The 57671-nt window shown below is 43.8% G+C and carries 51 protein-coding genes, 1 pseudogene and 1 riboswitch (1 of these 53 only partly in view); of the genes and pseudogenes, 23 read left to right on the top strand and 29 right to left on the bottom strand.

Going from position 1 to position 57671, the window contains the following annotated elements; genetic code table 11:
- Positions 1-203, bottom strand: the 5' portion of a protein-coding gene (metA, locus tag ACWYVB_RS01065; protein ID WP_006741610.1) for a homoserine O-acetyltransferase MetA. Its footprint begins 739 nt before the window's first position; the window shows 203 of its 942 coding nt (coding positions 1-203); it begins with the start codon at positions 201-203; the stop codon falls past the left edge of the window.
- A 340-nt stretch (positions 204-543) separates the two neighbouring features.
- Here metA and ACWYVB_RS01060 point away from each other — a divergent pair, with 340 nt between their 5' ends.
- Both ACWYVB_RS01060 and ACWYVB_RS01055 read left to right on the top strand, forming a co-directional pair.
- Positions 544-930 carry a DUF6559 family protein gene (locus tag ACWYVB_RS01060; RefSeq protein WP_258627507.1) on the top strand — a complete coding sequence of 129 codons (387 nt, stop codon included), beginning with the start codon at positions 544-546 and terminating at the stop codon, positions 928-930.
- Positions 931-1103: 173 nt separating this feature from the next.
- Positions 1104-1439, top strand: coding sequence for a DMT family transporter (locus tag ACWYVB_RS01055; RefSeq protein ID WP_065646842.1), 336 nt, complete (start codon positions 1104-1106; stop codon positions 1437-1439).
- A 74-nt stretch (positions 1440-1513) separates the two neighbouring features.
- Here the strand turns inward: ACWYVB_RS01055 and ACWYVB_RS01050 are convergent, their stop codons facing one another.
- Positions 1514-2941, bottom strand: a complete 1428-nt coding sequence (locus ACWYVB_RS01050) for an APC family permease (RefSeq protein ID WP_457527616.1) — start codon at positions 2939-2941, stop codon at positions 1514-1516.
- 696 nt (positions 2942-3637) lie between these two features.
- On the opposite strand from ACWYVB_RS01050, the gene ACWYVB_RS01045 reads away from it, so the two are divergent.
- Entirely contained in the window at positions 3638-4588 is a 951-nt protein-coding gene (locus ACWYVB_RS01045) for an LpxL/LpxP family Kdo(2)-lipid IV(A) lauroyl/palmitoleoyl acyltransferase (RefSeq protein WP_041853039.1), read from the top strand.
- A gap of 70 nt (positions 4589-4658) precedes the next feature.
- On the opposite strand, the gene ACWYVB_RS01040 is transcribed toward ACWYVB_RS01045, so the two are convergent.
- Entirely contained in the window at positions 4659-6131 is a 1473-nt protein-coding gene (locus tag ACWYVB_RS01040) for a carboxypeptidase M32 (RefSeq protein WP_457527613.1), read from the bottom strand.
- A gap of 223 nt (positions 6132-6354) precedes the next feature.
- On the opposite strand from ACWYVB_RS01040, the gene ACWYVB_RS01035 reads away from it, so the two are divergent.
- Together ACWYVB_RS01035 and ACWYVB_RS01030 are read left to right on the top strand one after the other, a co-directional pair.
- A complete protein-coding gene (locus ACWYVB_RS01035; protein ID WP_005393419.1) occupies positions 6355-6990 on the top strand; it encodes a LysE family translocator in 636 nt (211 codons plus the stop codon).
- On the top strand, positions 6990-7556 hold the full coding sequence (locus ACWYVB_RS01030) for a threonine transporter RhtB (RefSeq protein ID WP_457527611.1): 567 nt from the start codon (positions 6990-6992) through the stop codon (positions 7554-7556). Before ACWYVB_RS01035 ends, ACWYVB_RS01030 begins: the two co-directional genes overlap by 1 nt.
- Positions 7557-7676: 120 nt before the next feature.
- Here the strand turns inward: ACWYVB_RS01030 and ACWYVB_RS01025 are convergent, their stop codons facing one another.
- Positions 7677-9053: an alanine/glycine:cation symporter family protein gene (locus ACWYVB_RS01025; RefSeq protein WP_457527609.1), complete on the bottom strand. Its 1377-nt coding sequence runs from the start codon at positions 9051-9053 to the stop codon at positions 7677-7679.
- A gap of 122 nt (positions 9054-9175) precedes the next feature.
- A riboswitch (glycine riboswitch) is annotated at positions 9176-9275 on the bottom strand.
- A gap of 528 nt (positions 9276-9803) precedes the next feature.
- On the opposite strand from ACWYVB_RS01025, the gene ACWYVB_RS01020 reads away from it, so the two are divergent.
- A complete protein-coding gene (locus tag ACWYVB_RS01020) occupies positions 9804-9962 on the top strand; it encodes a hypothetical protein (RefSeq protein WP_005377784.1) in 159 nt (52 codons plus the stop codon).
- 31 nt (positions 9963-9993) lie between these two features.
- The gene (locus ACWYVB_RS01015; RefSeq protein ID WP_457527607.1) at positions 9994-10728 is read left to right on the top strand and encodes a chromosome partitioning protein ParA; all 735 of its coding nucleotides are present in this window, start codon (positions 9994-9996) and stop codon (positions 10726-10728) included.
- A 91-nt stretch (positions 10729-10819) separates the two neighbouring features.
- Here the strand turns inward: ACWYVB_RS01015 and ACWYVB_RS01010 are convergent, their stop codons facing one another.
- Positions 10820-11203, bottom strand: a complete 384-nt coding sequence (locus ACWYVB_RS01010) for a hypothetical protein (protein ID WP_005393414.1) — start codon at positions 11201-11203, stop codon at positions 10820-10822.
- Positions 11204-11303: 100 nt separating this feature from the next.
- A complete protein-coding gene (locus tag ACWYVB_RS01005; RefSeq protein ID WP_012841881.1) occupies positions 11304-11669 on the bottom strand; it encodes a VOC family protein in 366 nt (121 codons plus the stop codon).
- Between the two features lie 219 nt (positions 11670-11888).
- Here ACWYVB_RS01005 and ACWYVB_RS01000 point away from each other — a divergent pair, with 219 nt between their 5' ends.
- Positions 11889-13145, top strand: coding sequence for an MFS transporter permease (locus ACWYVB_RS01000; RefSeq protein ID WP_457527605.1), 1257 nt, complete (start codon positions 11889-11891; stop codon positions 13143-13145).
- A gap of 114 nt (positions 13146-13259) precedes the next feature.
- On the opposite strand, the gene ACWYVB_RS00995 is transcribed toward ACWYVB_RS01000, so the two are convergent.
- The 11 genes from ACWYVB_RS00995 to proV all read right to left on the bottom strand — a co-directional run bounded on the left by ACWYVB_RS00995 (position 13260) and on the right by proV (position 25371).
- Positions 13260-15209, bottom strand: coding sequence for an LTA synthase family protein (locus ACWYVB_RS00995; protein WP_457527604.1), 1950 nt, complete (start codon positions 15207-15209; stop codon positions 13260-13262).
- Between the two features lie 186 nt (positions 15210-15395).
- Positions 15396-16808, bottom strand: coding sequence for a sensor histidine kinase (locus ACWYVB_RS00990; protein WP_053807511.1), 1413 nt, complete (start codon positions 16806-16808; stop codon positions 15396-15398).
- Positions 16798-17454 carry a response regulator gene (locus tag ACWYVB_RS00985; protein ID WP_005393404.1) on the bottom strand — a complete coding sequence of 219 codons (657 nt, stop codon included), beginning with the start codon at positions 17452-17454 and terminating at the stop codon, positions 16798-16800. The genes ACWYVB_RS00990 and ACWYVB_RS00985 overlap by 11 nt, the downstream gene beginning before the upstream one ends.
- A gap of 3 nt (positions 17455-17457) precedes the next feature.
- Positions 17458-18093: a tetratricopeptide repeat protein gene (locus ACWYVB_RS00980; protein ID WP_457527601.1), complete on the bottom strand. Its 636-nt coding sequence runs from the start codon at positions 18091-18093 to the stop codon at positions 17458-17460.
- Positions 18094-18107: 14 nt separating this feature from the next.
- A complete protein-coding gene (locus ACWYVB_RS00975) occupies positions 18108-18902 on the bottom strand; it encodes an SDR family oxidoreductase (protein WP_164666127.1) in 795 nt (264 codons plus the stop codon).
- A gap of 8 nt (positions 18903-18910) precedes the next feature.
- Positions 18911-19594, bottom strand: coding sequence for a TenA family transcriptional regulator (locus ACWYVB_RS00970; RefSeq protein WP_457527599.1), 684 nt, complete (start codon positions 19592-19594; stop codon positions 18911-18913).
- A gap of 25 nt (positions 19595-19619) precedes the next feature.
- The gene (locus ACWYVB_RS00965; protein WP_457527597.1) at positions 19620-21179 is read right to left on the bottom strand and encodes an AMP-binding protein; all 1560 of its coding nucleotides are present in this window, start codon (positions 21177-21179) and stop codon (positions 19620-19622) included.
- Positions 21180-21259: 80 nt separating this feature from the next.
- Positions 21260-21871 carry a thermostable hemolysin gene (locus ACWYVB_RS00960; RefSeq protein ID WP_457527596.1) on the bottom strand — a complete coding sequence of 204 codons (612 nt, stop codon included), beginning with the start codon at positions 21869-21871 and terminating at the stop codon, positions 21260-21262.
- Between the two features lie 216 nt (positions 21872-22087).
- Entirely contained in the window at positions 22088-23095 is a 1008-nt protein-coding gene (gene proX / locus ACWYVB_RS00955) for a glycine betaine/L-proline ABC transporter substrate-binding protein ProX (RefSeq protein WP_005393392.1), read from the bottom strand.
- Positions 23088-24179 carry a glycine betaine/L-proline ABC transporter permease ProW gene (gene proW, locus ACWYVB_RS00950; protein WP_046874899.1) on the bottom strand — a complete coding sequence of 364 codons (1092 nt, stop codon included), beginning with the start codon at positions 24177-24179 and terminating at the stop codon, positions 23088-23090. Before proW ends, proX begins: the two co-directional genes overlap by 8 nt.
- A gap of 4 nt (positions 24180-24183) precedes the next feature.
- Complete coding sequence (gene proV / locus ACWYVB_RS00945; protein WP_005393388.1) at positions 24184-25371, bottom strand: glycine betaine/L-proline ABC transporter ATP-binding protein ProV; 1188 nt, start codon at positions 25369-25371, stop codon at positions 24184-24186.
- Between the two features lie 438 nt (positions 25372-25809).
- On the opposite strand from proV, the gene ACWYVB_RS00940 reads away from it, so the two are divergent.
- The 7 genes from ACWYVB_RS00940 (at position 25810) to ACWYVB_RS00910 (ending at position 34342) form a co-directional block, all read left to right on the top strand.
- Positions 25810-27690 (top strand): DUF294 nucleotidyltransferase-like domain-containing protein, encoded by a 1881-nt coding sequence (locus ACWYVB_RS00940; protein WP_257897394.1) that lies wholly within the window; start codon positions 25810-25812, stop codon positions 27688-27690.
- Positions 27690-28436, top strand: coding sequence for a 3'-5' exonuclease (locus ACWYVB_RS00935; RefSeq protein ID WP_253643995.1), 747 nt, complete (start codon positions 27690-27692; stop codon positions 28434-28436). Before ACWYVB_RS00940 ends, ACWYVB_RS00935 begins: the two co-directional genes overlap by 1 nt.
- Positions 28437-28627: 191 nt before the next feature.
- Positions 28628-30289, top strand: coding sequence for a BCCT family transporter (locus ACWYVB_RS00930; RefSeq protein WP_005393381.1), 1662 nt, complete (start codon positions 28628-28630; stop codon positions 30287-30289).
- Positions 30290-30600: 311 nt separating this feature from the next.
- Positions 30601-31134, top strand: a complete 534-nt coding sequence (gene ectA, locus ACWYVB_RS00925) for a diaminobutyrate acetyltransferase (protein WP_005393379.1) — start codon at positions 30601-30603, stop codon at positions 31132-31134.
- A 34-nt stretch (positions 31135-31168) separates the two neighbouring features.
- Positions 31169-32434 (top strand): diaminobutyrate--2-oxoglutarate transaminase, encoded by a 1266-nt coding sequence (gene ectB, locus ACWYVB_RS00920; RefSeq protein WP_005393371.1) that lies wholly within the window; start codon positions 31169-31171, stop codon positions 32432-32434.
- A 15-nt stretch (positions 32435-32449) separates the two neighbouring features.
- Positions 32450-32836, top strand: coding sequence for an ectoine synthase (locus ACWYVB_RS00915; RefSeq protein WP_005393369.1), 387 nt, complete (start codon positions 32450-32452; stop codon positions 32834-32836).
- Positions 32837-32920: 84 nt separating this feature from the next.
- Positions 32921-34342: an aspartate kinase gene (locus tag ACWYVB_RS00910; RefSeq protein WP_005393366.1), complete on the top strand. Its 1422-nt coding sequence runs from the start codon at positions 32921-32923 to the stop codon at positions 34340-34342.
- A gap of 254 nt (positions 34343-34596) precedes the next feature.
- Here ACWYVB_RS00910 and ACWYVB_RS00905 read toward each other — a convergent pair.
- The 6 genes and pseudogenes from ACWYVB_RS00905 to ACWYVB_RS00880 form a co-directional block, all read right to left on the bottom strand.
- Positions 34597-35498: pseudogene (locus tag ACWYVB_RS00905) on the bottom strand (cytochrome-c peroxidase).
- 380 nt (positions 35499-35878) lie between these two features.
- On the bottom strand, positions 35879-37030 hold the full coding sequence (locus tag ACWYVB_RS00900; protein WP_457527589.1) for an ABC transporter permease: 1152 nt from the start codon (positions 37028-37030) through the stop codon (positions 35879-35881).
- The gene (locus ACWYVB_RS00895) at positions 37027-38193 is read right to left on the bottom strand and encodes an ABC transporter permease (protein WP_457527587.1); all 1167 of its coding nucleotides are present in this window, start codon (positions 38191-38193) and stop codon (positions 37027-37029) included. The genes ACWYVB_RS00900 and ACWYVB_RS00895 overlap by 4 nt, the downstream gene beginning before the upstream one ends.
- Positions 38194-38215: 22 nt before the next feature.
- Complete coding sequence (locus tag ACWYVB_RS00890; protein ID WP_457527585.1) at positions 38216-39196, bottom strand: HlyD family secretion protein; 981 nt, start codon at positions 39194-39196, stop codon at positions 38216-38218.
- Positions 39197-39199: 3 nt separating this feature from the next.
- Positions 39200-40615 (bottom strand): TolC family protein, encoded by a 1416-nt coding sequence (locus tag ACWYVB_RS00885; RefSeq protein WP_457527584.1) that lies wholly within the window; start codon positions 40613-40615, stop codon positions 39200-39202.
- A 130-nt stretch (positions 40616-40745) separates the two neighbouring features.
- Positions 40746-40973: a hypothetical protein gene (locus tag ACWYVB_RS00880; RefSeq protein ID WP_005377125.1), complete on the bottom strand. Its 228-nt coding sequence runs from the start codon at positions 40971-40973 to the stop codon at positions 40746-40748.
- A gap of 476 nt (positions 40974-41449) precedes the next feature.
- Here ACWYVB_RS00880 and ACWYVB_RS00875 point away from each other — a divergent pair, with 476 nt between their 5' ends.
- Together ACWYVB_RS00875 and ACWYVB_RS00870 are read left to right on the top strand one after the other, a co-directional pair.
- Complete coding sequence (locus ACWYVB_RS00875; RefSeq protein ID WP_457527583.1) at positions 41450-43069, top strand: ATP-binding protein; 1620 nt, start codon at positions 41450-41452, stop codon at positions 43067-43069.
- Positions 43066-43752: a response regulator gene (locus tag ACWYVB_RS00870; protein WP_005397363.1), complete on the top strand. Its 687-nt coding sequence runs from the start codon at positions 43066-43068 to the stop codon at positions 43750-43752. The genes ACWYVB_RS00875 and ACWYVB_RS00870 overlap by 4 nt, the downstream gene beginning before the upstream one ends.
- A gap of 80 nt (positions 43753-43832) precedes the next feature.
- Here ACWYVB_RS00870 and ACWYVB_RS00865 read toward each other — a convergent pair whose 3' ends face one another.
- Entirely contained in the window at positions 43833-45968 is a 2136-nt protein-coding gene (locus ACWYVB_RS00865) for a TonB-dependent siderophore receptor (RefSeq protein WP_457527581.1), read from the bottom strand.
- A 113-nt stretch (positions 45969-46081) separates the two neighbouring features.
- Complete coding sequence (locus ACWYVB_RS00860; RefSeq protein ID WP_457527580.1) at positions 46082-47014, bottom strand: helix-turn-helix domain-containing protein; 933 nt, start codon at positions 47012-47014, stop codon at positions 46082-46084.
- Between the two features lie 539 nt (positions 47015-47553).
- On the opposite strand from ACWYVB_RS00860, the gene zwf reads away from it, so the two are divergent.
- The 3 genes from zwf to gnd are packed head-to-tail and all read left to right on the top strand — an operon-like array spanning position 47554 to position 51255.
- The gene (zwf, locus tag ACWYVB_RS00855) at positions 47554-49056 is read left to right on the top strand and encodes a glucose-6-phosphate dehydrogenase (protein ID WP_005397367.1); all 1503 of its coding nucleotides are present in this window, start codon (positions 47554-47556) and stop codon (positions 49054-49056) included.
- Complete coding sequence (gene pgl, locus ACWYVB_RS00850) at positions 49053-49769, top strand: 6-phosphogluconolactonase (RefSeq protein ID WP_005397368.1); 717 nt, start codon at positions 49053-49055, stop codon at positions 49767-49769. The genes zwf and pgl overlap by 4 nt, the downstream gene beginning before the upstream one ends.
- Before the next feature lie 37 nt (positions 49770-49806).
- Positions 49807-51255 carry a decarboxylating NADP(+)-dependent phosphogluconate dehydrogenase gene (gene gnd / locus ACWYVB_RS00845; RefSeq protein WP_005397369.1) on the top strand — a complete coding sequence of 483 codons (1449 nt, stop codon included), beginning with the start codon at positions 49807-49809 and terminating at the stop codon, positions 51253-51255.
- An 85-nt stretch (positions 51256-51340) separates the two neighbouring features.
- Here the strand turns inward: gnd and ACWYVB_RS00840 are convergent, their stop codons facing one another.
- On the bottom strand, positions 51341-51544 hold the full coding sequence (locus ACWYVB_RS00840) for a hypothetical protein (RefSeq protein ID WP_005464314.1): 204 nt from the start codon (positions 51542-51544) through the stop codon (positions 51341-51343).
- 575 nt (positions 51545-52119) lie between these two features.
- Here ACWYVB_RS00840 and ACWYVB_RS00835 point away from each other — a divergent pair.
- Positions 52120-52257: a hypothetical protein gene (locus ACWYVB_RS00835; protein ID WP_005464410.1), complete on the top strand. Its 138-nt coding sequence runs from the start codon at positions 52120-52122 to the stop codon at positions 52255-52257.
- Positions 52258-52317: 60 nt separating this feature from the next.
- Here the strand turns inward: ACWYVB_RS00835 and ACWYVB_RS00830 are convergent, their stop codons facing one another.
- Positions 52318-54078, bottom strand: a complete 1761-nt coding sequence (locus tag ACWYVB_RS00830) for a sigma-54-dependent Fis family transcriptional regulator (protein ID WP_457527576.1) — start codon at positions 54076-54078, stop codon at positions 52318-52320.
- A gap of 239 nt (positions 54079-54317) precedes the next feature.
- Between ACWYVB_RS00830 and exaC the strand changes: the two genes are divergently transcribed.
- Positions 54318-55838, top strand: a complete 1521-nt coding sequence (gene exaC / locus ACWYVB_RS00825) for an acetaldehyde dehydrogenase ExaC (RefSeq protein WP_005397377.1) — start codon at positions 54318-54320, stop codon at positions 55836-55838.
- Between the two features lie 133 nt (positions 55839-55971).
- Here the strand turns inward: exaC and exsE2 are convergent, their stop codons facing one another.
- Positions 55972-56277, bottom strand: a complete 306-nt coding sequence (exsE2, locus tag ACWYVB_RS00820) for a T3SS regulon translocated regulator ExsE2 (RefSeq protein ID WP_457527574.1) — start codon at positions 56275-56277, stop codon at positions 55972-55974.
- Between the two features lie 8 nt (positions 56278-56285).
- On the bottom strand, positions 56286-56732 hold the full coding sequence (gene exsC, locus ACWYVB_RS00815) for a type III secretion system regulatory chaperone ExsC (protein ID WP_457527572.1): 447 nt from the start codon (positions 56730-56732) through the stop codon (positions 56286-56288).
- Between the two features lie 387 nt (positions 56733-57119).
- Here exsC and ACWYVB_RS00810 point away from each other — a divergent pair, with 387 nt between their 5' ends.
- Entirely contained in the window at positions 57120-57527 is a 408-nt protein-coding gene (locus ACWYVB_RS00810; RefSeq protein WP_145531990.1) for a YscW family type III secretion system pilotin, read from the top strand.
- The last annotated feature ends 144 nt before the right edge of the window (positions 57528-57671 follow it).

The raw sequence follows: 57671 nt of genomic DNA, 5'->3' as shown, positions 1-57671 counted from the left end.
TCGACATTGACTTGTAATGGGCTGTTTGAGAGTAGACGCAAAAACTGAGTTTCAGTTTCTATTTTTTTGGGCATCAGATTCAGGATCAGCACTCGTAAAGGACGTATTTCCTGACTCGCAGCACGCGTTTCACTCATTACGAAGATGTTCTCTGTCCTTAGCACATCGGTGGCTGGTAATTGATCTGGAATTCTAATTGGCACGACTTTCTCTCCCTAAGCATAGTCAATCTAGACGTCTATACTTCTAAAGCTAACTTAATTAAGTTTAGATGTCGATACGAAATATGACTTTTCAATCTACTCTTTACATTATGGTAAACCGAGCTCGAAGCTGTCACACAATTGTGACTAGAGCGGAGTTTCTGATGAGATATGCTTGAAACGCTGGTCGTACTATTTGCTGGTAATTATGTGATCACGTTAATATGTGAAAGTGACTTCGTTGTAAGGAAGTCTCAGATTAATGAGCCATACTAAAAACAATCAGCTCACCAATATGCATTAAAGTGTGTATTTGGAAACATCGTCAGTGGAGGACATTATGTTCGGTATTTTTAAAAGAAAGACAAAAATTCAGAGCATCGCTCAAGAGGTTCCTAGCGTACTATTGCGCTTGTTTGGCGATAAAGACACTTATACGCCGAAAGAAATTGATCAAGCCCTTCAAGAACTTGGTTATGATAATAGCAAGGATCTAAGTCATTATCAGTATGCCTATGGAATGTTTGCCAATGAAGCTTCTTACGAGCAGTTAGGGTTGACGGATGAGTTAGGTAATTATGGTCACTTTCAACGAGAAGTGGGCAAGATGCTGCTCAATACACCAGAGCCAATTGATATGCACATCTACTTTGAAATTGCTCGGCAGCACCAAAAATCAGGCCTGTCGCTTACTCATCAAGAAGTGAGTGAAAGCGATGGCGTGTGAATGTCTCTATACCCAAGTGATCACGCTGTGAATCCTGCATTTTGAAGCCGCTTGAGTAAGAGGTATTCCATCGAGAGATGAGTTGGGTATAATGCGCGACCTAATTATCCGGACGTGTTGTCGGTTACATTTCTGTTGAGCGTTAATGCCTTATGTTCAAAATGCTTGTCTCTATGCCGCCAATGTTGGCGCTGTCGATCGCGATTGTATGTGAAGTGATTGCCACTTCCTATATTCCCAAAACAGAGCAATTTACGAAAATGATGCCGAGCACAGTCGTTCTGATTGGTTACGGCATTGCTTTCTTCTTGCTTTCCGTCACGGTAAAAACGATGCCTGTTGGGGTTGTTTACGCCATATGGAGTGGGGCGGGTATTGTTTTAGTTGCGACGGTTGGCTACTTTGTTTATGGACAGCGGCTAGATTTGCCGGCGCTTGTTGGCATTGGGTTTATCCTCACTGGTGTGATGATCGTGAATCTGTTATCTAAGACTGTAGGACACGGATAACCAACACCACTTGTGATGCCAAATAAAAAGCCGTAGCGAGAAATTGCTGCGGCTTTTTAATGTCAATCCAATAGTTAACTTACTAGTACCTCAAGCATTTTGCTTTGTTGACGATGTTTTCGATTGCGATACATCACGGCGGCGAACGCTGGGAGGCTAAATGTGATAAACCCTAATATCAGTGCATATGCCCCAGTTTTTGCGCTAATTCCTGCTGGTACGTCAAAAGATACAACAATCGTCACCAAGCAACTCATCAAGCCTAACCCAGCCACTAAACACATTCCTATTTTTCCGCCCGAAACTCGAAATGGGCGCTCAATATCTGCGTGTTTGTAGCGTGAGACCAAAAAGCTAACAAAAATACAGATGTACATTACCATATAGAGCTGAGTCATCAGGATATTCAATAACCACATGCTTTGATTGACGTTAGGAACAAAAATGAAAACCAAAGAGAGCACGCTAACAATCGTGCCTTGCAAGAGCAACAATGAGACGGGGGCTTGGTTGCGGTTTTCTTTGGCGAGCGACATCGGCATGAAACTATCTTTTGCGGCAACATGCAGACTTTTAGTTGGGGCGATTATCCAGTTATTCAGGCTTGCAAGCGTGCCAAAAACAATAGCAAGGGCAATGACAGGCAGCAGGAATGAGAGGTGCAGATCATCAAAAAAAGCTTTGAAGGCAAGTATCACTCCTTCACTCAAACTAGAATGGTCACTTGAGACGACCGAAGAAATAGACAGTGAGCACGCCGTCAGAGAAACCAAGATTAAGATTGTGGAGATCAGCAGAGCTTTGGGATAGGCTTTTTGCGGATTTTCGACTTCGCTTGCATAAGAGGTCGTGATTTCAAGGCCTGTCAGTGAAAGAACTACCGCAGTAAAACCCGCTCCGATCCCATCTTGAGAAAGGTCCGGCAACCAGTCAGATACGTGGCGAAGCGAGATATGAGACTCACCAGAGTGGGTATACGCCCAGTACCCGCCTAATCCGATAATCAATAGAATCGGAAATATCAAACCTAGGGTGCCGAATACATTTGTAATCAGGGAAGAGAGGCGCAAGCCAAAGATATTAACTAAAGTTAATGCCCAAAAAATCACATTAATCATCAACAACATAAACATGTTGTTTTGCGCCAGATCTGGGAAAAAAGGATAGGCTCCCGTTGCAACAATGAATGAAATTAAAGGTGGATAGTAAACAATATTTTCAGCGTATTGATACCACACGGTGGCAAAGCCAAAGTTTGGCCCTAGTGTTTCTTTGCCCCAAAGATATACACCACCTTGCTCTGGATAAGTGGTACTTAGCTCAGCACACACTAGCGCTGTAGGGACAAAAAAACAGAGTCCAGCAAGTAAGAAGAAAGAAATGGTATGGCTACCAAACAAAGCCGCCCCAGGAATGTTCCTTATGCTGTCGACCGAAGTTACGGTAATCATGATGATAGAGAAAACACTCAATTTAACGGCGGATTTAACGATATTGCTCATTCGATACCTTTAATGGATGAGCGCACAACTTCTAGGTTGTAAAAGTAGCGTGCTACAAGTAAGACTCGCGTATTGTAGATTCCTCATAAATAGTGGGTATATAGCGAAAAACGGTATGTATTTATCCGAAAATGAGCTGAAAACAACGCGCTTTATTTCCATGGGATATAAACGAGTGATATGTCGGATAAATAAACACTTATAGCGATAAATTAGAACCTTTGGGTAAAGGTTTGACTTTCCCCTAAGGTCAAGGAGTACATTAACGCCATATCGAAATGAAACGATGGAGAAACACAATGGGATGCTGTAACCAAGCGCCAAAAGGTGGCACCGGAAAGTTGTCTTACTTGTTCAGGGTAATGGTTATCATGTTTATTGTTATTTTCATGATAGCTGCATTATGGGGTTAAAAAAACACCATTATCTAGCGCATTGAAAACACAAAGTTATGTTTGTCCAAACTTTATGAAAGTGCGGTAGATTAATCACTCCAATCGATGTTAACGTGGTGATTCATCTTTGCTGCTTTTTCATCCCCCTACATATTTCTGCAAAGTTCTTATTGTGTAGTGTGTCGAAGAACCATAGAATCCGCGCGCTTTAATTTATGTTATTAGCGCTATCAATGATAAAAGTGCAGTCCATTATCATTGTTTTTATCACTTATAGATGGGCACATCTGACAATACTCACATGAATAAATACCAAAAGCCTGAATTCAAGGCTGAATTTCTTTTGCCTCGTTACTGGGGAACCTTAATTATCATCAGCGTGATGTACTTACTCAGTCTCCTTCCTTTCAAAGTTCAGTTAGCATTAGGACGTGGCATTGGCCGTTTAGCTATGCGAATCATGAAAAAACGTCAAGTTACGATTAGGCGCAATCTTGAGCTTTGCTTTCCTCAGATGGAAGAATGCCAACGCGAAGCAATTTTAAAAGACAATATCGACAATACAGGTATTGCGCTATTTGAGACGGCGATGGCATGGTTTTGGTCTGATAAACGGGTAAACAAACACGTTACGATAAAAGGAATGGAGCACCTCGAGGCTTTAGAAAAATCAGGCAAGGGGGCATTAATGTTGGCCGTACACTCGATGAACTTAGAGTTAGGTGCTCGTGCTTTTGGCATTAAAAAGTCTGGAACTGGTGTTTATCGCCCAAACAACAATCCGTGTTTTGATTACTTTCAATACAAGGGGCGTTCTCGCTCTAATCGTACGCTTATTGATCGCAAGAACGTTAAAGCCATGCTTGAAGCGCTTAGAACGGGTGAGCGGGTCTGGTATGCACCGGATCATGATTATGGAAACCGACGCTCAACGTTTGCGCCATTATTTGCCGTTAAAAATGCTTGCACGACGACAGGTACAAGTCTGCTGGTTGATTCGACAGATTGTGCCATCGTGCCTTTTACGATGGTAAGAGGAAAGGACGGACACTATACCTTGACGATTAGTGCGCCAGTCGACGGTTTCCCGAAAGAAGATCCTCAAGGTGCGGCAGTTTTCGTGAATAAGATAGTTGAAACGTCAATCATGGCAAGTCCGAGCCAATATATGTGGCTTCACCGTCGGTTTAAAACCAGGCCTGAAGGCGAGGATTGTTTGTACAAGCCCAGACTTATCCCTAGCTTGGCATAGCATAGAAAGAGCTTAAAAAAGCCCAAGGAACATACGAACCTTGGGCTTTTACGTTCTATTCTTTTTCTATTTACAAGTAGCGGCCTTTTAGGTGCGCTTGGAAGTGCTTAGCATTTAGTGTTTCACCCGTTGCTTCTCTTACGAGATCATCTGTTGTTAATAAGCTACCTTTACTCCAGATGTTCTTCGACAGCCAATCGAATATCGGCGTCAGATCGCCAGAGCGAATAACCGTGTCCACATCTACCGTTTGCTTCATTGCTGCCATGAACTGCGCTGCGTACATCGCACCGAGAGTGTAGGACGGGAAATATCCAAAACTTCCATCCGTCCAGTGAATGTCCTGCATACAACCGTTTTTGAAATTCCCTTCCGTTGAGAGTCCCAAATACGCTCTCATTTTTTCGTTCCAGAGCTCTGGTACGTCTGTATGCTTGATGGCACCGTTCATAAGATCACGTTCAATCTCATATCGAAGAATAACGTGGGCAGGGTATGTTAATTCGTCCGCATCTACGCGAATAAAGCCTTTCTCTACGCGAGTGTAGATTTTGGCTAGATTGTCTTTTTCAAATTCATCCCCAGAAAAATGCTTGGAAGCCATGTGAGCAAGGTGGTCGATAAATGCGTTGTTTCGTCCTATTTGCATTTCAAAGAAGAGCGATTGTGACTCATGAATTCCCATAGAGCGGGCTTGACCAGCTGGCGTTCCTGCTAAATTTTTTGGTAGTCCTTGCTCGTATCTGGCATGGCCAGTTTCGTGGACGATCCCCATCAATGATTGGACAAACTCGCTTTCATCATAACGTGTTGTAATACGCACATCTGTTGGCACACCGCCACAAAATGGATGGACACTTTCATCAAGCCGACCGTGTTCAAAATCGAATTGAAGTAGCTTCATGACTTCCAGCCCTAGTGCTTTTTGTTTTTCCGCAGGGTAGTGCGCAGTTGGCAATAAGATGTTGTCTGATTGCTGTTTTTCAAGCGCTTCGTCTATCAAGGAAGGTAGCCACGTTTTTACGTCAGCAAAAAGCGCGTCTAACGATGCAGACGTTGTGCCTGGTTCATAAATATCAAGCATGGCATCGTAAGGCGTTGTGCCGTTTGCTTCGGCTCTAATTTGCGCTTCTTCTTGCGATAGCTTGACGACTTCTGCCCAGTTCTTTTCAAAGCCAGACCAGTCATTTTCTCCTCGTTGCGTACGCCATGCATGTTCACATTTGGAGCCAGCAAGAGATTGAGCTTGAACTAATGATTCTGGTAGCAAGTTAGCTTGTTGCCATTCACGTTTCATTTCTCGTAGGATGGACTTTTCACTCGCAGATAGCGTCTCTTCTTCTGCCTGAGCGAAAAGCTCGCCCAAGTGTGGCTGAGTCATCAATGAGTGGATGTGTACATCAAGTTCTGCCATAGCATTGGAGCGCGCTTCAGCGCCACCAGATGGCATGACCGCTGCTTGGTCCCAACCTATGATGGCAGAGAGGTGCTCAAAATTTGCCACTTTTTTGGAATGTTCAATGAGTTTTGTAAATGCTTTCATGTGACTACTCTTATTCTTTTGTTCTTTCCCTAAACACCCGATAACGGGTCCTTTACGTCGAGTTGCACGAAACAACCTGCGTTAATTTACTAATAATTAACAATTAATCGTCACTCATTGTCCATAAATTCACCCAGTTGTATAGCTCTCTTAAAAAAGAAGCTTGCGAATCTCGTGGATTGACGGTATTGATGACGGATTAACAATTAATTATCACGATAATATGGATATCTTGAATTTTGAGGCATTTATTATTGCCATCACTATTTTAACGCTAACGCCGGGTTTAGATACGGCCCTTGTTATCCGTAATACCAGTCGCGCGGGTTTAAAAGACGGATGTACAACCAGTTTAGGGATTTGCTTTGGCTTATTTGTGCATGCTTTCTTTTCAGCGGTTGGTATTTCGGCCATTCTGGCGCAATCTGCAGAGTTGTTCCAAATCGTAAAAATGATTGGTGCAGCTTATCTTATTTGGCTTGGTCTGAGCAGTTTAAAAGCCCTGATGTCGTCGAAGAATGGTTTGTCAGTGACTGAGCAGGTTCATGAAGTGTTTAATGGCAAACGCTCTTTTAGAGAGGGCTTTCTTTCTAACGTCTTGAACCCAAAAACGGCAGTTTTCTACTTGGCGTTCTTGCCACAGTTTGTGAATCCAGAAGGTTCTCCTTTGCTTCAATCAATGATGATGGCATCCGTGCACTTTATTATTGCGATGGTTTGGCAGTGTGGTTTGGCTGGCGCACTTAACTCAGCTAAGAGCCTGTTAAAGAATGCAAGCTTTATGAAGTGGATGGAAGGGGCGACGGGCGCTGTCTTAGTCGCACTTGGCGTAAAGTTATTGATTGAAAAGCCCGTGTAATGCGCAATATTTACCACCTTTTGATATTGCTCGTTGTGTTTATTACTGGCGTGGTTGGTGCCATTGTTTGGCAGACATGGCCACAGGTACAGTTTGCGCAACGTGGCATGACCTGGTCTTGGCACTGGGGCTATTTCGAGCCATTTTCCAATGGAATACAACAGACGCGAACTCAAGACACGAAACAGCTATTACTTCGACGTGTGTATATGAATGACGGTATTGTCGTTTTTGTCTCGACAACAATGGACAATAAATTTGAAGTTGATGTTGTAAAAGAGCAAAGTTGCGAACCTAAAACGACAACTTGGGCTTCAGTATCCGTCAACCATCAACGCATGAGACATGTGCTGATGGTTTGTGATGCACTGGGGCAGAGCTACTTTTATCGCTACATCGGGAAGCATCTTGAATCGATTGAAGTTGGGGTTGGAGATTCGTTCGTGACAGAGGCGTTTTCAGACTGGCCGCTATCAGAGCTGAAGTCGGATCAATTCAAGCAAAAAAATGCGAAGTTTTTTCAAGAACGTGGAGAAAAGGTTGAGCATCAATGGTTGAGAGATTAACCGCTTAGCTTAAGATAAAATAAAGCCCGCTGAATACCAGCGGGCTTTATGTTTTTTACCATTTCCAATTTACTTTACTTTCAGCGATTGACGGTTTATTACTGAACACTTGTCATGTCACTAAGCTTTTACTGCTTCAATTTCATCAGATTGCGATGCTGAGCTAAAGAACAGCTTGGTTTCTGCCAGTACGACGTGACGCAGTGCGATCAAACCGATTAGGTTAGGAATCGCCATCAGACCATTTACGATATCGGCGAGTAGCCAAATCATGTCTAGATGGAGGAACGCGCCTGATGCCACCAAAGCAACGAAAATCAGCTTATAAGGAAGCACCGCTTTTGTACCAAAGAGGAACACAACGCAACGCTCACCGTAGTAGTTCCATCCAAGAATGGTTGTGAATGCAAAAAACATCAAACCAATTGAAACCAGCATTGGGCCAAATGTATCCGCATTCAAACCTACCGCAAAGGCATGAGTCGTCATTGCTGCACCAGAAAAGTCGCTTTGCCATGCGCCAGTAAGGATCAAGGCTAGGCCCGTCATGGTACAAATAATGATGGTATCAAAGAAGGTACCTGTCATTGAAATCAGGCCTTGTTTCACACAAGAGTCTGTTTTCGCTGCCGCTGCTGCCATAGGCGCGCTACCCAAACCAGATTCGTTTGAGAATACGCCACGAGCGATACCTGATTGGATTGCCAGCATGATACTTGCACCTAAGAAACCGCCGGTCGCTGCTGTTGATGTAAAGGCTGAGACCAACACTAATTCAACGGCATTGAACAATTGGTCTGCATTCATGATGATCACGCTTAGACACGCCAACACGTAAAATACAGCCATGGTAGGAACCACTTTTCCTGCAACGTTAGCAATGGATTTGATGCCACCCAAAGTTACGAAAGCAACCAAAAGGGTTAGTACAAAGGCAGAGAGCTCACGGTCAACACCGAGAGATATCTCACTTGCATCCAGAATCGCGTTTACTTGTGGAAACGTACCAATACCAAAACAAGCAACACCCAAAGCAAACACTGCAAACATGATCGCGAGGGCTTTTGAGCCAACACCGTATTGCAGGTAGTACATCGGGCCACCAATCATTTGGCCTTTATCATCGACTCTTCGGTATTTAACCGCTAACAAACATTCGGCGTATTTAGTCGCCATTCCGAAAAGGGCGGCGAGCCACATCCAGAATAGGGCACCTGGTCCACCAAGTTTGATCGCGGTGGCAACACCAACAATGTTACCAGTACCAATCGTTGCTGAGAGCGCAGTACAAAGTGCTGCAAAGCTAGAAACGTCACCTTGTTTATCAGATGACTTATCTTTACTGAATACCATCGCTAGCGCTGTTGGGAGATGTTTAAACTGGATCAAGCCGAGGCTAAAAGTGAAGTAAACACCGGTACCCACTAGCAAAATAAGCAGTGGTGGACCCCATACAAAATTATCGACGGTTTGTAGTAAAGATTGTAGGTCGTTCATGATTTCCCCTTAATAAAACAACTAATAAGGAGAAGAGGGAAAGGACGAGATCAACGATCTCTAAAAGAACTAAGCTATTGGTTGTAGGCGGGAAGGCCAAGCAAAATAGTTAGGTTGTAACTTTCCACTCCTCTGTCCTTTTGCCTGAGAGTTTCACCTTGCGTGAGTGCAAGACTTGCTCCTTCGGCGACCGATTTAACGGTTCTCTCCAGAGGTTCCTCCAACTACAGTCCCCGCTACCTAGGTAGCACCTGAAATAGTTAATTCTTCGGCGAGTTATGCTAATCAAATGTTAAAATTTGATTAATAACCACTCTCCTGCAGTCTTCATCGGAACAATTACTCAATTAAATGAGTAAAGGTTAGTTAATGATGCTGGTCATCATTAACGTGTGAACTCTATCATGTTTTTGGTCCATTTCAACACCCTATGTCAATTTATTTTCAATGAAATAACCTCATCTATTTTCATGAAGGTATGTTTGCCAATCTTTTTGTGCGAGCAACTGCATAAACAAAACTCATTGGGCTAGGGAATAGAACCAAGAACACACTTCAGAACGATAAATATGTTTCGATTATTACGGCATAAGTTATTCAATTGAGAACACAAATTTGATTAAAATCGAAGCACTTATTTTAAAATCTACGCTAAGTTGACCTTATGGGGCGTATAAATGAGTTACAATAAATCTTTGTGAAACCGTCTATGGACCTAGGCAGTTTTTCATGAGTGGACAAGGAGGCGGTATGACCAGATTATTAGCCATTGCGGTGTTGATTGCAGTAGCATTTGTGCTGTTTCGTTATCGAACCAATGAAAAAGTCCAAAAAGCGACCGTTATAACATTAATTGGCGCCTTTCTGATTTATACAGCATCGATTATGTTTGCGGAATTGATCCGCTAGCAAAGTAAAAGAGTCCTTGGAGTAGTATACGGTGAGTTCTCAGAACAAGATGGAAGAACAAGACGACGTTGTTGTCATTGAAGAGCGTGACAAACGTACTCATATCTATATCGCGATTGCTGCGGTATTAGGCTTGGCATTTGGTGGCCTTGTTGGATCGATTGTCACTGCGAACAAGTGGGAATCGACTTATCATGTGCTAGAGGAAAAATACCAAGCGTTGACGCAAGATAAAAAGCAGTTGGTGTCTCAAGTAAAAGTGCGCGAAGAAGCGCTCGACCAAGAAATACAAGATAAAGTCACTGAACTGCTCGCTGCGAAAGATGAAGCGCACGAGAAAGCGCTTAAGAAGCTACAAAAGCAATTGACTGAGGTCGAGAAAGTTAACCTGTCGCTAGAGTCTCAATTGAAACAACAGGCAGATAAGATCAATACGACGAAGTCGGAAAATGAGAAGTTGAGTCGTCAAGCGGATATGCAAGCGACTATCTTTGAACGATCACGCGAGGTGTTTCAAAAAGAGCTGAAAATTTCGCAAGAATTGGAGTCTCTAGAGAAAGAAAGGGCGAAATTATTGCCTAAGATCGAGAAACTCAAAAAAGAGTGTGATGTATTTTTGGAAGGTAAATCTTGGGACGTGAAATCGGACGCGTGTGATAAACACGATGAAGCCAATTCACGACTAAGTCAGGTCGATCAAATGATTGAAGTTTATAAAATGGATCTCAAGCAAATCAAAGCAATAACTGAAGATATCGGCCTCTAGATCTTTTACACCTGATTTTGGAAAGTAAAAGGAGCTCTTTAAGAGCTCCTTTTTCGTTGCTAGCTTTAAACTCGGGAGCTAGCGTTTATTCTTAGATACGCGAGGCGTCATAGCCTGAAGCAAGCAGCAACTCTCGCTCATGTTTAATCAGTTGGGCGCGATCTTCAATCAGTTCATTGAGAGCTAGTGAGGGTTTGCCTGCTAAAGCCTTGAACGACTCAAAAGATTCCGCGGTGTCGATTTTATCAATCATCTGACTGATGACATTACGAGCCTCACACGGGTTACTCGTAGTGGTAAAGTATTCCACTTGCTTTGCTGCCGATTTCATCTCTGTCAACAGCTCAAGTGGGCTGCTCTCTTTTGCTACCGCCATGTAGTTATCCAGCACGCGCTTTGCGTAAAGCAGTTCTTTGAGGGGGATATCTCTTCCACTCTCGATTAGAGATTCGCTAAGGATCATACTTGAGCTCATGGGCATTCCTTCTTATATACAACGCAGCTTTTGATGTTTCCCTGAGTCTAATTTATTGAAGTCACATTGGGAATGGGTAAAAAGCATTTTTAACGCATTTTTATTCACTAATGAAAACGCGAATGCGATGTTTATCCGGATCGGTAGCCACAAAATTTAAGCCATACACCGAAGTCATTGGTGGTTGAGCAAACTCAACGCCCATGTTTTTCCAACTGTTGTAAACGTGCTCTAACGTATGGCGGTTGCGCACTGCAAATGATAACTCGGTGCCACCACCTTTGATGTCGCTGGAAGGGGAAAGAACATCACTTTGCTTGAGTGTCAGTTTTAAGCCATTTGCGAGTGGCATAGAAGCAAATGTTGGAGACAAAAACGTGACCTCACAATCAAACAGTTTCGAGTAAAAAGCTTGGCTTACTTGGATGTCCTCAACATAGAGAACGAATGAATTGATAGTTAGCATGGTCTGTTTCTCAATTTACTAGAAGTATGAGGTTGAATCTAACGGAAGGGTAAGACAGGCTTTGTCAGTAGACCAAGTTAAAGTACCTTGTTTGAAATAGTGAGAAGTATCAGTTTCAATTTTATTGGCTCAGGATCGAGCATATGAACATATCGTTTGCTTTGTATTTGATTCCATTTATCTTCTCGACATTTCCTTGTCAAAAGCAATCCCGTTCATATGTGTAAAACGATTAGTTCACTGTTAATTATTATTTTTTGTGTTACATGTTCATTAAGTATTTCAGCAAAAAATATAGAAAAGAAAGAAAGTCAAACTTTAACTATCAATGAAATCAATAATAAAGAAAAAATTCGTGATCTTACAGAAATAGAAAGAGTGAGCCTTTCAACTATCTATCTTCTTTACAAAAATGGAGTGATAACGGAGAGTGAAGCAAACCAAGAGTTTGGACACTTTCTCGAAAATGAAGACAGAAAAAATGCCTTATTGAAACTCGCTCACATTGATGACGCTCAAAAAGAACTGAAGCAAGCCGAAGAAAGCAGTGACTGGGTGAAACTATTTAACTTAGTTAACTTGATGAAACTATGTGGAGTGTTGCTTCTTATCGCTGCTGTTGCTTATTTTATCGCTCAAACCTACGAACTTCTTCAAGATATCGGTAGGGTATTTTGGCGACTTATTTGCACATTACCCGCGATTTGTTACCAGATTCTATTTGTTATCATTGGCTTAACCCTAGCCTTAGTTCCAATGATTATCAGTATTTCAGAAGCGCAATATGTTGTCATTTTTGGTGTGTTGCTCGCTTATGTCGCACTAGTATGGTGGACTATTCATTACGAAGAGCAGTCAGAAATTCTCCTAGAAAAACTCTCCTTGGGTTTACCAATTGGTATGGTTTGGTCTTTTTATCATGCTATTTACTTTGGCTTTTTTGCCATCCGCGAAGAGATCGCATTTTTACAGCTAGTGACATTTTCATGGGTTGTTCTTGGTATTGCAGTGGGAATTTTTAAGTTATTTAACTTTGAAGACAAACCTTACAAAGGAACAAAGTGTTTTTCTTTAGCATTATCATCGACCATTGTTACTTGCATAATACTATTCTTAAACCAGAGTTCAGATTGGATTACGCCATATTACAAATTTACTTATTATGGGTTAGTGCCATTGCTGTTGTTGTCCTTTTCTATTTCGGGTTTTTATCTACAAAAACCAAGTTGGGTTAAAAAATTTTCAAATATTATGATGTTTTCACTCCTATTTATTAGCGCACCCTTACCAAGTTTTGGCCTGGATAATTTGTACGCTATGATTAATAGTGGTGTATTTGCCTATGGTTTTATCACGATAACAACGATGGTATTTCGGGTCAGTTTTCTGTTTGGCTTGATATCAACAAGCCTCGTTGTTTACGTGTTGGCCTTAGTCATCGAACATAATCCTGAAAAGTTCATTCTCTACATATGAACTATGATTTTCTAGATACAAAGTGTGCGTTCCTCCATGTACTCTAAGAGTGAAGAGTCTTACAGAATAAAGAAAAGGAGCCATTTGGCTCCTTTTTAACTGAATCAGCGGATATTAGTTGGTACGTTTCGAAGCGTACCAGTTGTTTTGATACGCCTTAGATGCAAACAATGCGTTTGCTTTTGCGCGTTCAATAACGGATTCATCGACTTCTAGCGGTTTCATGGTTTGGCTTTCAAAGTCGTACGCCAGGGTCGATACTTTTTCACCAGGAGAAAGCACAACTAGGTTGTCACGCGTTAAATAACCAAAGTTTTTGTCGTATTGCATCATTGCGCGTTCATCTTCGCGAGCCAGTGGTTTCGTTAAGTCACGACCAATCATCGGCGTTTTGGCGTCTACGCCAATAAGAGACAACAGCGTAGGCGGCATATCTATGTTGTTTGCGATACGGTCATCTTTACGTGGTTGAATGTCTTTACCAATGATCAATGCAGGAATATGGAAGTGCTTAACTGGAACCAAGTTAGCACCAGACACGCGGGCATCGTGGTCTGCAATGACAATGAAAATAGTATCATCCCAGTAGGATGAGTTTTTCGCTTTGTCAAAGAACGTACCCAAAGCGTAATCTGAATATTTTACCGCGTTATTACGCGTCATGTGTTCGGAATCGTATGGCTCAATTTTACCTTTCGGATACTCGTAAGGACTGTGATTGCTTGACGTAAAAACTAAGCTGAAAAAAGGTTTGTCGCTTTTTGAAAGGCGTTCAAACTCTTCGTCTGCTTTGTTGTATAAGTCTTCATCACTGACCCCCCAAGAGCCAACAAAGCTTGGGTTATTGTAATCATCTTCTTCGACGATTTGATCAAAACCATTACCGAAGAAGAAGGTTTTCATGTTATCGAAGTTTGCTTCACCGCCATAAATAAATTGCGTGTGATAGCCTTGTGCTTTGAGTAAGTCTGCGATGGTAAAGAAGCCTGTTTGGCTTTTGCTTAGTTTCACCACTGCGCTAGAAGGGGATGGTGGAAAACCCGTGGTTACGGCTTCGATACCACGAACAGAACGAGTACCCGTTGCGTACATTTGCGTGAACTGCCAACCTTCAGCCATGAGTTCATCCAGGTTTGGCGTAAGAGGCAGACCACCCAAAGAACCCACAAATTGCGCTCCTAAGCTCTCTTGTAGCAAGATCACTAAGTTCTTACGTTTACCATGGTAGGTCGCAGGGTTACTGTTCATGGTTGGAAGCAATGTAGGATCAAAGTCGGACTTTTTTGACGAAGCGCGAACTAGCTCCAGCATCTTTTTATTATCCATCTTGCCATAGAACTGCTCTGCGCTTTTTTCTGACTTCATGCTGTTGACAGCAAACAGCAGTGAGTAAGATGAGTTTAATGCTAAGTCGTTAAGCAGTGGATCGTTAGAAAACGCCACCATGGCAGGGTTTAGCGGGCGGTGTCCTAAAGACGAACGTGCGCCTGCAACACCAAGAAGCACAACGAAAATTGCTAATAGTGGGCGCCACTTCCAGTTGATCTGCTGTGCATTGTCGGTCAGTTTTTTGCTCCACTTCCAACCCAAAACTAGAGTTAATGCCGTGCCTAACGCGCCAATAAACAGCTCTAGCTTATAGCCAGTCCAAAGCATGCCCATGACCTCTTTCGGATAGATAAGGTATTCCACAAACAGACGGTTTGGGCGTAGGTCATATTCTTGAATGAATGGTGCCGTTGCCAGTTCCATGTACACGAGAATCCAAAGCCCTACAACCATCCATATGCGCAATATCCATTTCCAGCAATGCCCAATCTTGCCGTTTAATGGCATTAGGGCTGAAAGCAGTGCAGGGAGGATGAATAACCAGCACAGTGTTGCAATGTCTACGCGTAGGCCTTGGCCTAGGATGTAAATTAAGTCGTTGAAAGAGTCAATTCGATCAAGTTGCCAAAAGGCGAGCAAAACGCGTGAGATAGACAAAAATATAAGTGAAAACAAAGAAAAAGCAGCAATTGGCTGCAAAGGCCCCCACACAGAGCCCTTAGATAAGTTTTTCATATTTATTCGAATAGTTTAATTGTTATGTTGTGTTGTTTTTAACAAAGCAAGCGTGAAATAAACGTGAATTATAATGTGGGTTTATGGTCGAGTAGTGTAAGTGTTGGTATGTCTATGTAAGTGTGGAATGAAGCTCATGTTCGGCTGGAACATAAATTAAACAGGTTATGGTCTGTATCGCTTTTGTTAGCACTTTGGGAAAGTGACGACAAACGTATTCCTACTATTTTCTCTGGGAATGAGCTCAAGTGTTGCACGGTGTAGTGCTGTAATGTCTTTGCAAATTGACATCCCTAAACCTGCACCGTCGCCATGTTCAGAATGACCCCGATAAAACTGTTCGAAGATTCTTTCACGAGTTTCTTTCGGGATTTCTGGGCCAGTATCGGAAATTAAGACTTTGATTGTATTATTGTTCTCAGTGACGCTGACTTGTATGTCACTGTGCTCGCCGGAGTAACGAATCGCATTATCGACGAGGTTACGAAATAACACCTCTAACAACATTCGATCACCGGATATAGCGATGTTGGAAGATGATAAACTGATGTCTTGCTTATGCTTCAATGCTAACGGTGCCAAATCAGCAACAACGGTTTGCAACAAAGGGGTTAGCTCAACGGTGTCGAATACACGTTCTGATAAGCTATCTACTTTAGCTAAAGTCAGTAGCTGATGGATAAGGCGGTCAGTGCGTTCAATGCCTTGCAAAATGTTGTGTAAATCTCCTCTCAGTTGCTCCGGATCATTACTTTCAAGTGCATTTTCTACGTTAAGACGAAGGATTGTTAGTGGGGTTTTTAGTTCATGCGCTGCAGCACGTGTAAAGCGTTTCTCTCTTTGCCAGGCTAACTCTAGTTCAGAAAGGAGAGAGTTGAGCGAATCGACAAGTGGTGCGAGTTCAACGGTGTTGTCTTTTACATGAATGCGATCTAATCGGTGTACGTTTCTTTGTGTGATGGCGGTGCGCAGGTCGTTAATCGGTCGGAAATGTTTATCGATCAACCAAAACAGCAAAAGCAACAAAGTTGGTAGTATCAGCAATTGTTCTATTGATGTGGATAGGGCAATTTCGTGGATGATCTCTTTACGTATCTTGTATTTTTCTGCAACCACGACGTATTCATTATCATGTTTTGTTTGTGGTAGTGAAATCTGAAATGTACGCCATTGTGTACCGTCTTTTACGATATCAGCGTAGCCGTTATTATCAAAGGACGTAGAGAGTGCGTGCAAGGTTTGATCAGAGCTCCAGAGCAGTGTGTTGTCTCGATAGAATTGAAAAACCAAGTTTTGTTCATAAGGGTGGCCGAACGTTGTGACATTGTCATCGTCAGACTTTGACATTGACTCAATGTTTTCCATCCACTCATTAAATAATTCTCGATGGTTAGCGAGAGTCCTCTCTTCCGTTGAAATTGAGAGCGTCAGCAACATTAATTTTGCGGATTGTCCAAGCCTAGCGTCATAAACTTCTTCGACCTCGTGCTTCGCAGATTGGAAACTGAAATAAAGTGAGATGAGTAAGAGAACACTTACTAACACGCCTACTGATAGAGTTAACTGACGTTTGATCGAGTACGATTTCTTATCTTTCAAGAATGTACCCCACACCGCGAATATTTTTAATGACCACTTTGGGCGCTTTTTTACGCAAATTGTGAATATGAACTTCGATAGCGTTGTCGCTTGAACCTTCATCCCAGCCGTGCAGTGATTGTTGCAATTGCTCCTTACTTTGCACGCGTCCGGCGTTCGTCATCAAACTGGTGAGGATTTTAAATTCATTGCGTGTGAGTTTAAGCGGCGCGTCATCGTAGCGAATGCTTTGTTCCGATAAGGATAAAGATAACTGTCCAACTTGAATGATTTCTTCTGCACTACCGGATTGACGGCGAATCAACACACGCAAGCGAGCGAGCAACTCTTCGAGTGCAAACGGTTTTCCGAGGTAGTCATCTGCGCCGCCGTCGAGGCCTTGAACGCGATCGCGAATGTCGTCTCGGGCGGTAAGTATCATCACTGGGAGCTTAAATCCGCCTTTGCGAATATTACGCAGAACTTCCAATCCATCGATATCGGGGAGAGTGAGATCCAAAATCACGGCAGTGAACGCTTCTGTTTTGAGTGCGCTAGTCACGCCAGACCCTTTTTCCACCCAATCCACGGTGTACCCATGGCGACTTAATGAAGTCACCATGGATTGACCGAGTAGTTTGTCATCTTCTACGAGTAATAAGCGCATGGTTTATTTCAGTCTCCCAAGAGTCACTTCAATTTCCAGTTTTCGACCTTTATCCGCCAAAGGTCGGTCAGGGCGAGGTGACGCCTGCATTGCGCGAGTCAAATACACTTTCGCTTCCTTGTCTCGACCTTCTTCTGCAAGGAAGTCTCCATAAAAATAGTTCGGATCGATGCCTTTTGGATTGATCTCTAACGCTTTTTTCAACATTTCTTCGGCTTTATCGTCATCACCAAAGCCAATTGGCCACCCCGGAACTTTGTAATACAAAGAACCTAAACTGGTGTATGCAGAGCCATCAAGCGTTTGCGGAGACGTTGCAATTACCCCTTCGAGTAAAGATTTGGCTTCTTTGGCGAGTGATAGTGCACCTAAGCCACCTTGAGCACCAGCCAGCGATGCTTTATTGATTGCCAGCCAAACAGTGAGTTCGGGATTGCCGGGTTCTCTGTCGAGATAAATACTGGTTTTGGCAATCGCGCGATGGAAGCATTGTTCCTTTTCGTCATCGTCAGGCGTGCTGTACTGACATTCCGCCCATTTCTTTTGAACCTGTTGCAGTGGAGCATTACCTGCCAACGCAGCGGTCGAAGCTAACGTTGAACAAATCGTCAAAGCGCAAAGTAGTTGTTTGGTATTCATCGTCCATGTCCTCTTCAGTGACTGACTCGGTTTACGTACTGGTGAATGGTTTCTTGTTGCTTACGAATCGCAGAAGAAACCACACTTGGAAGCAATTGATTGATGCGAGCAAAAAGCTTTTCTGGCCAACCAATCCATTTCGCGGAAATTTCTTTTTCCAACATGGTGACAACGTGATCGGCTACAACTTGCGGCGAGTCCGTTTTGTTACCCAGTTGTCGATTCATTTCATTGACGGCATCGCTATTGAGTGAGGTTTCTGTCGCTCTTGGTGCCAAATACAGCGCACGGATTCCGGTTGCGAACAGCTCTCTGTCGAGCGATTCGGTAAACCGGTGCAATCCCGCTTTTGCCGCGCAATAGGAGGTATAGCCAGGGTAGCCAATTGAGCCGAATGTTGAACCAATATTGAGAATCACCCCAGGCTGTTTTAACCACGTTAACGCCGACTGGCACAGCAGCATCGGCGCGACGAGATTGAGTTGGATTTCGTCTGCAATCTGCGTTGGTCGTTTGTGGCTTAACAACGAGAAATCGTTGCTACCCGCATTGTTAATCAGTGCGTCCACTTTTTGATGTTGACGCGCTCGATCTTTAATCGTTGTTAATCCTTCTGATGAGGTGATGTCTGCAACGACTACGTCATGACGTTCTGGATTTGACAGTTCACGCTGTAGTGCTTGCAAGCTTTCTTCGTTTCGTCCAACAAGAATGAGGCTGACACCGCGCTTTGCTAACTCTTGCGCGATGGCTTGCCCAATTCCACCCGTTGCGCCTGTCAGGAGAATGGTGCTGTTGTTAATGTTCATGCCTCACCTCACGCCGCTTGTTGGGTTGAGAAGGAAGGCAAAGAGCGCAGCATTTGTCCGTACAATGCGAACACCATTCTTGCGGAGTCGATGATGACTTGTTGATCTTCCACTTTGGTGATTTTGTTCATCAGTGATTCAAAAAATTGCAGATGATCTTGGTCTAACACGCTGTGTGAAATTAGGTAAGTCATTGCTGAAGGCGGTAGGCTTAGCGTTGACTGGATTTTTTCTGCCATTTGGCCACCAATGCCGACGCTGGTGCCTTCTAATACCCACACCATGCCAAACAGCGCGAGTGGGTTGTGGCGGTCAATGTTGTGGTAAAGGTAGGAAACCATCAGTTCAATCGGTGCACCTACTTGACCTACATCTTTGTTACTGCGCACTGCTTCGGCATCGCCGCCGCACGCTTTGATGTCATTTAAAATCCATTCTTGATGGCCTTTCTCTTCCTCGATGTACTCGGCAATGGCATCTCGTACCCATTCGTATTCGCCAGATAGTCGGCCTCCACACGCCATCAGCAAGGGAACAGTGTGCTTAACGTGATGGTAAGCTTGGGTTAGAAAGGCGATATACATATCTTTGGAAATGTTGCCTTGTTGAACTTCTGCGATGACTGGCGCAGTTAACATTGCTTGTTGAGCAGCGGCAGTGCTTTGTTTGAGTTGTTCGAAAAATAAAGTCATAACCTTCTCCTTAAGAAGCCGTTAACTAAGATGCAGTTTGGAAAGACGCAATGTGTTGCTGGAAGGGCAAATCGATGCGTTGGAGCTTTTGCGCTTGCAGCGTTAATTCAGGCGTTGTGCTCGCTAATAACTGAGCCACATCATGTTCGATTTGATTTCGTTTGAGCTTGCCGTTATCCGCGTACCAACCAGAGATGGCTCGTGGGTTGTCCAGCAGCAATAAGGTTCGGATTTGAGCGTAATCGGGTAGGGTTCGGTTTAATACATGAACCTTTGCTTCGACGTCTTCGCTATTGGCAATGACAGCACATAATGTTTGTTGGCTATCGCCTGTAACGATCAGTGGCGTCATCGGCAAAAACGCCAACGCTTCTGATTCAATCCATTCCGGTGAGACATTTCTGCCATACGCGGTGACGATAAGGTTCTTCTTGCGCCCCGAGAGAGTGACAAAACCTTGCGCGTCGATTTGGGCTAAGTCGCCAGTTGCTAACCATTCTTGAGTAAACGGCTCATTCAAATAACCAAGAGCAACGTTGCCTTTGACGAGCAGTTCACCATCTTCCGCGATACGAATCTGAGCGTGGGGAAGTGGTTTGCCACACGTTCCTGCTTTAAATGCGGCTGGTATATTCAAACAAACGACGGAGCCACATTCAGACAAGCCATAACCTTCAAACGCAGGGATGTTCAGCGCATGCGCGGTGTTAATCAGTTGCGACGACACTCTTGCGCCGCCAACGGCGACAAATTTTAGAGAATCCACAAGAGAGGGCTGTTGTTTCGCGATGTGAATGAGCGCAAGCAATAAAGCCGGTGTTAGCACTAGGCTTTCTGGTTTGATGGTCGCTAATGCTTGTGCAAACAAACCCGGTTCGAGTTGGCTCGAACCGAGTAGGCCGGTTTGCTCTCCGGGTAAAATATATGACGTCACGCCCAACATGAGTGGAACATAAACGCCGGTTATGTTCTCGAGAAGTGTCGATAACGGAAGCAGCACTAAGTGCGAGTGCGCCGTGCCGTTTACTGCATCGGCGAGCGATTTCGCCACCAAACACAAATGATCATTGCTTAAACACACGCCTTTAGGCTGACCAGTCGAGCCAGACGTAAATGTGATTTTTCCGGTTTCTGGTAGATAAGCTGCCTGTGTATCTTCATCTCCCAACTGGTTACGACGCAGCAAAGGCAAATTGGTAATGGAAAACGGATGGTCTTGCTGATTAAAGCTTTGCTTAGGGTTAGAAGCCAACCATGCTTGCCAATCGCCGACTAAAGCATCGACGCGTGATTGCTCTAACGTATGTTCAACCTGTGCATCAGAGAAAAAAGTCGGAATAGGTACGACGACTATGTCTGCCGCCATCGCCGCCAAATCAACAATGGCCCAATTAATGCTGTTTTCTGCGCGTAGCGCGAGTGCTTTGATGTTCTGTGCAATAAGTTCGGCGGCAACGAGTTCGATCTTGTTTAACAATTCAGAGTAAGTCAGTTCAACGGTTTGATTTGCTTCGTAGCCGACAAGTGCTACTCGGCCTGGTGTCGTTTTTGCCCATTTTGTAATGGCATCGAGGAGAATATTCATACGTCACCTATATTCTGGCGTGGTTTTTAACCAAGTTGTTCTGGTTGTGTTTGCGGTTTTAACGACGTTTACTTTTCTATCTAGGCTTGTTTACGTTTTTTTTCTTGGACTAATCGAAGGCGTTCGAGTCCTCTTTGCAAATTGCCAGCTAACACACGCGGTTGATGCTCGTAGTACGCCCCCCAAGTGGACTCGGCATCGGGGACTTTATTTTGATCGGCCTGCGCGATGATATGAGGCTCCAATCCTAGACGCGCCATCATTGCGTGAAGAGGGTCTGTCGCGGTGAAGATGCACCATTCAAAACCGAGATTGACCAGCATTTCTGCGATGAGGTAGAAGTGCAGAGACGACATGCCCTTAGCGAAAGATGCCAAGTGACCGAATTCCACTAAGTTCGAACGTTTTACGTCGCAGTTAAATACGTTAGAAACCAGCTTTTGGGCGTCGTCTTCTAAATACTGTTCAAGGAACAAAGGTTCATCTTCGGCGATGCGAAAGCCGCATACGGAAATAATTTGACCGCCGTCAATGAGGGTTAAATACGCCGGCATAAACTGTTTGAGCTCGGCAAAGAATGCTTCTTGATAACGCTGAGAAACATGCTCGATAACTTGGCTCCAAAGCGGATGCATTGGATAGACGATGTCTAAAGTAAAGCCATCTACAGAAATTTGTGCATGGTGTTTCATGAGCGCTTCCTTTGTTTGATTGGTTATCAACAAAATAAAACGCGAAACTTAAGAAACTCTTAAGGAATGAAATTAAGTAGAAACTTTAAGAAAATACTTAGGAGCAGGGCTCAATATTGTTGTAACCCTTTTTACTACGGTGAATAAAATTAGAGCCAACCGATGTGATCGGTTGGCTCTAAAGTTAGGTGTCACGTATTTTAATGGTTGTGCCGATTACATGGCTGCTTTTTTAGCTTCGTCTACCCATGCGTCGAACTTTTTCTGGTTCGCTTTGATCCAGCCATTTACATGAGACTCGATGTCTGCTGAGCTGTTCTTACCTTGGCTCATCATCATATTCTGCGCACTAACATCATTGATGTTTAGCTTGATGATTTCAAACAGCTTCGCTGCTGCTGGGTTCTTTTCAGTAAACTCTTTGTTCGCAACGATGCGCATAGAGTTCATCTCAAAGCCGTAGTTCTTACCGTTCTCTAGTGTTGTGTCGATGTCCTTACGCTCACCAGGAAGTGAAGAGAATGGCACTTCTAACCAAACAACATCTTTACCCGGAACTAAGACGCCACTTACCCAGTAAGGTGTCCAAGTGTAGTAAAGAATCGGATCGCCTTTTTTGTAACGAGAAATCGTGTCAGCGATAATCGCAGCGTAGTTACCTTGGTTGTGCGTTACTGTGTCACGAAGCTTGAACGCATCCAACTGATGCTCAACGACCATTTCACAACCCCAACCTGGGTTACAACCTGTTAAGTCCGCTTTACCGTCACCGTTGGCATCGAAAAGCTTCGCCAGTTTTGGGTCTTTTAATTGACCAATATTTGTGATGCCATATTTTTCAGCGGTTTTTTTATCGATCAAGTAACCTTGCGCAGCACCACTTACATATTGACCTTTGCGGAAAAACTTATCATCACCGCCAGACATCGTGTACTTATCGGCGTGAAGAGGGAACCAACCTACTGCTAAGAAAGTGGCGTCGCCTTTAGCAATAGAGGTATAGCCTACGTTGTAATCCACTTCTTTAGTTGGTTTTACATCGTAACCAAGCTCTTCAAGTGCACGGTTTACGATCAATGTTTGAAACGTTTCCTCTGCAACGGTTGATTGAACTGGCTGAACAGTCACACCTTCACCCGGTAGTTCGCTTGCCACACCATAAGTTGAAAATGCGATAGTACTTAGAGCTCCAACAGAGAGCGCTTTCTTCCATGAATTATTCATTGATGTTTCTCCTAAGTTTTAGATCGTCTTGGTTCGTCTTTGTTTTCAGTTTTAATAGGTATGAAACAGGACCTGTGTGATACCAGCGAAGCTTGGTGTTACCCGCATTAACCCCTAATACTTGGGTAATACGGTCTAATAAAATGGCAAGAATTACGATGCCTAAGCCACCGACAGCAGCAAGACCCATATCAAGTCGGCCGATACCACGAAGTACCATTTGCCCCAAGCCGCCAACCGCAATCATTGAAGCGATCACGACCATAGAAAGTGAAAGCATCAAGGTTTGGTTTACCCCTGCCATAATCGTTGGTAACGCCAATGGCAATTGGATGCGGTAAAGCATCTGTTTTTTGTTTGCCCCGAAAGAGTGGCCCGCTTCGATCAGCTCTTCAGGTACTTGCTGAATCCCTAAAATAGTCAGGCGCACAACGGGAGGCAGTGCGAAAATGATGGTTACTACAACGCCAGGAACGTTACCAATACCGAATAGCATAACGATTGGCACTAGATAAACGAACGCGGGGGTCGTTTGCATTGCATCGAGTATTGGTCTAACAAATTTGGCTGCGGTTTGGCTTCTCGCCAACCATATCCCCATCGGTAGCCCGATAAGCAAACAGAAGAAGACGGCGGTTAAAACCAGTGCGAGCGTTGTCATCGCCTGTGACCAAGCACCAATTAGGCCGATAAAAACAAGGGATACAAGCGTTGAAAAACCGAGTTTTACATTGGAAAACTGCCACGCCAGCAAAAATAAAATGAGCACCATGATGGGCGCAGGTGTGGACACCAAAGCAGTTTCAAACGAGGTAAGAATAAAGTCGATTGGAACTCGAATTGCTTGGAAAACGGGGCGACCATGTTCCACCAACCAGTTCAATCCCGATTCTACCCAGCTATCAAGTGGTAGAACCGCATCTTGGAATGGGTTCATAATGTCGAATGGCGCTTGCTCTACAGTTTCTGAGCTTAACCAGTCATTACTTGGGGCAGCGTCAGCACCTGCACCTTGTGACCAAGGATCATCTTGTGCAGGAGCGGTATTCGACCAGGGATCATTGTTAGTTTGCTCTGAAGACATCGTGTTAATCCTTATCTAGTGTTTGTAGAAGACGTGATTTAGTCACGACACCAAAGTAAGTACCTTGCTCATCAACGACAGGTACGGCATAAGGAACGCCTGCAACTAGCCCCAAAATGTCATTGATTGACTGTTCTGGCTGAAGAGTGACTTCATCCGTCAATTGAGCACTGGCTAGAGAGCGGTTTTCTTTGTGAGCCAAACGTAGTGAGTCAAGAGACACGATGCCGGAATATCGGCTAGATTTATCCACGACAATGCCGTAATCACGGTCATGATCCATCAGAATCTGCATCGCAGAGCCTGGACCATCATTTTCCGATTTCTTAAAGACGGCGGCTGGCTTCTTGCGAGCGATATCTTTTGCTGTCAAGACACTTGCGATGTTTACGCCGCGGAAAAACGCTTCGACATAATCATTTGCTGGGCTGTGCAATATTTCATCAGGTGTGCCAACCTGAACAACCTCACCGTTTTGCATGATGGCGATACGATCACCAATACGCATTGCTTCGTCCAAGTCATGAGATATGAAGACAATTGTGCGTTTGTCATCGTTTTGTAGACGAATAAGCTCATCCTGCATCTCAGAACGGATTAATGGGTCTAAAGCGGAAAACGCCTCGTCCATTAATAGAATGTCTGGGTCACAAGCCAATGCCCTTGCTAGACCCACGCGCTGTTTCATACCACCGGATAACTCGTCAGGGAAAGATTCTGCATAAGGGTCTAAGCCAACTCTTTCCAAGGCGGAAAGGGCACTTTTCTGACGTTCATTAACATCAATGCCAGCAAGTTCTAAACCGAATGCAGCGTTTTCGATCACCGTCATGTGAGGCATAAGTGCGAAACTTTGAAACACCATTGAGATATTGTTGCGACGAACTTCTCGAAGTTCGTCTTCAGAGATATGGGCAATATCTTTCCCTTTGAGATAAACACTGCCTTTCGTTGGCTCAATGAGTCGGTTTAGGAGTCGAACGAGAGTAGATTTTCCCGAACCAGAAAGCCCCATGATTACGAAAATTTCACCTTCGTTAATGGTGAGAGATACATCGTTTACGCCGACTGTTAAACCTGTCTGTTCAAAAATACCATCCTTATCGATACCTTTTTCGATAAGCGAGAAGGCTCTTTCTGGGTCTTCTCCAAACACTTTATACAGTCCCTTAACTTCCAGTATGGGATCCATGTTATCTGTCCTTTCTTGTGTGTTTATAACTGTTTAACGATTTGTACTCTAATTAATTTTAGTTCAACTTTCAACGAATGGGGTTCGGTTAACTGGGTTTTATGTGCATACAATGAACAATTAAGTAGGTGTGGCTAAATGGTGTTTTTATTAACAAAAATAGATACTTATGGTTAGTCTTGTCTTTGCGTAACTTTTCCATGACATTGGTTTGAATTTATTTTGAAGTTTTTAGTACATTTCAACTCAGCCCATCTGCATAGCTATAAGGAGAAATAGATTAGAGGTCTATATTTAAAAACATTAGAGCTCTAATTTTTGGTTGGAGTTTTATTCTGCGAACTAGGTTAGGTGTTGTTATTCTTAGATTTATTCATTGATTGATTTCAATCTTGGTGATATTTATCGCTGTAGTTTAGGCAACGTATGGAATAAAAGATGGAAGCCGAACAGTTAGAAGTGCTCAACTTCATTAGCCAGTACCCACCTTTCGATGATCTACCCGAAGAGCAGTTAAAAAAGATCGCTCTAAATGCCGAGGTTGCATACTTTCGGCAAGGCACAGAGATACTCAATTTTGGAGACACGATCCGCGACTTATATATGGTGAGAAGCGGCGCTGTGGAGATCTACCGACGTAAAGGCGAACTCTATAACAGGATTGACGCTGGTGGACTGTTTGGACAGATGGGGTTGTTAATGAACAACCGTGTGCGTATGCCTGCCAAAGCGATAGAAGACACCTTGGTTTACTGTATTCCGGAGGATATTTTCAACGAGCTTTGTGATGAGTTTGAAAACTTTGCTGACTATATGGAACTGGAAGACAGCGCGCGCTTGCGAAGCGCAATATCCAGCCGCTCAGAAAGTAATGACTTTACCACTGCCAAAGCACGTAAGATCTTAGCGAGAGATCCGGTAACGTTGGAGGCGACGGCATCGATTCAAGAAGCCGCGATACTGATGGCGGAGGAAAATGTCACCTCTTTGCTTATTGTTCGCCCAGCAGAAGAACTCACAGAAGAAGACGATGAACAACTACTTGGAATATTGACTGATCGCGATCTATGTATTCGCGTATTAGCTCAGGGCATTGATACCAATATCCCAGTGAGTGAGGTCATGAGTTATGACGTGGTGTCTCTGGATTACAACGCTTATGTCTTTGAAGCCATGTTAACCATGTTGCGCTACAACGTGCACCATCTCCCAATTTTAAAAGATAAAAAGCCGATAGGAATTATTGGCATGACGGATATTGTCCGTTATGAATCTCAAAACAGCTTGCTGCTCGTTAGCTCTATCTTCCAACAAACCAGCGTTGAAGATCTCAAACAAGTTTCTGAACAAGTGAAAGACTGCTTTGTACGAATGGTGAATGAAGATGCCAACGCTCATATGATTGGTCGAGCCATGTCGGTCATTGGTAGTAGCTTTAAACAGCGTTTGGCTGAATTAGCAGAACAAGAGCTTGGCCCTGCGCCAATTCCGTATTGTTTGGTCGCTATGGGATCGATGGCCAGGGATGAGCAGTTAATTGTAACGGACCAAGACAACGCCCTTATTCTCGACAACAGTTATGATGTTGAGATGCACGGGGAGTACTTTGAAAAGTTTGCCAAATTTGTTTGTGATGGTTTAGCAGCATGCGGCTATGCTTACTGTACTGGCGACATTATGGCAACCAATCCAGAGTGGCGAAAAACCCGATCGGAGTGGGAAGAGTGCTTTGGCAACTGGATAGATAACCCAACTCCTGAAAGGTTGTTAAACAGTAATATCTTTTTTGATTTATTAGGTGTTCATGGGCGAGTGAAGTGGGCGGAACAATTAAGCAGCTTTATTGTTAGGCGCGCGAAAAGAAATAACCGCTTCCTTGCATGTATGGCTTACAACGCGATACGTCGTACACCGCCATTGGGCTTCTTCAAAGATTTTGTTATGGAAAAAGATGGTCGTCACCGCAATTCTATTAACTTGAAAAGAAGAGGAACTGCGCCATTGGCAGATTTGATTCGAGTACATTCATTGGCAATTGGTTCCCGTTCGCAAAACTCGTTTGACCGTTTAGACGATATCAATGATGCGGGCATTTTACCTAAAGGTCGAGGAATGGACTTGAGGGATGCAATGGAATTGATCTACATGGTTCGAATTCGTCATCAAGCACTCGATATCGAAAATGGAGATGAACCAGATAACAACATTGAGCCAGAGAACATGTCAGAGTTTGAGCGCCGAAACTTAAAAGCTGCTTTCCAAATCCTTAGTAATGCACAGAACTTCATCAAGTTCCGATACCAGAGAAGTAGCAAGTAATGTGGTTCTCAAAAAAGGCAGCAAAAGATCAGCCGTTGTTGGATACGTCTCGGACGCCAGAGTGGTCAACGTTATTCAAACAGCTCGAGAAAGAAGCAAGAGACGAGAGGCTCAAACGTTATTACTCGACACCGATGGTTAATGGGGAAACCCCAGTTGAGGAAGTGCCATTTGTCTCGGTAGATTTTGAAACGACAGGTTTGAATGCGGAAGAGGATGCAATTCTCACGATTGGACTTGTGCCGTTTACCATTGATCGTGTTCAATGTAGTGGCTCTGCGCATTGGGTTGTTAACCCTAATCGTGAGTTAAACGAAGAGTCAGTCGTGATTCATGGCATCACTGATTCTGAAGTCAAAAACGCACCCCAATTAACCCACATTTTAGGGGAAATATTGGATGCGCTGTCAGGCAAAGTTGTGCTTGTTCATTATAAAAATATCGAAAGGCAGTTTTTTAATAACGCGTTGCTAAATAGCATTGGGGAGGGGATACAGTTTCCCGTTGTCGATACGCTAGACATTGAACACGCGATACAGCGCCGTGAATGCAGTGGCCTATTCAATAAGTTAAAAGGTAAGAAGCCAGGCTCTGTCAGGCTGGGGCATGCTCGTGAAAGGTATCGCCTTCCTGCTTATCAACCTCATCATGCTTTGACCGATGCGCTGGCAACTGCTGAACTGTTTCAAGCACAGTTGCAATATCATTTTAATCGAAGCATGCCAATCTCTTCGATTTGGCAATAAGCGTTGTTTATGATGAAGACAATAAAATGCAATGAAAGGTAGGGGGCTTTGCGATTATGATGGCGGACTGAGTAACCGCTTATAAGAACTATGTTTTTTGAACATGTGCTTGGTAGTGATGGGAGGTTTCATCACTCAAACTCCGACGAAAGTAATTTAAATTTGGTCACGTATTTTTAAGGAGATTATCCGTGAGCACCGATAATAACGGTGGCATTCAACGCCCCGATGGAAAGGTAAACGCGATAGACACTGACTATCAAATTGGTCAGGATAACGTCGCGTTAAAAGTAGGCCCGTTTGGCCTTGATATTCATAACCGTGTTTTTGCAATTTCTGGTTTAGCAATCATCCTATTTGTTGTAGTAACACTATTATTTCGAGAACAGGTAGAGCCGTTTTTCGCAGATCTAAGAGCGGGTTTGTTACACCATTTGGATTGGTTCTTTCTCGCATCTGGTAATATTTTTGTCATTGTCTGTGTTGGGTTGATTTTTACACCGCTAGGTCGTGTACGAATCGGCGGTACAGAAGCGACGCCAGATTATTCCTATGCGGGTTGGCTGGCAATGCTCTTTGCAGCAGGTATGGGTATCGGTCTGGTGTTCTTTGGTGTATCAGAACCTATGTCTCATTTTAGTTCTGCTATTGGTGGCGTGAACGTTGAGAATGGTGTTCGTACTGACTGGGCCCCTTTAGGTGGTGCAGAAGGCGATGCAAGTGCTGCATCTGCACTAGGCATGGCGGCGACGATTTACCACTGGGCGCTTCATCCGTGGTCAATCTATGCGCTATTGGCCCTTGGTTTGGCGATTTTCTCGTTTAACAAAGGCTTACCACTTACCATGCGATCCATTTTTTACCCACTGTTTGGTGAGCGTGTATGGGGTTGGACTGGTCACATTATCGACATTCTTGCCGTTGTAGCGACAGTTTTTGGTCTGGCAACGTCCCTAGGTTACGGTGCGTCTCAAGCCGCAACGGGTTTGAACTTCCTATTTGATGTTCCAATGACGAATACTACGCAGGTACTATTGATTATTGGCATCACCGCACTCGCTTTAATCTCAGTTGTTGCGGGACTAGACAAAGGCGTGAAAATCTTATCTGAGATCAACATGGGTCTCGCTGCGCTTTTACTGCTTTTCGTTATTGTTGTCGGCCCGACGATCGCGATTTTAACGGGCTTCTTCGAAAATATAGTGTCATATGTGGCTAATATTCCTGCCCTATCAATGCCATTTGGACGAGAAGACGTAAACTATTCTCAAGGTTGGACAGCATTCTACTGGGCTTGGTGGATTTCTTGGTCACCATTTGTCGGTATGTTCATTGCGCGTGTATCTCGTGGTCGTTCAGTTCGTGAGTTCATTATTTGCGTTATCCTTATCCCTTCTTCTGTTTGTGTGTTATGGATGACCGCTTTTGGTGGTAACGCTATAAGCCAATACGTGAGCGATGGTTATGAAGCCGTGTTCAACGCGGAATTACCGTTAAAACTATTTGCCATGTTAGATGTGATGCCGCTAGCTGAAATTACATCTTTCGTCGGTATTATTTTGGTGGTGGTATTCTTCATTACCTCTTCAGACTCTGGTTCACTGGTTATTGATACTATTGCTGCGGGCGGTAAGGTCGATGCGCCAACGCCTCAACGCGTGTTCTGGTGTACGTTTGAAGGCTTAGTTGCGATTGCATTGATGCTTGGTGGTGGCCTAGCGGCAGCTCAAGCAATGGCCGTGACCACAGGCCTACCATTTACGATTGTTCTGCTTGTTGCAACGGTTTCCCTAGTAAAAGGCCTGATGGATGAACCTCGTCCAAAAGCGGTTTCTAAGAAGAAATCGAAATAACCAACATCAGCAGTTAAATATTTGAATAAAGCGGCATGCGAAAGCATGCCGCTTTTTTTATTTTTGAATTTTTGCTGAGAAATGAAGACCATGGAGGACAGTTTTTTCTGTTCGTTTTTTATACTTATTCTTTAAGTGATTTTTTAATAAATTAGACCTCGAACTATTTTAAGATTTGGTTAAATGGCATATTATTGTGATCTCTATCACAAAAATATCGATAAAAAGGCGGATTATTTGATTTTTAGTCGCGAGGAATGCCCATAATAAAAAGGAAATTTAATTAGACCTCAAAGGATATGTATTTCCACATGATCACATCAGCACCTTGGGTTCTTTATCCAGAGATTGGAGAAGACTCAAGTAAAAAATGGATTTTTCGTGAGCCTAAAATCTCTGATGGTGACGACATTTACAGCTTAATTGCAGACTGTCCTCCATTGGACATGAACTCATCTTATTGCAATTTCCTACAGTCTACGCATTTCAGCAAAACCAGTATTTTGGTTGAGCAAAAAGGCGAAATCGCAGGTTTCATTTCCGGTTATCAGAAACCAGACGAGCAAGACGTTTTATTTGTCTGGCAAGTTGCAGTCTCACCTCGCTTTAGAGGTCACGGTTTAGCATTCCGCATGTTGAAAGAACTTCTCACCCGAGAGGAATTGGGCGGTGTTAAATCGGTAGAAACTACCATCACGGAAGATAATAAAGCCTCTTGGGCATTGTTCAAAAAGTTAGATGCGATGAACGGCAACTCTGGCCAAGTAAGCACATTTTTGGACGAAGAAGCCCACTTTAAAGGCAAACACGATACAGAATATTTGTATCGCATTCCTCTCAAATAATCCTCAAACAATAGGAATTAAAAACGGTCTCATCATGGATATTTTCAAAAAGCAGGAATCCAACGTACGCTCATATTCAAACAATTTCCCAGTCGTTTTTCGTAAAGCGAAAGGCTGCTGGCTGGAAACAGAACAAGGTGAACGATACTTAGACTTCCTTGCTGGAGCGGGATCTCTAAATTACGGCCATAACAACCCAGTACTTAAGCAAGCACTGCTTGAGTACATTGAGATGGACGGTATTACTCACGGTTTGGATATGCACTCAGAAGCGAAAGCATCGTTTCTTGAAGCGTTGGATACTTACATCCTTAAACCAAGAAACTTGGACTACAAAGTTCAGTTTACTGGCCCAACCGGTACTAACGCCGTTGAGGCAGCACTTAAGTTAGCGAAAAAAGTAAAAGGTCGCGACAGCGTTGTTGCATTTACCAACGGTTTCCACGGTTGTACAGCTGGCGCACTGGCTGCAACGGGTAACCAGCATCACAGACAAGGTAACGGTTCTAGCTTAAGTAACGTCACTCGTATTCCATTTGAAGGTTACGCTGGCGTTGATGGTCTAGCATTGTTCGAAACCATGCTAAACGACAACTCTGCAGGTATGGATAAACCAGCCGCTGTACTTCTTGAAACTGTGCAGGGCGAGGGTGGTTTAAATGCTGCTTCAAACGAGTGGTTACAACGTTTGAGCAAAATCTGTAAAGCCAATGACATTCTTGTGATTGTCGATGACATTCAAGCTGGTTGTGGACGCACAGGTACTTTCTTTAGCTTTGAGCCGTCAGGTATTCAACCAGATATCGTGACGCTATCGAAATCGATCGGTGGTTACGGTTTGCCAATGGCCGTCGTTCTACTTAAACCAGAGCTAGACCAGTGGAAGCCAGGTGAGCATAACGGCACGTTCCGTGGCAACAACCATGCATTTATTACCGCGGCGAAAGCATTAGAAATTTATTGGGCAAATGATGATTTTGAAACACACATCAAGCAGTGTTCAGACAAAGTAAGTGCTGTTATTGATCGCTGCGTTCGTCGCTTCCCACAAATGTTTGTACAGAAAAAAGGTCGCGGCATGATGGTTGGTATTGAGTGTATCAACGGTGATATGGCATCTGAAATCGCGAAAAACTGTTTCGAAAACGGAATGGTAATTGAGACAGCTGGCCCTGACGACGAAGTCGTTAAGTTCTTCTGCCCACTTACGATTAGCGAGTCAGAACTAGACCAAGGACTAAGCATCTTTGAAAGTGCAGTGGAAACCATCGCTGCGAAACATTTCAAACAAGCATCTTAATAAGGATTATTAATTATGATCGTCAGAACACTCGATGAGTGTCGCAACAGTGAGCGACGTGTGGTTTCAGATAACTGGGAAAGTGTCCGTATGTTGTTGAAAGATGACAACATGGGTTTTTCTTTCCACATTACTACGATTTATGAAGGTACTGAAACACACATTCACTATCAAAATCACCTAGAATCGGTTTTTTGTATGAGCGGTGAAGGTGAAATTGAAGTCGTTGGTGGAGAAACTTATCCGATTAAACCGGGTACGTTATACATCCTTGATAAACACGATGAGCACTACTTGAGAGCTTATAAGAATAAAGAAATGGTAATGGCGTGTGTATTCAACCCACCAATTACCGGCGCTGAAGTGCACGATGAAAACGGTGTTTATCCTCTCGTTGACTAAAAGATAGAGGTGGGGTGCTTGTCACCCCACGATCAACTATCTCTTCTTTTTTCTTTTAAAGTTACCAATCAAAAAAGGCTTATCATGACATTTACCGTAGAAAAAATCGGCGGTACATCAATGACAGCATTTGATGCTGTTCTCGACAACATTATTCTTCGTCCTAAATCGCCATACAATCGTATCTTTGTCGTCTCTGCATACGGCGGTATGACCGACGCGCTACTCGAATGTAAAAAAACCAGTAAGCCAGGTGTTTATCAGCTTATCGCGAAACGTGATGACAAATGGGAAGAAGCGCTAGCATATGTAGAAAGCCGTATGCTGCTCACAAATGAAAATATTTTCGCGGACCCAATGAATCGTATCCGTGCAGATAAATTCATTCGCTCACGTATTGCTGAAGCAAAAAACTGTATTGCGAACATTTTAGAAACTTGTCAGTACGGTCAGTTTTCGTTACGTCAGTATTTGCCTCAAATTCGAGAGTTTCTGTCGTCTATCGGTGAGGCGCACAGTGCTTACAACACGGCACTGAAACTAAAAAATATGGGTATTAACGCTAAGTTCGTTGACCTGTCCGGTTGGGACAATCAAGCGCCAAGAAGCCTTGATGAATCGATCAGTGATGCGTTTGCTGATATCGATGTGTCAAAAGAACTGCCAATCGTTACAGGTTATGCTTACTGTAAGGAAGGCCTAATGCACACTTATGACCGAGGTTATAGTGAGATGACATTTAGCCGAATTGCAGCGATAACAAAAGCGGATTTAGCGGTAATTCACAAAGAATATCACTTGAGCTCTGCAGACCCGCGTGTTGTTGGTCCTGAAAAAGTTTTGCCAATTGGTAGTACAAACTATGACGTAGCAGACCAACTTGCTAACCTTGGCATGGAAGCGATTCACCCAAATGCAGCCGCAGGTTTACGCGAGAGTGGTATTGAGCTACAGATCAAAAATACATTTGAACCTGAACACGAAGGCACTTTGATCTCTTCAAGCTACCGCCCAGAAGAAGACAAAGTCGAAATTATCGCAGGTAAAGAAAAAGTGTTTGCACTGCATTTGTTTGACCAAGCGATGGTGGGAAAAGCCGATAACGTTAGCTACGAATTAATGGAAATTATCTCTGATGCTCGCGTAAGTTTAGTTGGTAAAGAGATGAACGCGAACTCTATTACTTACTATCTAGGTGGCAGTACTGATAGCTTGAACAAAGTATTGTATAAAGCTGAAAAACGCTATCCGAATGCGTCGATTAAAGGCCGTATGGTCGCGCTGATTTCAGCCATCGGTTCTCAAATTGACACTAACAAGACACTAGCGAAGGGTGTACTTTCTTTGATGAACAATGGCGTAACGCCAGTTGCACTTCACTCATCAATGAGAAATGTAAACGTTCAGTTCGTAGTGGGTGATAAAGAATATCAGCGTGCGATTTGCGCATTACATGATGAATTCTTTCAGAGCAATAGTTTAACTAAATCGGTTAATGTGGCTTAGTTTATTTTTTGTCTAGCCATGAAGGGGGGCTTCCCTCTTCATGGCTAGTTGCCACTAAAAAAAGAGCAAGAAAGTGATAGGTTTGCAATAAATCCATTCTGCGGCTCTACAAGGTCTTTCGACTAGTAGGGACATGCGTTGATGATGGTGATTGTAGATTCCCCAAGAACCAGTACCTTTCCATATATTGGTTAGACAAAGCGTTTAAATGTTGCCTACTGAATGCCATTAGTTTCAATTAGATAGAGCAAATCTTAAATATTCGGCCTTGCAGTTTCATGGGTGGATGGTGGTAAGTGGGGTAAAGTGATTCGTGGTTGCTCACCTGTTAGAGAACGTAAGAATTCAGTGATTTTGGTGGACTATTCTTTCGTTAGCTTTTGACCAAGTTGCAGATCGGCTAGCATTTCTACCGCCTCCTGAAGATTACAAACTGAGCCATCATGGAAGTACGGGTAGGTGAATTCTACGTTACGTAAGGATGGGACTTTGAATACGAACTAATGGCTTTGCGGTCAACATTTGGGGTGTCTGTGGCAAATGGCTTCACTAACCCTATTTTTTGATACATTTTTCCACTAGCTAATGGTCTGCTATGACAAGCGGTTTAAACAGTTGATAGCCTTCAACCTGTGCTTTGGTGAGCGCATCGTGTGTTCTCTTTCAACCATAAATCAAATGGCGCGTTTGGCGTACAAATGCCGCGATAGCATCGGTTACGTTATCAATGGTTATGTTGTCGCTTCCATGGATTTGCTGAAACCACTCGCGATATTGAGGGATAGATTGAAGAGTGTCGACCAGCAAGCCGCAGGCCCTATTGCGGATCTTTTGCTCGTCCATTCCAAAACTGCACGAAATTCAAATCTGAATTAAACACCGTAGGTGAGTTAATCGGGCCAATGGTTCATTGGTAACCAATTGAGCTTAATAAGTTATCAACACTACCTTTCGCGATGTTATGGCAAGAGTCACAAGAAATGATGTTCGACGTCGACAGCCAAGGCTCAAACCATAGCGTTTTACCCAATTCAATATTTTTACAGTCGATCTCAGTAATGGGTTCGATGACCTTGATGGGTTCACTGGATTGACGCTTAGCATGGGCACCGAAAGACAATATAGATAAAACACTCACTGAGATAAGACTTTTCATAATAACTTCCTTTGACGCGATTTTCGACTTTCACTAGAGCGTCGTACTTCTTATGAAAACGCTGATAAAAAAGCTATTGGTACGCTCGAAAATTACGGTATAGGAAAGGTATTATTCGATAAACTGCAAAAAACGATGTTAATAAAGGTGGTTGATTTCTGCACGTTAAGCTGGTGCGGGCTTTTGTGATTATTGGTTATAAATCTGCTGCAAACTTGTTACGGACGCTTAGAGTTATTTATCGGCTGAATCCTTGATTAAAGTTAATTTCAATCTGAGATTGTGAGGTGCTCAAATACAAAAAAGGGGCGATACTTCGCCCCTCAGATCGTCCATCAGGTTTTTGATTTGTGATTATATCTTTGAGCTGTAGAGAGAAATCAACTTAGACTTTCTGTTACAACTGGCTTGTTATTGCGCTTAGCAATCCAGTACGCAACGCTACCCCAAAGCACGGTGAGTGCCCAAAGTGCCGTCCAATGTGGTGCGACTTGTTGCCAGGTTGCCCCCATTTGGTTTAGCGCTAAGAAAGCTTTGATCGCCCAAGTACTTGGGCTTAAATCAGCAATCCATAGTAGGGGAGCAGGAATAGCTTCAACTGGCCAAATAAAACCAGCCAAGAAAATGAGCGGCATAGAGCTCACGAGGACGACTAAGGTGACAAGTTCACGCCGAGGTAATAAGTAACCTAGCCAGAAGCCTAGTCCGCAACAACCTAAAAAGAACGGGAACAACATGGTAAGTAGTTCGCTCACATTGGCGATATGGTTTACGTTTAAACGTTCGAAGCTAAAACCAAAATAATAGGCGCCGAGTAAATAATAAATTGCCACAAATACTAACGTTCTCACAAGCAGCAGCGATCCCGTTGATACTTGAGACCAGTAGCCACGACCATGACGCTGTGTTCCCGTTTGTAATCCAACCGCCATGATCAACGTTTGTTGTAAAATCAGAACAAATACTGCTGGCACTACGTATTCGATGTAACCCATGGTTGGGTTGAACGTCGGTTTCATATTAAGCTTAATAGCAGAGTAATTATGGCTAGCCATACTCATGGGCACACCATCTATCACCATTTTACTGACTTTCACTTGGGCCCCTAATGTGCCTCCCGCTTGGGCCAATCCCTCTACCACGGTTCCGTACACGAGAAAATACGAGGCGTCCGCAGCGTAGGCTAGAGTCGGGCTTTTACCTAGTATTAGGTCTTTGTAAAAGTGTTCTGGTATGACTAAAAAACCGGTGATCTCTCGTTGTAAAAATGCTTGCTTTGCATCGGCAATCGTGTGAAGTCGAGTAACTACGTTGACTTGTGGAGTGGCATCAACCATACGTTCCAGCTTTAAACTCGTCTGACTACCATCTAAATTAACAATCGCGATTGGTTGTTCACGAGGCGTTTGTTGTGCATAAGGCAAAGGGTATAAAAACGAGTAAAATACGACACCACCAAAAACGGTCAACGTAACGACTGGATTGGTTAGAACGGCCTTCAGTTCCGCTTTAATCAGTTGCCACAATGTCATACCGCCTCCTTCGCTTGGCGTGTTGATGAAGCTGTTCGATGTTTACCCATCAAGGCTGCGGTAATGAGTAGGGGCACAACGTAGCCAATCATAGGCCATAGCGAGCTTAAAGATTGTGCGGCCGATGCTCCATAGCTTGCTTGACTCACTTGTACTTCAATGTAATGGGTAATCGGCAATAATGAACGCCATGCATAAGCGAGCGTGTTCATGTCAGAAACTGGGAATGTAATTCCCATGAACGCGAAACTTGGAGCCGTAAATGCGCCAGCAAAACTCATCGCACGTGCAGGATCCATCGACAAGAAGAAGAACAACGCTCCCATAATGATACAGGCGATAACCGTCACCAATTGTGCTAATAGCATAACCACAAAACTGCCTTCCATTGGCCAATCAAGCACGGAATAAAACCAGTACAAGAACAACGCACCTTGCGCCATAAAGACCGGAATGTAATGACTTAATAGGGTAGTGAGCCTGGCGTATGGCTTTTCGCCCAAAAATGCAAAGCCATTCTTTCCACCATAAATGCGAAAGTGCGCGGTAAGAATCAAGATAGTGCTTACTACAATACATATTTGCCAAATGGCTGGCACGATAGCCGTTACCAAAAATTGTGCGTAGTTATTGTTACGGTTAAATAATGCGGTTATTTGTGTCGACACGGGTACAGCCTGACCAGCCGCTGCTAACGTTGTGGTGTTACCCTTAGCCAAGTTGCTCATTACTTCAACCTGAGCGTCGAAATAGCCTTGTGCTTGCGCAACGGCAGAGTTGATCAATTTCGCTACCAAAATGTACTGACTGTTGTAAAAGACAGAAAGTTGAGGTTGGCGGTGTTGGAGAATATCCTGATCGAACTTAGATGGGATGACCGCGTAAGCGTAGATATCGCCTTCAATCATCGCATTTTTTGCTTCGCTTGCACTGGTGTAGTGATAGTTAACAGCCAGACTCGACGACGCACCCAAAGATTGAATGAGCTTTCGAGAAAGTTGGGAATGTTGTAGATCAACCACACCGATTGGCAGATCCCGGGCAATACCCGCAGAGAACACTCCCCAAATCATCACCGCGAGCAAAATCGGTATCCAAGTAAGGCACGAAAGCAACCACTTATCTCGTCGTAAGATATGCCGCTGTGAAATCTTAATCGTCATAGCATTAACCTAGTGGTTGTGATTAAAGTTCAACGACAACACTCATTCCCATACGCAGTTCAGGTTCGGGTTGAGCTGGACGAGCTTCTACTTCAAAGGTACGAAGATCAAAACCTTGAGAAGAATCGGTTGCTCTCCACGTTGCAAAGTCACCCATAACGGCAACATGCGTTACTTTGAACTCAACATTTTTATTTAAGGCAGGCAAATAGGCATTAAAGGTTGCTCCTTTTTTAAAGTGTTGAAGGTAATCTTCACGCACATTAAGTGTCGCCCAGGCATCTTCTGTATCTATCACAGTAACAACCGGGAAGCCCTGAGGTGCTAATTCACCACTTTGAAGTAGAACTTGAGAGACTTCGCCGTCAAACCAGCTGTAGATCTGAGTATCTTTCGCATACGCTTCTACTTCCGCTACGGCACCTGATGCCATGCGCGCTTTTTCCGCCGCAGCTACTTTGGTTTCACTTCTCGCGCCTTCTTTTGCCATTTCGTACATTTGAAATGCGGCACTTTCTGTGTATTTCGCTGCTTGCCATTGAGTTAAAGCTTCATCGCGCTTTTGTTCTGCAACCACGCCATCGTTATAGAGGTTATTCACGCGATTGTAGGTTTTTTCCATTAAATTCGCGGCGGCTTTAGCTTTCATCCACTGATCTTTTGCTGCTTGGATTTGTTGCTCACGTGCGCCTTTCTCTGCTTCTTGAGCTAAGGCGTCCGCCGCTTTTTCACCTGCTTTTGCTTGTTCTAACTTCGCTTCAATTTCAGGACTATGAAGGGTAAAAATAAGCTGGCCTTTCTCTACATCGTCGCCTTTACGTACCATGACCTCGTCAATACGGCCTGGAACTTTTGAGGAAATGCTGTACTGCTGGGCTTCAATCAATCCTTGTAAGCGGATCGGTTCTGGTTGATAGGCTTGGTAAAATTGGTAGCCAACCCAAGAGACAACACCCAAAGCACAAAGTGAGAGTAAAACGGGTTTTAGTGATTTAGCTGCCATGATTTATTTCACCTCTTTGGATGTTGAAGCAGGGATATAAGCGGTATTTTGATATTGTTCGAAGCTGTTCATTTCACTGCTCAATGCGAGTAGCTTGGTTAAAGATATTAAATAGCGGAAACGCGCCGCTGAACGTTGTGTTTCTATACTAGCGACATAAAGCTGTGCATCCACAACATCCAGAGAAGACGATAGACCCTGAGTAAATGCTTTTTCACGCAAGCGCAGGTTTTCGTTAGCGAGTTCAATGCTAGATTCGAGCCCTTGTACTTCATCAATGGCTTGCTGAGCCTCCAAGTATGTCTTTTGTACTAGCAGCGATAAATCTTGTTTGGCTTGGGACTTTAATGAATCGACCTGCGAGACGACGCTTTGAGCTGCTTTGACTTTTTCGCTTCGCCCTGTTGATTCAATCAGTGGAATGCTCACACCGACACCAACTAACCAGTCAGGCTTCATTTGGCTTGCGAGAGAGTCGTCTTCATACAAGCTGTAGTCGCCGTAAAGGTAAACTTCAGGATAGTATTTCCCTTTTTCTGCTTTGATTAAGCTAGAGGCTTGTTTGTGTTTAGCGCTCAGAAGGTCTAACCCCGGATAGGTAAGCAACGTTTGATCGACAAAAGCGGTTAGAGGGGGAAGACTGTCGTTGATAAACAAAGATTCAGCGGGCTCTACGGCGTCATCTTGCGCAAGTAATTTACCTAATGCTGCTTGAGCGATACTCAAATCGCTGGCGGCTTTACGTGTTTCTACTGATGCTTTATCTAGAGAAGCCTCGGCTTGCAGGCGCTCAACGTGTGCGATTTGTCCTTGCTCTTCAAGCTTAATGGCAAAATCTCTATGCTTTTTTAGTCCAGCTTCAACCGCTTGCCGCGTTGCGAGTACTTCCTTTGCCAGCACGACAGAAAAGTAGTACTTCGACAAATCTTCAAAGCGCGCTTGTTGTTCCATTAGAAGCTGGCTTTTAGCCTCATCTGTTTTGCCTTCTGCTGCTGATTGAGCCGCAGAAATACGACCACCAGTAAAAATTGGCCAAATGGCACGAATAGACGAAGAGAAAATATCGCGTTCGGTTATGGTCGAAGTGGTATTAGCTAAGGTACCAAAAATAGGTTGAAAAGCAGGAGGTACGTTAATGTGTGTTCCTGTGCTGTCTAGGATCTGTTTTCCCGACAGCGTGATATCGGTATCTAAACGCGTGTAATTCGCGCCAATGGTAACCTGAGGTAAGTTGAGATTGCTGGTGGCACTCTCTTGGTATTGGTAATTCTCGACGTTTGAGCGTTGAGCTTTAAGAGAATAGTTGTTTTCTAGCAATAGCTGCCATGCGGTATCAAAAGTGATCGGTGCCGCATGACAGGCAAGGGAAATCGAGCTGCTAAGTAAGCCCAGTATCCAAAACTTTCCTGTTTTTTTCATAATGGCTGCTTTGTCGTAGAGTATAAGCTCTAATATAAAGGATTCGTAACTTGGTGTTAAGTAGGAGGGGAAATTGGATAGTAGTATGCGCCCAGTTATGTTTGTGCTGGGCGCGGGAGATGTTACAAGTTTACTTCGTATATGGACAGTGAAACTCTGCTCTCCACTCAAGCTGACGAGAACCTCGCATCGTATTCAATAGGTCTTTTCCACTCATTTGAGGGAACGATAACAGGACCTTGAGATCAGAAGTACCGCCTCCGTTTTTTTCATAAGCCCTGACGTGTGTAAATGTTGAATACATATTCTCTGACAGCATGGCCTTATTCAGGCATATTCCAAAGGTATCGCGTTCCATGTTTGGTGTTCCTTCTAACTATAAATGCACCTCTGTTTATAGTTTTCCAGTTTTCAGATGGTGTCTAAGTGTTTGTCATATAGTCAGTATTTGTGTTTTGTTTTATTTTTTCCAAATCACTGACATCAATGTTGAGCTTTTAATAGACTTCCAGCTTCACTGCTTTCTAACCGAAACTCTCAATGGTTTCGTTGATTAAAAATTATACGTTGGAAAGTCTAAAAACGCCTCAAAAACCGCTAAAATCGATGTGATCACGATCATGTTTTAAAGGGCAATTTATGTATGGAATTGAGTATCAGAGAGGAATGCTGAATTTGGTGAATGGTTGTAATTTTATGTTTCAGCTCGTCGATTAATTAACCGTAAACTCTGCGGTTTGCTTGCCTTCCTCACAGATTTATCACCGCAACAAAGCCATGCTGTTAACTGAGTGTTAACGTAATCGCTTGGGAGTGAATCATAAGGATGTATCAATGAGTTGGAAAACGATCAGCTTTCGTAAGCGAATGCTCATTATTATGACGCTGTCGGGGTTGATAGAACTTCTATTACTTGTCGCTGCAGGATTCACTTATCTCAAAATCAATCAAGAGCAAGAAATGGGAGAAAAAGCACTGGGTGTTGCCCGTTTTTTAGCAGACTCCGCCGTTGTTCGCGAAATGGTCACAACCCAAAATCCTCAGCCATACCAACTTCGTTTCCGAGAATTAACCGAAGCCATTGGTGCTGCATTCATCGTTATTGGCGACCATAAGGGAGTGCGCTTAATTCACCCCGTTGATGAGCGGTTGGGTAAACCAATGAGAGGTGGCGACAATCGTCGAGCGCTAGAGCAGGGATTGTCTTATGTTTCGACGGCACAGGGCTCGTTAGGTTATTCAGTTCGTGGTAAAGCTGCGATTTTTGACGAGCAAGGGAACATCATTGGTGTGGTTTCGGTTGGCTATTTGCTCGACCGGCTGCAAGACCGCATCGAGCCATTTTTGGCCTTTTTGATCTTCATGGTCATCGTAGTTGTTGTCGCTAATGCCATTGTATCCAATTATGCGTCGAGAAAGTTTCAGCGCGCCATTTTGGGGTTCGAGCCTGAAGAGATAGGGCGGTTGTACGGCGAATTAGAAGTGACGATGAGTACCATAAAAGAGGGCGTGTTAAGTATTGATGCCCAAGGGATACTTCGTTCGATCAATCGTAGCGCCTGTCAGATTCTCGGTATTGATAGAGAGTCAGCTCTTAATAAACCGTTGACTGAGACGTTACGCGATAGTGACTTATATACGGTGCTAGAAACCGGACAGGAAGAGCATGATATTGAGATATTCCTTAATCATAAACGTCTGATCGCAAACCGTTCGCCAATTTATGTGGATGGAAAAATAGTGGGGGCAGTATCGAGTTTCCGTTTAAGGGATGAAATCAATGACCTAACCGAGCAGTTATCACAAACCAAAGAATATGCAGATTTATTACGTTCGCAAACCCATGAGCATCGAAATAAGCTAAACACCATTAGCGGGTTAGTTCAGATGGGGGAGCTGGATGCCGTACAAAAGTTAATTGGGCAAGAAACCGCACACTATCAAGCGATGATCGAATTTTTAAGAGACACCGTTAAAGACCCGTTAATTGCAGGTATGTTGCTTGGAAAAACTGAACGTGCTCGCGAGTTAGGCTTACAGCTGGTGGTTGAAGAAGGCAGCCGTTTGGAACCTCTGCCTGAGTGGCTAAATTCGGAAGACCTTGTCACCATTCTGGGCAACTTAATTGATAACGCTTTTGATGCAACGTTAACCTCGATTCGTGATGAATCGAATGTCGCATCGGAGCGCAGAAATATCGATGTGTCAGTGAGCGATTACGGAAATGAAGTGATACTTGAGGTGATAGATCAAGGCTGTGGTTTACCAAGCGATATAGAGCCGCAGGCGCTATTTAAAAAAGGGGTGTCGACGAAATCTCGTCAAAATCGGGGGGTAGGATTGCATCTTGTCAACCAGTTGGCTACTCGATATCACGGCCATGTTGAGATGATGCCCAACACAAATTATGGAACAAGAATAACGGTGTATTTACCCAAGGAAGAACAATTATGAGTATGGCGACTCGCGTAATGATCATTGAAGATGATCTGGCTATTGCTGAGCTGCACCACAAATACTTAAGCCAATTGGCAGGTTTGGAAGTGGTCGGCATTGCGACCACGAGAATGGAAGCGGAAATGCAACTCGATATTCTTAAGCCAGACCTTTTGTTGATGGATGTATACCTTCCTGATGGAACAGGGCTTGAGATACTCAATACATTACGTGCGAACAACCAAACTTGTGATGTCATTTTGATTACCGCGGCAAGGGATGTCGATACGCTACAACAGGCAATGAGAGGTGGCGTTGTCGATTACCTGTTAAAACCAGTGATGTTTCCACGCTTAGATGCCGCACTGAAAAAGTATGTGTCCCAACGCCAACAACTAGACATCGCAGAGAGTTTGGATCAGAACCTCGTTGATAAAATGCTGCAGTCTCACGCCAATCAAGACAACTTGCCGAACCGATTACCGAAAGGGATTGATGGTGTAACCTTAGATAAGATCAGAGAGTTGTTCCCAAATGGTAGTGTGCTTACCGCTGATGAGGCAGGCGAAAAGATCGGTGCTAGCCGAACAACGGCAAGGCGCTATTTGGAGTATCTGATCAGCACTGGTGAACTAGAGGCTGATTTAAACTATGGGTCGGTAGGTAGGCCTGAAAGGTGCTATAAAAAAGTGACGCGGTAGCGTTTATATTGATGCTCTATGCAAAATAAAAAGCGATGGCTTATTGTAGAAACCATCGCTTTACAAATTATTGCAAGAGACTAGAAGTTGTATTCTAACTTCGCTTCAATAGAGCGCTCAGCGCCAAACCAACAGTTATTTTTGTCGTAACAAGAATAGTATTCTTTATCGAATAGATTGCTTGCAGAAAGGGTGACGCTAGCCCCTTTCATTGATTCAGATACTGTTGAGAAATCGTAACTTGCTGCCAAATCAAACAAGGTGTAGTCAGGCACTTTTTCGCTGTTTTGAGCATCAATTTGTGCTTCTCCGACATAGCGAACGCCAGCACTGGTACGAAGGCCTGAAAGATTTCCTTCAAAGAAGTAATTGGCCCATAAAGAGGCCGTTTGCTCAGGTACCCAAACTGGCGTTTTACCTTCTTGGTTGTAATAACTGTCCTCGGTAATCTCCATATCGGTATACGTGTAGCCTAGAGTGAAATCAGCTTGTGTTGTGGCTTGCCACTTTGCCTCTAGTTCAACACCCTGTGATACCACTTCGCCCGCTTGATAGTTCGGTGCATAAGGATTATTCGGGTCGGTCAAGATCGCGTTTTTCTTCGTAATATGGAAGAACGCTAAATTACCCGAAATATCGCCAGACAATGGCGCGTACTTAAAACCGAGTTCCCACTGATGCCCGGTTGATGGTTCAAACGCTTTGCCTGTGGCATCTGCACCCGCAATCGGCTCAAAACTCTCGGAGTAAGTAAGGTATGGGGATAGGCCGAAGTCGAGTTCATACAAACCGCCGACTCGGAAAGATACGTTGGTGTCGTCTAACTCTTCCTTGCTGTTGGATACTGTTCCTAGATAATCGCTAACGGCGTCTGTATTTGAATCGTATTTATCCCAACGAAGACCTGCAATCATTACAAGTTGGTCGTAACGAACTTGATCTTGCAAATAAACGCCAATTTGCTTCGTTTTGATATCTAAGTTTTGTTTGTATTGAAAATTCAGTGCATTACGATCAATGCTGTTGTGGTCAGGATTAAAAATGTCCTGAGTTAGCGAATACCCAAGCGTGTCTTTGTATTTTACATCTGAATCTAGATACTGATAATCAAGCCCGAACAATAAGTTATGTTCAAAATTTCCTGTTTTAACGTAGCCCGATAGTTGGTTGTCAATCACAAAGGATTTGGACTTTTCATCGGTTAAATAGGCATTTCGACCAACGGTACGGTTATCCGCTTCAAGTGCACCGTTATATGTGTTTTCCTGATAGGCATCGGCGGTCATGTAGCGGGCATTCTGTAGAAATTGCCAATTGTTGTTAAAGTCGTGTTGGACTTTGTAACCCATCATCAGAACTTCGCGTTCGTAAGTGTTCCAGTCCTCATCCCCCAAATAAGTGCTTGGCGACATCGAACCAAGTGGGTTGTCAATCACTGAGCCAGACGCTGGCACGGTAGTGTAGATACCTGCTGATGGATCATTTTGATAGTAAACATTCACGTTGACTAAGGTGCTTTCTGTCGCTTGCCAATTGAAAGATGGAGTGAGGACATAACGTTCGTCTTCAGACGTATCGGCTTGACCATCTCGCTGTTTTGCGAGGCCGATAATACGGTAATCAACATTAGAATCACCAATTTGTCCTGTGGTGTCGAACGTCAGTTCTTTTAGGCTGTTAGTCCCAGTACTAATCGAGACAGAGTGCGAAGGTGTTGACTGAGGCGCCTTGGCGATAATATTGACCATGCCTCCTGGTGGAATATTGCCGTAAAGAACAGACGTTGGCCCTTTAAAAACCTCGATTTGTTCAAGGGCAACGGAATCGACCTGAGGTTGAAGGTTCCAGCCGTTGTACAGCAAAGGAAGACCATCATAAAAGTTGGTGTAGTTGATAAAACCACGAATATTGAATAGGTCAAGTCGAGAAACGGCACCGCCACGCAGCTCTGTATTTACGCCAGGCGCGTAACGCAATGCTTCGCTCACCGAGTTTACGCCGCGCAGGTCCATGTCATCTTTAGTGATTACCGTGATCGCTTGCGGCGTTTCTTCCGGTTCTAAAACGGTTTTAGTTGCGGTGTTTCGGTATGTTTCGCCAAGTACTGTGATAGTTTCGTGCTGAGAAGTGCTCTCAGTGGCACTGGCGTGACCAGCAATAAGCGCGGATACCACGACTGCAACCGCAGAACGATGAAATCGATTCGGACTTTCCATATTTATTAATTCCACTACTTTTATTGATAATGATTGTTGTTTGCATTCTATAGCGAAAAAAATAGGAAAAGTTAACAATTTGGTGCAAAGCCAGAACCTAAGTGCTTAGGCTTCTATCTAATGGACATGGCTTCGTTCGGTTTGACAGGTATCCAGTAATGCATTTGGGCATTCTCGCTCTCAACATCATAGTCTTCTGGATAAACTTCTAACTCGTAGCCATCAATGCCGTGATAATTGGAATAGGGGAGCCAGTGCAAAATGAACCACTCAAGCGTCGCCGCTAGATTTGATGCTTTACCTATGTGCGTAATCACTGCGTAGGTTTGCTTAGGAACAACCAGAATATCTGGTTCTTGCGTAGAGCCTTTGGATATTGAAGTTCTTGACGCTGAGTTGTACTCATAACCGGCCCAATACTCGAGTTGCTGGTTGCTTGAATACGCTTTTGTTACGTCAATCACACCAAGATATTTTCTTTCCAGGTGAGTATGGTTTTCAGATGAGTAGAGCTGTGACCACAGCGAGGGCACCTTGGATTGGAAGTTGGGCATTGCGGAAAACAATCCATAAATAGGTTCATGATAACCAGCAAGCACAAAAGCAGGTTTTGTTTCTATTCGAACTTCGATAAAGCACTTATGTCTATTTTCGTCTTCTGGTGTATCGCGCAACGTTAAAGGTTGCCTCAAGCCCGTTAGTTGCTGAGCTTTACGATAATCTCGAGGGCTCTTTGAAAACATATTTTTGAACGCTCGACTGAATGCATGTTCAGAAGCAAACCCCATTTCTATCGCAATATCTAACGAGCGATCTGATGTATGGATTAAGCGTTCAGCCGCAAGGCTTAGTTTAAGCTCTCTAATATAGTGAGCGACGGATACGCCAGTGTGTTGCTGGAAAACGCGTTGCAGTTGCCAACGTGACCAGCAGCTTGCTTTCGAGATTTCATCCACACTAAGTGCGATATCTAGATTGTTGTGAATGTAATCAAGCACAGAGTGTATTCGGTTTATCGGGTGCAGATTCTTTGTGCTTGGTTTCATGACATTCTACTTTCGCATTAATAGTATTCTCATTATCTTTAATTGAGTATCATTATCAATAGGGTGGGAGGATAAAATTCAGGCCACATAGATCACAATAAAATTGTAATGGATTGCAAGGGTGGATAAGGATTGTCCATATTAGAGTTTTTGCTTAATTTTTGTCTTACGTGAGTGCAACTTTTTTTATCCATAAAATACAAATATTTATGATGTTTTGTGCAACTTATTTAAACGTTTGCACTGGCAAGTGTTGATGTAAATCAAATAGTCGTAGACAATACTGCACCGTGTCGGACTCTCCTCCAGCGAGTACAGTGTGTACTTTTGAGACATAAGTGACCTAAATGACCTTAATACGTCGTGTTTCCAACAGATTTGGGAGTGCTACTTCTTGAGGTTCTTTGGGCCTATAGACTTTACCTATCAACGTAATAGGTAAGACCAATTTTCTATTTTGAGGTGCCATTGATAGGGTTGGCTCATCCTTTAGCCGTATCCGGGCACACAATAAGTACCTCGTTTTTAAGGGAAAGATGATGGTAATACCAGAAAACAGCAGCATCGTTATTTTTGGTGCTTCAGGTGACCTTACATACCGTAAGCTCATTCCTGCTTTATACCACCTCTATGCGAACAAGCAGCTTCCAGAAAATTTTGCCATTCTGGGTGTAAGTCGCACTGAATACAGTGATGAGTCTTACCGCGCGAAGCTGAAAAAATCGCTTCAGGAAATGGAAAAGACTGAGCCAGAAACGCTTGATGCATTTATTAACCATCTGCACTACCAAGCTATCAATACTTCTGACACACAAGATTACAGTAAGCTATCTTCTCGTTTAGACCAACTTGCTGACGAATATCGTTTCGATCAGCGCAATACGCTTTTCTACTTAGCAACCCCACCAAGTTTATACAGTGTGATTCCTGCAAGTCTTGCAGCACACGGCCTAAACAAAGAAGAAGATGGTTGGAAACGCCTGATTATTGAGAAACCATTCGGTTATGACCTTGAATCAGCGCGTATTTTGGATAAAGAAATTCACGAGCACTTCCAAGAGCATCAAATCTACCGAATTGACCATTACTTAGGTAAAGAGACGGTACAAAACCTTCTTGTACTTCGTTTCTCAAACGCGATGTTTGAGCCGCTTTGGAACCGTAACTTCATTGATTATGTTGAAATCACGGGCGCAGAATTCCTCGGCGTAGAGGAGCGTGGTGGTTACTACGACAACTCGGGTGCCGTGCGCGATATGTTCCAAAACCACCTGCTACAAGTATTGGCGATGGTGGGTATGGAGCCACCAGCACAGATCAATGCAGATTCGATGCGTGATGAAGTCGTTAAAGTACTCCAGTGTCTAAAACCTTTGGACGAAAACGCTCTGCGTAACGATCTAGTATTAGGTCAATACACCGCTTCTGAAGTTCGTGGACAAAGTCTACGTGGCTACCGTGAAGAGCCGGGGGTTGCAGACGACTCACGTACCGAAACTTACATCGGTTTGAAAGCATACATTAACAATTGGCGTTGGAATGGCGTGCCATTCTACGTGCGTACTGGTAAGCGTCTTCCAACACGCGTGACTGAAGTGGTTATCCACTTTAAACAAACACCGCACCCAGTGTTTGGTCAAAACGCACCAGAAAACAAGCTGATCATTCGCATTCAGCCAGACGAAGGCATTCAAATGAGCTTTGGCTTGAAAGAGCCAGGCGCAGGTTTTGAAGCGAAAGAAGTGAAAATGAACTTCCATTACGCTGACCTACAAGAAACGCAAATGCTAACTGCGTATGAGCGTCTTCTACTTGATGCTTTGAATGGTGATGCTACGCTATTTGCACGTAGTGATGCGGTGGAAGCGTGTTGGCAGTACGTACAGCCAATTTTAGATTTTAAACAAGATCCACAATCCCTCTTCGGGTACGCATGCGGCACATGGGGTCCTAAAGAGTCAGACGACCTGCTACAGCGTGATGGTCGCGCTTGGCGCTTCCCATGTAAAAACTTAACAGATACGGATTACTGTGAACTATGATCAACCATAAGATCTACCAAACAGCAGAGCAGGTAGTTGAAAGCCTAGCTAACGACATGAAAGCGTTCAGCGAAATGGGCCGACCTGTTCACATCTCTCTTTCTGGCGGCAGCACTCCTAAAATGCTGTTCAAACTGTTGGCTTCAGAGGCTTACGCAACCTCTATTCAGTGGCAAAATCTCCACTTTTGGTGGGGTGACGAACGTTGTGTCGCACCTGACGATGCGGAAAGCAACTACGGAGAAGCGAACGCGCTACTGTTTAGCCAAGTAAACATTCCAACAGAAAACATCCACCGTATACGCGGTGAAGATGACCCTAAAGTGGAAGCGGAACGCTTTGCGAAAGAGATGTCAGAGGTGATTCCGACTGAAAACGGAACCCCTGTGTTTGACTGGATCTTATTAGGTGTTGGTGCAGATGGTCACACAGCTTCTCTGTTCCCTGGCCAAACGAATTATGATGATGCGAACCTATCTCTTGTGGCGTCTCATCCTGAGTCGGGCCAGCTTCGTGTGTCAAAAACGGCACGCGTTTTAGAAGCAGCAAAACGCATCAGTTACTTAGTGCTTGGTGCAGGAAAAGCGGACATCGTTGAAGAGATCAACAGTTCACCTGCACACGCACTGCCATACCCAGCGGCTAAGATTCAAGCGAAATCTGGTCTGACGGAATGGTATTTAGATTTGGACGCAGCAGCAAAAATTGCTTAAACGCTGCTCGTCAATGAAACAAAATTGGAGAGAAACAATGAAAGGTGATATCGGTGTAATTGGCCTAGCGGTAATGGGTCAAAACCTTATCCTAAACATGAACGATCACGGCTTCAAAGTGGTCGCTCACAACCGTACTGCTGCTAAAGTAGACGAGTTCCTGGAAGGTCCAGCAAAAGGCACGAACATCATCGGTGCATACTCTCTAGAAGAACTAGTAGAGAAGCTAGAAACGCCACGTAAAGTGATGCTAATGGTTCGCGCGGGTGACGTGGTAGACAAGTTCATCGACGCTCTAGTCCCTCTACTAGACAAAGGCGACATCATCATCGACGGTGGTAACACGAACTACCCAGATACAAACCGTCGCGTTGCTGCACTACGTGAAAAAGGTATCCACTTCATCGGTACTGGCGTATCTGGTGGTGAAGAAGGTGCACGTTTTGGCCCATCTATCATGCCTGGCGGCGCTCCAGAAGCTTGGGAAGCGGTTAAGCCTATCTTCCAAGGTATTTCTGCGAAAACTGATGCAGGCGAGCCTTGTTGTGATTGGGTTGGTAACGACGGTGCGGGCCACTTCGTTAAGATGGTTCACAACGGCATCGAATACGGCGACATGCAGCTGATCACAGAAGCTTACCAGTTCATGAAAGACGGTCTTGGTATGTCTGCAGACGAGATGCAAGCGGTATTCGCTGAGTGGAACAACACTGAGCTAAACAGCTACCTTGTTGAAATTACGGCTGACATCCTTGGCTACAAAGATGAAGACGGTGAGCCTCTAGTTGAGAAAATCCTAGACACTGCTGGCCAAAAAGGTACAGGTAAATGGACGGGTATCAACGCTCTAGACCTAGGTATTCCTCTAACGCTAATCTCTGAGTCTGTATTCTCTCGCTGTCTATCTGCATTGAAAGATCAACGTGTTGAAGCTGAGAAACTGTTCGGTAAGACAATCACACCAGTTGAAGGTGATAAGCAAGAGTGGGTTGACGCACTACGTCAAGCGCTTCTAGCGTCTAAGATCATCTCTTACGCTCAAGGCTTTATGCTAATGCGCGAAGCATCAAACGAGAATGGCTGGGACCTAAACTACGGTAACGTTGCTCTTATGTGGCGTGGTGGTTGTATCATCCGCAGCGCGTTCCTAGGCAACATCCGTGATGCATACGAAGCGAATCCAGAACTAGCATTCCTAGGCTCTGATGATTACTTCAAAGGTATCCTACAAAACAGCCTAGTAGCATGGCGTAAAGTGGCGGCTAAGTCTCTAGAAGCAGGCATCCCAATGCCATGTACGACTTCTGCACTAACGTTCTTAGACGGTTACACAACAGCTCGTCTACCTGCGAACCTACTGCAAGCTCAACGTGACTACTTCGGTGCTCACACTTACGAGCGTATCGACCGTGAGCGTGGTGAATTCTTCCACACTAACTGGACTGGTACAGGCGGTGACACAGCGTCTACAACTTACGACGTGTAATCCGCAGTCAGTAAACGGATAAAAGCAAAAGGGTGCCCAATTGGCATCCTTTTTTGTGTCTGGCTTTATGAAACTCAAAGAGCGCCTAGGCGCTCTTTTCTGTGGTCGTTTTCTTGTTTTGATAAAACCTGTCTTTGAGGTAGAGAATTGCGCTGACCACAAGAGCCACTACAGAAACAGTAAATAGGGCATACATGCTAAGAATCCATGCGAATGTAGCCGTCAAAAACGCAATGAAGGAAAACATTCTGCTGAAAGACATCACATGGCCAAGTTTGTTACTTTTCATAAACGCCTCCCAAAGCTGAGTGGGGATAGACAAGTGTGGTCATATACCACGCTTTGATTGTCTGTTCTTTTTTGGCGTTTCACACAAAAAAGTGGCTAAAGATTTCTCAAAAAAGGTGAAATATTGAACTGGTAGACAAATCCATAAACGGATTTACAAATATATGAATGCATTTGTCTATCACTTCAAAGTTTTTGCTGTGCAGATTAAGGCCTTTTAACGCTATTATTGCAGCCTTCGAGTTTACTAGGCGTAATTTCAAGTCAATAATTCCGGGAAGCTCATCCTCATTATCAGTCACGATGAAAATCACTTTTCTTTGCTTAACAATACTTTATTGAATATGTGTGATTGCATCAGGTTTGAGAATGAAACTCAGATTGCACAAAAGGTGAAAAAGAGTGCTAGGTAAGCCTTTGAACTACGCCTATAATTAGCGCCCACATGGAGGATGTTTAATAAATGAACATCCTCTATTTTTTGAAACCAGCAACAAGGAGCCAGTAAAACGTGTTTTTCTGGTGTTGTTTACGTTGACCAAGAAGGTGATTAACACAACAAATTGAGGTTCTAAGATGACTCTTAACAAGTACTTTGTTTTCATTCCGGCAGAATTGGATCAGGAAATACACAAGGACAACCAAGTGATCTCTGAGAAGGAAACTCAACGTCAGGCATTAGTAAAACAGGCGCAACAACAAGGCGGCCTGTAAGCTAGGTTTCAAATAGAAAGAGCACCGCAAAGGTGCTCTTTTTGTATCTGAGATTATGGATTAACCCAATATGCCGAGGTTTTTCAGCTTTCTATAAATCGTATTTCGACTGACGCCAAGCATACGAGATGTTTTGCTGATGTTCCCCTGATTGGCTTGATATGTTTTGAGCAGTTTGTCTTCGACGGTTGCACGCAGCTCTAACGTGGGTTCGGTGGCGGTTGTTACGTCTTGAGCCTGGCTGAGTTTCTTACTCAAGTGAGTCGGTACGTGAGCGAGCTCCAACGTTTCTTCACCTTGCGCCATTAATGCGGATACTTTGATTAAACTATCGAGTTCACGCAAGTTTCCTGGCCAAGAGTAAGAAAGCAGCAGAGAAAGTAGGTGAGGGCAAAGTTGTTGTTCAGACTCAACATGACGTCGATGGATATTTGCGATCAGTTGTTGCTTATCATCTCGTTCTTCAAAGCGAGGCAATTCGATGATCAAACCATTGAGGCGATAGTATAAATCTTGACGGAACAATCCTTCGCTAACCAAGTTCTCGAGATCTTTGTGCGTGGCCGCGATGATTTGCGTATCGACTTGAACACTTTGGTTTGAACCAACGGGAAGCACGGTTTTATCTTGCAATACATGCAGCAAGCGGCTTTGAGCTTCCAAGGGCAAATCTGCGATTTCATCCAGAAACAAAATCCCCTTGTGCGCTTGGCGAATTTTTCCCTGATAGCCTTTGCTGTTTGCGCCAGTAAATGCACCAGCCACGTAGCCAAACAATTCGGACTCAACCAAATCTTTCGGTAGTGCGCCACAGTTGACGGAAACCAACGGCCCCGTTTTTCTCTGGCTGTTTTTATGTAGCGCTTTCACAAACTCATTTTTACCAACCCCAGTTTCTCCGAGAATCAGTAAGCTGATGCCTTTATCGATAACGCGATTGGCTTGTTGCCAGCAATGTTCGACAGTAGAATCGCCGTAATGCAGATCATTGGAAGCGGTAACGGAACGAGACTTCACTTTTTTGTCGGTCAACGGCTTTGTTTTGAACACGAAAGGATGGTCGGCACTTTGGATAGAAAGAATGTCGTCGAGCGATTGCCCGATGACGTTTTGTTGCGCGAGGAGCTGAGAAGCAACTTGGTTGTGCGCGAGAATCTGTCCATCTTCATTAGCGATGATAATGCCTTGCCATCCACTGTTTAGTAAGCCTTTTTCGCACGCCAAATCCACACGAATATGCCCTTGTGGAATCAAGTTAAGCAATTGATTTTCAACCTGCTGAACCATGTTTTGTACCAGCACTTGCGTTGAGAAATCATGTTTCTTTTGTTCGCTGGTGATATCTAGCACACCAATCAAATGACCAAGATGATCGAAAATAGGATTGGCCGAGCAGCTAATAAAACGATGATGTTGGATGAAGTGTTGATCGCCGATGACTGAGACTGGTTTTGCTTCAACTATCGCAGTCCCAATCGCATTGGTGCCTTTGACCTTTTCTTGCCAGCACGCACCAGAGCTTAGCGCAATTTCGGTCAACTTCTCGCGGAACTTAGGTTGTCCCCAACTGCCGATGATGACGCCGTCGGCATCCGTCAGAATTAAGCGGCTGTCACTATGAGCAAAAAGCTGATTAAACAGCGGGAGAGCAAACTGGGTGACGGTTTCCAATAAGAAGTTGAGTTGTTGACGCCTATCTTGAAGCGTCGCTGGTGTCACTCGAATATCTTCAGGGCGTCGACGCTGTTTTAAACCCGCCTGTTCACTTCGGATCCATGAAGTTGAAAGCCAATTGTTATCGCTAATGTGTTGAAGTTCCATGACTGTACCATTTTGTCACAGTGAGGGTGTGCCATTTTGGAACACTTGAACATTGGTATTCACACCATACATCCGCTCAAACATCGCTCACTTGGTTTGTTATCGCTTGGTAATCATAGTTTTACATTTAATTAACAACAAGTGTGGTGTAGTTGGCGTGTGACTTGCGTAATGCTCTTTGTGAACAGTGCGATACGACACTGCAATAACACATTGAACGAGAAACAAAAGGAAGAGTTATGATCTATGCACAGCCAGGTAGTGAAAATGCCATCGTTAATTTCAAATCGCATTACGATAACTTTATCGGTGGGGAATGGGTAAAACCAACGGGCGGTGAGTACTTTGACAATATCTCACCAATCAACGGACAAGCGTATTGTAAAGTTGCTCGTTCTGGCGAGGCGGATATCAACTTAGCATTGGATGCGGCACACAACATCAGAACTAAATGGGCAAAAACCAGTGTGACTGAACGCTCGAACATCTTGCTGAAAATTGCTGATCGTATTGAGCAGCATTTAGAAGAGTTGGCAGTTGCCGAAACTTGGGAAAACGGCAAACCAGTTCGCGAAACCTTAGCTGCAGACTTACCGCTGGTCGTGGATCATTTCCGTTACTTTGCTGGCTGTATTCGCGCACAAGAAGGCAGTGCGGCGGAGCTGGATGAGCACACCGCAAGCTACCACTTCCCGGAGCCGATTGGCGTTGTTGGTCAAATTATTCCATGGAACTTCCCAATGTTGATGGCGGCTTGGAAGCTGGCACCGGCACTTGCGGCAGGTTGTTGTGTGGTATTGAAGCCAGCAGAACAAACGCCAACGTCGATTCTGGTTCTTATGGAAAAGATCGGTGATCTACTGCCACCGGGCGTTATTAACGTTGTTAATGGTTTTGGTTCAGAAGCGGGCCAAGCGCTCGCAACCAGCAACCGCATTGCGAAGTTAGCGTTTACCGGTTCAACACAAGTTGGCAATCACATTCTAAAATGTGCGGCGGACAACTTGATCCCTTCGACTGTTGAGTTGGGTGGTAAATCTCCAAACATCTACTTCTCAGATATTTTTGACTATGAAGATGAGTATCTCGACAAGTGTATTGAAGGTACGTTACTTGGTTTCTTCAACCAAGGCGAAGTTTGTACCTGTCCATCTCGCGTGCTGGTTCATGAAGCGATTTACGATAAGTTCGTAGAGAAATTGACGGAACGTGCGCAGTTAATCAAGCAAGGTAACCCGCTCGATACCGATACTCAAGTTGGTGCTCAGGCTTCTCAAGAACAGTTTGATAAGATTTTAAGTTACCTCGAAATCGGCCGTGAAGAAGGCGCAAAAGTGGTCTTTGGTGGTGGCGTATCTGAACAGCCAGAGTCAATCAATCAGGGTTACTACATTCAGCCAACGATGTTGGAAGGCCACAATAAGATGCGTATTTTCCAAGAAGAAATCTTTGGCCCAGTGATTGCTATCACTAAGTTCAAAGATGAAGCGGAAGCACTGGAAATTGCGAACGACACGGAATATGGCTTAGGCGCAGGTGTTTGGACACGTGATGCGAATGTCGCATATCGTATGGGCCGTAATATCGAAGCTGGTCGAATCTGGATTAACTGCTACCACGCTTACCCTGCACACGCTGCGTTCGGTGGCTATAAAAAGTCAGGTATTGGACGTGAAACACATAAGATGATGCTGGATCACTACCAAAATACGAAAAACCTATTGATTAGCTACAGTGTTGATCCACTAGGCTTCTTCTAAATGAAGTAGTTAACAAAGAAAAAGCAGTACTAACCAAAACCCCGAGCCTTCGGGGTTTTTTATTGCATGGGCTTGCGGGTGGGAGGGTGTATATACGTGAAATTTATATTTTGAACCCATCTATATTGCGTGCTCAGGAACGTTGAATTACGGTCACTTTTCGTTCAAGTAGTTTTTCGACCGAGGTGTTTTGCTTTTCAAGACTAAACTGCTGATCAAAATCCAAGACGCGATTACAAGACTCAAGACTCGCAAACTGGTTTAAACATTCGCTAAGTTCTCTTTTAGAGCTCATTCGAGCCAAACTGCTTTCTGATGAAGAGAGTAGGGTCACTTTGCGGCCATGAAACGTTCCTTGTGGCAGAGCATCACTTTGCTGTGCTTGCTTTACTTCATGAACCGGTAAGTTAGTGTATTTAGATTGGATGTCGTTGGACATAGAGACACCTAAACTCTTAAGTCTAAAGTTTGTGACATCGGAGCTACCTCAGCAGTGGCGACATGAGCAGACAATAACGACTCCCACGACTCACTTTGCGTCAACAATTCCGCCAAAGCTGTTGCAAAATACTCATAATCCAGTCGCTTAATGTTAATGAGTCGGTTTAAACAGAGTACATGTCGATGATTATCTAAACTAAAGAATAATTGATGCTCAGGCCAGTGATAATTAAAGGCTAGGAAAGAACGATAGAGATCGGAATTAACGATTTGAAGACCAACAATCTCAGCTTCGAGCTGGAGGGTTGTCGATTCAGGATGAAAGATGATATGCACTCTTAGATTATCATCAAACGCTAAGCTTACTTCATTTTCCGTTAGATGCAGTGCAGGCAAGCCTATTTGATGAGCAAACTTTAGCAAAATCTCATCGATAGTTTGGCGTGCTGACATAGGAATAGTCCCTTTTGAAATTTTATCAAGGAAAATATTAGATGTATCTCTTCGTGTTTATCAATATTGGTCGGTTGTTATTATATTTTGGTTTTTAATTTCGGTGAGCTAAATAGAACAGCGATAACAAATGTGCTCTGATGCATATTGTGGTGCTTCTTAGATATTTAAATATCTTTGTTCTCTAATATACCCGCCTAATTGAAAGTGTATTAAGGTGCAGTCACGATGAGTTAAATTAAATCTAATGTTAAATATGTGTTGTTGAAGAATGCGATTTATTGTCCACTTGTAGTATAAATATAAGTTGATCTTTTATATTTTTACATAAAGAATTGTGTGAAATTAAAATGAACTAAGTCTATAAAATAAGTTTATGGTGTCATAATGAACAATTCTATGTGGGCTGGTTTTGTCGGACTATTCCTACTAAGTGGGTGTAGTCAATCTGTGCCGATTGTAAGGGAAGGTAGCTTTGACACAAAGAGTCAGGCGACACTCTATGGTTGGGTTTCTGTCGATGGATACTTTCCACCTTCGATTACGTCTCTTGATGTGGAGATATGCAAAGTGATTGAAAATCAGTGTCTTAGGTCTGCATCACAGCACTACCAAGGCGTTCAATTACCCGTACAGTATTCATTTTTAATTGCACCGATTCAAGCTGGTGACGGAAACATGAAGATAATTGGAAAGCTATACTCGAATGGGGAACTTGTAGCGGAAAAAGAAAAGAACTATTTATTTTCAGTGGAGGGAAAGCAGGAAAATTTGATGCTCGTGCCAAAAAAATAACCAGATGAAAAGTAATCGGTTACATTTAATTAGACCTTACTAAATTATTAAAAATAAAGATTTGCACTTTCCTGTTGTGAAAGTTTTGTTGTTTTTTACAAACATTAATCACATGGTTTAAGTCATCGGGTCAGTTGTTTTTTA

This window comes from Vibrio sp. JZG10 (assembly GCF_054064075.1).
This window is presented reverse-complemented; position numbering and strand designations above follow the sequence as displayed.

Coding starts and splice junctions, on each gene's coding strand:
- ACWYVB_RS01060 (WP_258627507.1), top strand. CDS start 544: ATGTTCGGTATTTTTAAAAGAAAGACAAAAATTCAGAGCATCGCTCAA.
- ACWYVB_RS01055 (WP_065646842.1), top strand. CDS start 1,104: ATGCCGCCAATGTTGGCGCTGTCGATCGCGATTGTATGTGAAGTGATT.
- ACWYVB_RS01050 (WP_457527616.1), bottom strand. CDS start 2,941: ATGAGCAATATCGTTAAATCCGCCGTTAAATTGAGTGTTTTCTCTATC.
- ACWYVB_RS01045 (WP_041853039.1), top strand. CDS start 3,638: ATGAATAAATACCAAAAGCCTGAATTCAAGGCTGAATTTCTTTTGCCT.
- ACWYVB_RS01040 (WP_457527613.1), bottom strand. CDS start 6,131: ATGAAAGCATTTACAAAACTCATTGAACATTCCAAAAAAGTGGCAAAT.
- ACWYVB_RS01035 (WP_005393419.1), top strand. CDS start 6,355: ATGGATATCTTGAATTTTGAGGCATTTATTATTGCCATCACTATTTTA.
- ACWYVB_RS01030 (WP_457527611.1), top strand. CDS start 6,990: ATGCGCAATATTTACCACCTTTTGATATTGCTCGTTGTGTTTATTACT.
- ACWYVB_RS01025 (WP_457527609.1), bottom strand. CDS start 9,053: ATGAACGACCTACAATCTTTACTACAAACCGTCGATAATTTTGTATGG.
- ACWYVB_RS01020 (WP_005377784.1), top strand. CDS start 9,804: ATGACCAGATTATTAGCCATTGCGGTGTTGATTGCAGTAGCATTTGTG.
- ACWYVB_RS01010 (WP_005393414.1), bottom strand. CDS start 11,203: ATGAGCTCAAGTATGATCCTTAGCGAATCTCTAATCGAGAGTGGAAGA.
- ACWYVB_RS01005 (WP_012841881.1), bottom strand. CDS start 11,669: ATGCTAACTATCAATTCATTCGTTCTCTATGTTGAGGACATCCAAGTA.
- ACWYVB_RS01000 (WP_457527605.1), top strand. CDS start 11,889: ATGTGTAAAACGATTAGTTCACTGTTAATTATTATTTTTTGTGTTACA.
- ACWYVB_RS00995 (WP_457527604.1), bottom strand. CDS start 15,209: ATGAAAAACTTATCTAAGGGCTCTGTGTGGGGGCCTTTGCAGCCAATT.
- ACWYVB_RS00985 (WP_005393404.1), bottom strand. CDS start 17,454: ATGCGCTTATTACTCGTAGAAGATGACAAACTACTCGGTCAATCCATG.
- ACWYVB_RS00980 (WP_457527601.1), bottom strand. CDS start 18,093: ATGAATACCAAACAACTACTTTGCGCTTTGACGATTTGTTCAACGTTA.
- ACWYVB_RS00975 (WP_164666127.1), bottom strand. CDS start 18,902: ATGAACATTAACAACAGCACCATTCTCCTGACAGGCGCAACGGGTGGA.
- ACWYVB_RS00970 (WP_457527599.1), bottom strand. CDS start 19,594: ATGACTTTATTTTTCGAACAACTCAAACAAAGCACTGCCGCTGCTCAA.
- ACWYVB_RS00965 (WP_457527597.1), bottom strand. CDS start 21,179: ATGAATATTCTCCTCGATGCCATTACAAAATGGGCAAAAACGACACCA.
- ACWYVB_RS00960 (WP_457527596.1), bottom strand. CDS start 21,871: ATGAAACACCATGCACAAATTTCTGTAGATGGCTTTACTTTAGACATC.
- proX (WP_005393392.1), bottom strand. CDS start 23,095: ATGAATAATTCATGGAAGAAAGCGCTCTCTGTTGGAGCTCTAAGTACT.
- proW (WP_046874899.1), bottom strand. CDS start 24,179: ATGTCTTCAGAGCAAACTAACAATGATCCCTGGTCGAATACCGCTCCT.
- proV (WP_005393388.1), bottom strand. CDS start 25,371: ATGGATCCCATACTGGAAGTTAAGGGACTGTATAAAGTGTTTGGAGAA.
- ACWYVB_RS00940 (WP_257897394.1), top strand. CDS start 25,810: ATGGAAGCCGAACAGTTAGAAGTGCTCAACTTCATTAGCCAGTACCCA.
- ACWYVB_RS00935 (WP_253643995.1), top strand. CDS start 27,690: ATGTGGTTCTCAAAAAAGGCAGCAAAAGATCAGCCGTTGTTGGATACG.
- ectA (WP_005393379.1), top strand. CDS start 30,601: ATGATCACATCAGCACCTTGGGTTCTTTATCCAGAGATTGGAGAAGAC.
- ectB (WP_005393371.1), top strand. CDS start 31,169: ATGGATATTTTCAAAAAGCAGGAATCCAACGTACGCTCATATTCAAAC.
- ACWYVB_RS00915 (WP_005393369.1), top strand. CDS start 32,450: ATGATCGTCAGAACACTCGATGAGTGTCGCAACAGTGAGCGACGTGTG.
- ACWYVB_RS00910 (WP_005393366.1), top strand. CDS start 32,921: ATGACATTTACCGTAGAAAAAATCGGCGGTACATCAATGACAGCATTT.
- ACWYVB_RS00900 (WP_457527589.1), bottom strand. CDS start 37,030: ATGACATTGTGGCAACTGATTAAAGCGGAACTGAAGGCCGTTCTAACC.
- ACWYVB_RS00895 (WP_457527587.1), bottom strand. CDS start 38,193: ATGACGATTAAGATTTCACAGCGGCATATCTTACGACGAGATAAGTGG.
- ACWYVB_RS00890 (WP_457527585.1), bottom strand. CDS start 39,196: ATGGCAGCTAAATCACTAAAACCCGTTTTACTCTCACTTTGTGCTTTG.
- ACWYVB_RS00885 (WP_457527584.1), bottom strand. CDS start 40,615: ATGAAAAAAACAGGAAAGTTTTGGATACTGGGCTTACTTAGCAGCTCG.
- ACWYVB_RS00880 (WP_005377125.1), bottom strand. CDS start 40,973: ATGGAACGCGATACCTTTGGAATATGCCTGAATAAGGCCATGCTGTCA.
- ACWYVB_RS00875 (WP_457527583.1), top strand. CDS start 41,450: ATGAGTTGGAAAACGATCAGCTTTCGTAAGCGAATGCTCATTATTATG.
- ACWYVB_RS00870 (WP_005397363.1), top strand. CDS start 43,066: ATGAGTATGGCGACTCGCGTAATGATCATTGAAGATGATCTGGCTATT.
- ACWYVB_RS00865 (WP_457527581.1), bottom strand. CDS start 45,968: ATGGAAAGTCCGAATCGATTTCATCGTTCTGCGGTTGCAGTCGTGGTA.
- ACWYVB_RS00860 (WP_457527580.1), bottom strand. CDS start 47,014: ATGAAACCAAGCACAAAGAATCTGCACCCGATAAACCGAATACACTCT.
- zwf (WP_005397367.1), top strand. CDS start 47,554: ATGGTAATACCAGAAAACAGCAGCATCGTTATTTTTGGTGCTTCAGGT.
- pgl (WP_005397368.1), top strand. CDS start 49,053: ATGATCAACCATAAGATCTACCAAACAGCAGAGCAGGTAGTTGAAAGC.
- gnd (WP_005397369.1), top strand. CDS start 49,807: ATGAAAGGTGATATCGGTGTAATTGGCCTAGCGGTAATGGGTCAAAAC.
- ACWYVB_RS00840 (WP_005464314.1), bottom strand. CDS start 51,544: ATGAAAAGTAACAAACTTGGCCATGTGATGTCTTTCAGCAGAATGTTT.
- ACWYVB_RS00835 (WP_005464410.1), top strand. CDS start 52,120: ATGACTCTTAACAAGTACTTTGTTTTCATTCCGGCAGAATTGGATCAG.
- ACWYVB_RS00830 (WP_457527576.1), bottom strand. CDS start 54,078: ATGGAACTTCAACACATTAGCGATAACAATTGGCTTTCAACTTCATGG.
- exaC (WP_005397377.1), top strand. CDS start 54,318: ATGATCTATGCACAGCCAGGTAGTGAAAATGCCATCGTTAATTTCAAA.
- exsE2 (WP_457527574.1), bottom strand. CDS start 56,277: ATGTCCAACGACATCCAATCTAAATACACTAACTTACCGGTTCATGAA.
- exsC (WP_457527572.1), bottom strand. CDS start 56,732: ATGTCAGCACGCCAAACTATCGATGAGATTTTGCTAAAGTTTGCTCAT.
- ACWYVB_RS00810 (WP_145531990.1), top strand. CDS start 57,120: ATGAACAATTCTATGTGGGCTGGTTTTGTCGGACTATTCCTACTAAGT.